This is a genomic window from Paenibacillus vortex V453 (assembly GCF_000193415.1).
Taxonomy (GTDB): Bacteria; Bacillota; Bacilli; order Paenibacillales; family Paenibacillaceae; genus Paenibacillus_AQ; species Paenibacillus_AQ glucanolyticus.
Genome location: NZ_ADHJ01000010.1, coordinates 1 through 57140, shown reverse-complemented (window position 1 = coordinate 57140; position 57140 = coordinate 1). Strand labels below are relative to the sequence as shown.

56 protein-coding genes, 1 tRNA gene, 1 pseudogene and 1 riboswitch are annotated in these 57140 nt (G+C 50.4%); of the genes and pseudogenes, 22 read left to right on the top strand and 36 right to left on the bottom strand.

Features of this window, described 5'->3' with window-relative positions; genetic code table 11:
* Positions 1-272 precede the first annotated feature (272 nt).
* Positions 273-605: a hypothetical protein gene (locus tag PVOR_RS05095; RefSeq protein ID WP_006208022.1), complete on the top strand. Its 333-nt coding sequence runs from the start codon at positions 273-275 to the stop codon at positions 603-605.
* A 228-nt stretch (positions 606-833) separates the two neighbouring features.
* On the opposite strand, the gene PVOR_RS05090 is transcribed toward PVOR_RS05095, so the two are convergent.
* The 4 genes from PVOR_RS05090 to PVOR_RS05075 all read right to left on the bottom strand — a co-directional run bounded on the left by PVOR_RS05090 (position 834) and on the right by PVOR_RS05075 (position 2297).
* A complete protein-coding gene (locus PVOR_RS05090) occupies positions 834-1565 on the bottom strand; it encodes an N-acetylmuramoyl-L-alanine amidase (RefSeq protein WP_006208021.1) in 732 nt (243 codons plus the stop codon).
* Positions 1546-1806: a hypothetical protein gene (locus PVOR_RS30545; RefSeq protein WP_040680226.1), complete on the bottom strand. Its 261-nt coding sequence runs from the start codon at positions 1804-1806 to the stop codon at positions 1546-1548. Before PVOR_RS30545 ends, PVOR_RS05090 begins: the two co-directional genes overlap by 20 nt.
* A 6-nt stretch (positions 1807-1812) precedes the next feature.
* Positions 1813-1884: transfer RNA gene (locus PVOR_RS05080), tRNA-Thr, on the bottom strand.
* A 107-nt stretch (positions 1885-1991) separates the two neighbouring features.
* Positions 1992-2297 carry an MTH1187 family thiamine-binding protein gene (locus PVOR_RS05075; RefSeq protein WP_006208019.1) on the bottom strand — a complete coding sequence of 102 codons (306 nt, stop codon included), beginning with the start codon at positions 2295-2297 and terminating at the stop codon, positions 1992-1994.
* 357 nt (positions 2298-2654) lie between these two features.
* A riboswitch (cobalamin riboswitch) is annotated at positions 2655-2887 on the top strand.
* 189 nt (positions 2888-3076) lie between these two features.
* Here PVOR_RS05075 and PVOR_RS05070 point away from each other — a divergent pair.
* Complete coding sequence (locus PVOR_RS05070; RefSeq protein WP_006208018.1) at positions 3077-5410, top strand: ribonucleoside-diphosphate reductase subunit alpha; 2334 nt, start codon at positions 3077-3079, stop codon at positions 5408-5410.
* Between the two features lie 811 nt (positions 5411-6221).
* Positions 6222-7253, top strand: a complete 1032-nt coding sequence (locus tag PVOR_RS05065; RefSeq protein ID WP_006208017.1) for a ribonucleotide-diphosphate reductase subunit beta — start codon at positions 6222-6224, stop codon at positions 7251-7253.
* Between the two features lie 328 nt (positions 7254-7581).
* On the opposite strand, the gene PVOR_RS05060 is transcribed toward PVOR_RS05065, so the two are convergent.
* The 10 genes and pseudogenes from PVOR_RS05060 to PVOR_RS05020 all read right to left on the bottom strand — a co-directional run bounded on the left by PVOR_RS05060 (position 7582) and on the right by PVOR_RS05020 (position 17169).
* On the bottom strand, positions 7582-8844 hold the full coding sequence (locus PVOR_RS05060; RefSeq protein ID WP_006208016.1) for an MFS transporter: 1263 nt from the start codon (positions 8842-8844) through the stop codon (positions 7582-7584).
* Positions 8845-9249: 405 nt separating this feature from the next.
* Entirely contained in the window at positions 9250-10191 is a 942-nt protein-coding gene (locus PVOR_RS05055) for a GNAT family N-acetyltransferase (protein WP_006208015.1), read from the bottom strand.
* A 122-nt stretch (positions 10192-10313) separates the two neighbouring features.
* Positions 10314-10457, bottom strand: a complete 144-nt coding sequence (locus PVOR_RS30940) for a hypothetical protein (RefSeq protein WP_006208014.1) — start codon at positions 10455-10457, stop codon at positions 10314-10316.
* A gap of 154 nt (positions 10458-10611) precedes the next feature.
* Positions 10612-11409: a DUF817 domain-containing protein gene (locus PVOR_RS05050; RefSeq protein WP_006208013.1), complete on the bottom strand. Its 798-nt coding sequence runs from the start codon at positions 11407-11409 to the stop codon at positions 10612-10614.
* Between the two features lie 303 nt (positions 11410-11712).
* On the bottom strand, positions 11713-13140 hold the full coding sequence (locus PVOR_RS05045) for an MDR family MFS transporter (RefSeq protein ID WP_006208012.1): 1428 nt from the start codon (positions 13138-13140) through the stop codon (positions 11713-11715).
* A gap of 82 nt (positions 13141-13222) precedes the next feature.
* Positions 13223-13636, bottom strand: coding sequence for a MarR family winged helix-turn-helix transcriptional regulator (locus PVOR_RS05040; protein WP_040680222.1), 414 nt, complete (start codon positions 13634-13636; stop codon positions 13223-13225).
* Positions 13637-13889: 253 nt separating this feature from the next.
* Positions 13890-14642 (bottom strand): annotated as a pseudogene (locus tag PVOR_RS05035) (AAA family ATPase).
* Between the two features lie 195 nt (positions 14643-14837).
* A complete protein-coding gene (locus PVOR_RS05030; protein WP_006208008.1) occupies positions 14838-15428 on the bottom strand; it encodes an AAA family ATPase in 591 nt (196 codons plus the stop codon).
* Positions 15429-15481: 53 nt separating this feature from the next.
* On the bottom strand, positions 15482-16027 hold the full coding sequence (gene ssuE / locus PVOR_RS05025; RefSeq protein ID WP_006208007.1) for an NADPH-dependent FMN reductase: 546 nt from the start codon (positions 16025-16027) through the stop codon (positions 15482-15484).
* Positions 16028-16353: 326 nt separating this feature from the next.
* Positions 16354-17169 carry a VanW family protein gene (locus tag PVOR_RS05020; protein ID WP_006208006.1) on the bottom strand — a complete coding sequence of 272 codons (816 nt, stop codon included), beginning with the start codon at positions 17167-17169 and terminating at the stop codon, positions 16354-16356.
* Between the two features lie 214 nt (positions 17170-17383).
* Between PVOR_RS05020 and PVOR_RS05015 the strand changes: the two genes are divergently transcribed.
* Entirely contained in the window at positions 17384-18292 is a 909-nt protein-coding gene (locus PVOR_RS05015; RefSeq protein WP_006208005.1) for an SDR family oxidoreductase, read from the top strand.
* Positions 18293-18346: 54 nt separating this feature from the next.
* Positions 18347-18802, top strand: coding sequence for a hypothetical protein (locus PVOR_RS05010; RefSeq protein WP_036643759.1), 456 nt, complete (start codon positions 18347-18349; stop codon positions 18800-18802).
* Positions 18803-18852: 50 nt separating this feature from the next.
* Here the strand turns inward: PVOR_RS05010 and PVOR_RS05005 are convergent, their stop codons facing one another.
* A complete protein-coding gene (locus tag PVOR_RS05005; protein ID WP_006208003.1) occupies positions 18853-20604 on the bottom strand; it encodes a bifunctional ADP-dependent NAD(P)H-hydrate dehydratase/NAD(P)H-hydrate epimerase in 1752 nt (583 codons plus the stop codon).
* Positions 20605-20676: 72 nt separating this feature from the next.
* Positions 20677-21309, bottom strand: a complete 633-nt coding sequence (locus PVOR_RS05000; RefSeq protein ID WP_006208002.1) for an NAD(P)-dependent oxidoreductase — start codon at positions 21307-21309, stop codon at positions 20677-20679.
* Positions 21310-21650: 341 nt separating this feature from the next.
* Between PVOR_RS05000 and PVOR_RS04995 the strand changes: the two genes are divergently transcribed.
* Positions 21651-22547, top strand: coding sequence for a hypothetical protein (locus PVOR_RS04995; RefSeq protein ID WP_006208001.1), 897 nt, complete (start codon positions 21651-21653; stop codon positions 22545-22547).
* Positions 22548-22942: 395 nt separating this feature from the next.
* On the opposite strand, the gene PVOR_RS04990 is transcribed toward PVOR_RS04995, so the two are convergent.
* Both PVOR_RS04990 and PVOR_RS04985 read right to left on the bottom strand, forming a co-directional pair.
* A complete protein-coding gene (locus PVOR_RS04990; protein ID WP_006208000.1) occupies positions 22943-23695 on the bottom strand; it encodes a MerR family transcriptional regulator in 753 nt (250 codons plus the stop codon).
* A 22-nt stretch (positions 23696-23717) separates the two neighbouring features.
* Complete coding sequence (locus PVOR_RS04985) at positions 23718-24701, bottom strand: alpha/beta fold hydrolase (protein ID WP_006207999.1); 984 nt, start codon at positions 24699-24701, stop codon at positions 23718-23720.
* A 148-nt stretch (positions 24702-24849) separates the two neighbouring features.
* On the opposite strand from PVOR_RS04985, the gene PVOR_RS04980 reads away from it, so the two are divergent.
* Complete coding sequence (locus PVOR_RS04980; RefSeq protein ID WP_006207998.1) at positions 24850-25761, top strand: hypothetical protein; 912 nt, start codon at positions 24850-24852, stop codon at positions 25759-25761.
* A gap of 260 nt (positions 25762-26021) precedes the next feature.
* Here PVOR_RS04980 and PVOR_RS04975 read toward each other — a convergent pair whose 3' ends face one another.
* The 4 genes from PVOR_RS04975 to PVOR_RS04960 all read right to left on the bottom strand — a co-directional run bounded on the left by PVOR_RS04975 (position 26022) and on the right by PVOR_RS04960 (position 29238).
* On the bottom strand, positions 26022-26243 hold the full coding sequence (locus PVOR_RS04975; RefSeq protein ID WP_006207997.1) for a YezD family protein: 222 nt from the start codon (positions 26241-26243) through the stop codon (positions 26022-26024).
* Between the two features lie 147 nt (positions 26244-26390).
* Complete coding sequence (gene cysW, locus PVOR_RS04970; RefSeq protein ID WP_006207996.1) at positions 26391-27257, bottom strand: sulfate ABC transporter permease subunit CysW; 867 nt, start codon at positions 27255-27257, stop codon at positions 26391-26393.
* A gap of 15 nt (positions 27258-27272) precedes the next feature.
* On the bottom strand, positions 27273-28121 hold the full coding sequence (gene cysT / locus PVOR_RS04965) for a sulfate ABC transporter permease subunit CysT (RefSeq protein ID WP_006207995.1): 849 nt from the start codon (positions 28119-28121) through the stop codon (positions 27273-27275).
* 37 nt (positions 28122-28158) lie between these two features.
* Positions 28159-29238 (bottom strand): sulfate ABC transporter substrate-binding protein, encoded by a 1080-nt coding sequence (locus PVOR_RS04960; protein WP_006207994.1) that lies wholly within the window; start codon positions 29236-29238, stop codon positions 28159-28161.
* A 358-nt stretch (positions 29239-29596) separates the two neighbouring features.
* Here PVOR_RS04960 and sleB point away from each other — a divergent pair, with 358 nt between their 5' ends.
* Positions 29597-30256, top strand: coding sequence for a spore cortex-lytic enzyme (gene sleB, locus PVOR_RS04955; RefSeq protein ID WP_036643777.1), 660 nt, complete (start codon positions 29597-29599; stop codon positions 30254-30256).
* Between the two features lie 170 nt (positions 30257-30426).
* On the opposite strand, the gene PVOR_RS04950 is transcribed toward sleB, so the two are convergent.
* Positions 30427-31491 (bottom strand): lactonase family protein, encoded by a 1065-nt coding sequence (locus PVOR_RS04950; protein ID WP_006207992.1) that lies wholly within the window; start codon positions 31489-31491, stop codon positions 30427-30429.
* Positions 31492-31731: 240 nt separating this feature from the next.
* Between PVOR_RS04950 and PVOR_RS04945 the strand changes: the two genes are divergently transcribed.
* From PVOR_RS04945 to PVOR_RS04930, 4 genes are all read left to right on the top strand, one after another.
* A complete protein-coding gene (locus tag PVOR_RS04945; RefSeq protein ID WP_006207991.1) occupies positions 31732-32892 on the top strand; it encodes a copper amine oxidase N-terminal domain-containing protein in 1161 nt (386 codons plus the stop codon).
* Between the two features lie 145 nt (positions 32893-33037).
* The gene (locus tag PVOR_RS04940; RefSeq protein ID WP_006207990.1) at positions 33038-33412 is read left to right on the top strand and encodes a hypothetical protein; all 375 of its coding nucleotides are present in this window, start codon (positions 33038-33040) and stop codon (positions 33410-33412) included.
* 158 nt (positions 33413-33570) lie between these two features.
* Entirely contained in the window at positions 33571-33987 is a 417-nt protein-coding gene (locus tag PVOR_RS04935) for a hypothetical protein (RefSeq protein WP_006207989.1), read from the top strand.
* 183 nt (positions 33988-34170) lie between these two features.
* Complete coding sequence (locus PVOR_RS04930) at positions 34171-34368, top strand: hypothetical protein (RefSeq protein ID WP_234972780.1); 198 nt, start codon at positions 34171-34173, stop codon at positions 34366-34368.
* A 2-nt stretch (positions 34369-34370) separates the two neighbouring features.
* Here the strand turns inward: PVOR_RS04930 and PVOR_RS04925 are convergent, their stop codons facing one another.
* From PVOR_RS04925 to PVOR_RS04915, 3 genes are all read right to left on the bottom strand, one after another.
* The gene (locus PVOR_RS04925; protein WP_006207987.1) at positions 34371-35768 is read right to left on the bottom strand and encodes a DUF4179 domain-containing protein; all 1398 of its coding nucleotides are present in this window, start codon (positions 35766-35768) and stop codon (positions 34371-34373) included.
* Positions 35741-36292 carry a sigma-70 family RNA polymerase sigma factor gene (locus PVOR_RS04920; protein WP_006207986.1) on the bottom strand — a complete coding sequence of 184 codons (552 nt, stop codon included), beginning with the start codon at positions 36290-36292 and terminating at the stop codon, positions 35741-35743. Before PVOR_RS04920 ends, PVOR_RS04925 begins: the two co-directional genes overlap by 28 nt.
* Positions 36293-36511: 219 nt before the next feature.
* A complete protein-coding gene (locus PVOR_RS04915) occupies positions 36512-36703 on the bottom strand; it encodes a hypothetical protein (RefSeq protein WP_006207985.1) in 192 nt (63 codons plus the stop codon).
* Positions 36704-36947: 244 nt separating this feature from the next.
* Here PVOR_RS04915 and PVOR_RS04910 point away from each other — a divergent pair, with 244 nt between their 5' ends.
* The 3 genes from PVOR_RS04910 (at position 36948) to PVOR_RS04900 (ending at position 38849) form a co-directional block, all read left to right on the top strand.
* Positions 36948-37667: an MBL fold metallo-hydrolase gene (locus PVOR_RS04910; RefSeq protein WP_006207984.1), complete on the top strand. Its 720-nt coding sequence runs from the start codon at positions 36948-36950 to the stop codon at positions 37665-37667.
* Complete coding sequence (locus PVOR_RS04905; RefSeq protein WP_006207983.1) at positions 37664-38155, top strand: TetR/AcrR family transcriptional regulator; 492 nt, start codon at positions 37664-37666, stop codon at positions 38153-38155. The genes PVOR_RS04910 and PVOR_RS04905 overlap by 4 nt, the downstream gene beginning before the upstream one ends.
* Before the next feature lie 202 nt (positions 38156-38357).
* Complete coding sequence (locus tag PVOR_RS04900; RefSeq protein WP_006207982.1) at positions 38358-38849, top strand: cytochrome c biogenesis protein CcdC; 492 nt, start codon at positions 38358-38360, stop codon at positions 38847-38849.
* A gap of 151 nt (positions 38850-39000) precedes the next feature.
* On the opposite strand, the gene PVOR_RS04895 is transcribed toward PVOR_RS04900, so the two are convergent.
* Together PVOR_RS04895 and PVOR_RS04890 are read right to left on the bottom strand one after the other, a co-directional pair.
* Positions 39001-40014: an NADP-dependent oxidoreductase gene (locus tag PVOR_RS04895; RefSeq protein WP_006207981.1), complete on the bottom strand. Its 1014-nt coding sequence runs from the start codon at positions 40012-40014 to the stop codon at positions 39001-39003.
* Positions 40015-40074: 60 nt separating this feature from the next.
* Positions 40075-40335: a metal-sensitive transcriptional regulator gene (locus tag PVOR_RS04890; protein ID WP_006207980.1), complete on the bottom strand. Its 261-nt coding sequence runs from the start codon at positions 40333-40335 to the stop codon at positions 40075-40077.
* Positions 40336-40663: 328 nt separating this feature from the next.
* On the opposite strand from PVOR_RS04890, the gene PVOR_RS04885 reads away from it, so the two are divergent.
* The gene (locus PVOR_RS04885; RefSeq protein ID WP_006207979.1) at positions 40664-42412 is read left to right on the top strand and encodes an alpha-glycosidase; all 1749 of its coding nucleotides are present in this window, start codon (positions 40664-40666) and stop codon (positions 42410-42412) included.
* Between the two features lie 67 nt (positions 42413-42479).
* On the opposite strand, the gene PVOR_RS04880 is transcribed toward PVOR_RS04885, so the two are convergent.
* From PVOR_RS04880 to PVOR_RS04870, 3 genes are read right to left on the bottom strand one after another with little or no spacing between them, the layout of a single operon-like run.
* Positions 42480-43352: a UbiA-like polyprenyltransferase gene (locus PVOR_RS04880; protein ID WP_006207978.1), complete on the bottom strand. Its 873-nt coding sequence runs from the start codon at positions 43350-43352 to the stop codon at positions 42480-42482.
* Positions 43353-43373: 21 nt separating this feature from the next.
* Complete coding sequence (locus PVOR_RS04875; RefSeq protein ID WP_006207977.1) at positions 43374-44672, bottom strand: aspartate aminotransferase family protein; 1299 nt, start codon at positions 44670-44672, stop codon at positions 43374-43376.
* Positions 44662-46671, bottom strand: coding sequence for a peptidase U32 family protein (locus PVOR_RS04870; RefSeq protein WP_006207976.1), 2010 nt, complete (start codon positions 46669-46671; stop codon positions 44662-44664). Before PVOR_RS04870 ends, PVOR_RS04875 begins: the two co-directional genes overlap by 11 nt.
* Positions 46672-46911: 240 nt before the next feature.
* Here PVOR_RS04870 and PVOR_RS04865 point away from each other — a divergent pair, with 240 nt between their 5' ends.
* The 5 genes from PVOR_RS04865 (at position 46912) to PVOR_RS04845 (ending at position 51561) form a co-directional block, all read left to right on the top strand.
* Positions 46912-47661, top strand: coding sequence for an alpha/beta fold hydrolase (locus PVOR_RS04865; RefSeq protein WP_006207975.1), 750 nt, complete (start codon positions 46912-46914; stop codon positions 47659-47661).
* 7 nt (positions 47662-47668) lie between these two features.
* Positions 47669-48253, top strand: a complete 585-nt coding sequence (locus PVOR_RS04860; RefSeq protein ID WP_006207974.1) for a TetR/AcrR family transcriptional regulator — start codon at positions 47669-47671, stop codon at positions 48251-48253.
* Positions 48254-48505: 252 nt separating this feature from the next.
* On the top strand, positions 48506-49453 hold the full coding sequence (locus PVOR_RS04855; RefSeq protein WP_006207973.1) for a helix-turn-helix domain-containing protein: 948 nt from the start codon (positions 48506-48508) through the stop codon (positions 49451-49453).
* Positions 49454-49604: 151 nt separating this feature from the next.
* Positions 49605-50687 (top strand): Gfo/Idh/MocA family protein, encoded by a 1083-nt coding sequence (locus PVOR_RS04850; RefSeq protein ID WP_006207972.1) that lies wholly within the window; start codon positions 49605-49607, stop codon positions 50685-50687.
* Positions 50688-50721: 34 nt separating this feature from the next.
* Positions 50722-51561, top strand: a complete 840-nt coding sequence (locus PVOR_RS04845; RefSeq protein WP_006207971.1) for a hypothetical protein — start codon at positions 50722-50724, stop codon at positions 51559-51561.
* Positions 51562-51696: 135 nt separating this feature from the next.
* On the opposite strand, the gene PVOR_RS04840 is transcribed toward PVOR_RS04845, so the two are convergent.
* The 3 genes from PVOR_RS04840 to PVOR_RS04830 are packed head-to-tail and all read right to left on the bottom strand — an operon-like array spanning position 51697 to position 54061.
* Positions 51697-52431 carry an ABC transporter permease gene (locus PVOR_RS04840; RefSeq protein ID WP_006207970.1) on the bottom strand — a complete coding sequence of 245 codons (735 nt, stop codon included), beginning with the start codon at positions 52429-52431 and terminating at the stop codon, positions 51697-51699.
* 2 nt (positions 52432-52433) lie between these two features.
* Positions 52434-53150 (bottom strand): ABC transporter permease, encoded by a 717-nt coding sequence (locus tag PVOR_RS04835; RefSeq protein ID WP_006207969.1) that lies wholly within the window; start codon positions 53148-53150, stop codon positions 52434-52436.
* Positions 53147-54061: an ABC transporter ATP-binding protein gene (locus PVOR_RS04830; RefSeq protein ID WP_040680229.1), complete on the bottom strand. Its 915-nt coding sequence runs from the start codon at positions 54059-54061 to the stop codon at positions 53147-53149. The genes PVOR_RS04835 and PVOR_RS04830 overlap by 4 nt, the downstream gene beginning before the upstream one ends.
* Before the next feature lie 85 nt (positions 54062-54146).
* Between PVOR_RS04830 and PVOR_RS32450 the strand changes: the two genes are divergently transcribed.
* Positions 54147-54269 (top strand): hypothetical protein, encoded by a 123-nt coding sequence (locus tag PVOR_RS32450; RefSeq protein ID WP_268741778.1) that lies wholly within the window; start codon positions 54147-54149, stop codon positions 54267-54269.
* A 529-nt stretch (positions 54270-54798) separates the two neighbouring features.
* Here the strand turns inward: PVOR_RS32450 and PVOR_RS04825 are convergent.
* Together PVOR_RS04825 and PVOR_RS04820 are read right to left on the bottom strand one after the other, a co-directional pair.
* On the bottom strand, positions 54799-56187 hold the full coding sequence (locus tag PVOR_RS04825; protein ID WP_040680218.1) for a sensor histidine kinase: 1389 nt from the start codon (positions 56185-56187) through the stop codon (positions 54799-54801).
* Positions 56184-56858 carry a response regulator transcription factor gene (locus PVOR_RS04820; protein ID WP_006207966.1) on the bottom strand — a complete coding sequence of 225 codons (675 nt, stop codon included), beginning with the start codon at positions 56856-56858 and terminating at the stop codon, positions 56184-56186. The genes PVOR_RS04825 and PVOR_RS04820 overlap by 4 nt, the downstream gene beginning before the upstream one ends.
* Between the last annotated feature and the right edge of the window lie 282 nt (positions 56859-57140).

The following is a 57140-nucleotide window of genomic DNA, read 5'->3' as shown; positions in this document are numbered from 1 at the left end:
ATCATTACCAGTCTACATGAAAACCACAGCCATTCCTAGGTAAAGAATAATTATAATGGGATGTGCGTTTATTCAGGAATGCATGATACATAAATGTCGCAGCCACGCGAAATTTCCCGGTTGGACATGACTATGAAGAAAGCTCATTTATTTTTTTATTCCTATATAAATCTTCCAAGTCAAGACCCGCTTCAAAAAAAATCGAATCCCATAATTCAGCATACTCGTATATGTATAATAGAGTGACGTGCAACTTTTTGGAGGTGGGCATAATGAATACTGGGATCAGTGGATTAGACGGACTGGATGAAGAGAAGCTATTGGAAATTCGAGAAAATGCCTCAAAGCTCTCAGATATGAAACAAGAGGTGCCCGTGGAAGAACTGTTCTCGGAATCATTTATTCAACGGCATACCAAGTTTTCTTCCATAGATCACTTGCTGAAAGCTGCTGGTTACGAGGGAAGCACGGATGAAGATTTTGACATATTCATACAAGGAAGTACGATTAACCCGTTTATCGTTGAACATACCCCATTTCGAAGCTGGAAGGATTTTCAGGAATTAGCCGTATCCGCCTATATCACGAAATGGCTGGGATTCTAAATAATGTTGGCAGAATATCAGGTCCACACTAAGGTCTAGTTGAGGATCGAAAGAGCAGAGGATCGAAAGAGCAGAAGACCAAAGAAGCCCCTCTAACCGAAGTTAGAGGGGCTTCTGATATATTTTTTAAGGGGTGCTTTTATTATATGCTGCGAATCTTAATGGGAGATTAAATTTTAATTAAGGGGAACTAAAATGTGGCTGGACGATTGGCTCATGGGTTATGGGTTATGTCTCCTTTGTTATCGTTGCTGTCTTTGTTTTATTGTCCCATCCCACGGTTGCACCCAGTGCCTCGGCAGTCGCCCGAAGCGGTACATAGGTCACCCCGTTAATCAGCTTGCCATCCTGAATTGGTTTGCCGTTTACAATAACATTCACCTTATCACTCACCTCACCAGCCGCCTCCTTCTTTTGCAACCCGAGATATTTTGCAATGCCGGCAACATGACCATCGATGAGGGCACCCACGACATCCTCTCTCTTAAGCTTGGCTGCATCCGCGGCAACATCAACAAACAAATTTTCTGTCAGTACCGCAGGCATGTTCGATTCACGGACCATGTGCAGGTTCTTTGCCTTCTGCCCCCTGTCGATTACGTTAAAAGGCTTTAAGGCCGTCATGATCTCGGTATGAAGCACATTTTGCAAAGAGGCTGTTGCAGCCGACGTATGCGTGTACTTATAGGATTCGAAGCCACCGGCTCCTCCTCCTGCATTACAGTGGACGGAAACCAGGATATCTACCCCAGCCTTGTTAGCCGCCTCGGTCCGCTCCATTAGCGTAGGAAAAACATCCGCAGATCTGGAGAGCAGCACCTGCACGCCATTGTACTCGGCCTCCAGCCGGTTTTTCACGCTCAGGGACACCGCTAGCACGATGTCCTTTTCCAACAGACCATGAGCAGCCGCTCCGGTATCTTTTCCACCGTGGCCTGGATCAATAAATACCTTCTTCATCTCCCTTCACCTCATCTTTCCGAGCCGCAGCCCGTTTCATCTTTTCGACAGCGAAGGCCACGAACAAACTCGAATAATATGAATCGCTTACTATGTAATATATGATATAAAATGCCGAATGATAGGGCGCTCTCTCCTTAACAAGAATAGCCCCCGGATCACCCAGGGGCACAAAAAGCACGCCTTGCGGCGCCATTTTTATATCATTCCAGCCAGAAATCAGGATATGATCTCCTTGCAATGAACATGCTGGTGAAGGGAATTGAACCCCCGACCTACGCATTACGAGTGCGTTGCTCTACCCCTGAGCTACACCAGCATATGTGGTTCGAAAACAAGCCTCCACGAACAGCAAAATTATTATAATACTTTAGCAGCAAAATACAAGTCCCAGCCTAGCCGGAACATCCCTTGCAATAAGCAAGATTATCCGCCTAATTTTTCCTGCACCGATTGAATCTTTTGCTTGCTGGAGGAGACTTGATCCCTGCGGTCATCAATCTTGACCGAAGTCGATACGCGCTGGGCTCCAGATAGAAATGGCGCCTCATGCAGAGCTTCAATCGCTCGCCAGATCATATTCAGCTCGCCCTCTATGATGGTGCTCATCGAAGTCAGCTCATATGTAATCCCGTCCTGTTGTTTCAATATACGCTGCATCTCGGCCACATAAGAGCTTAAGCTCGTTGTTGCTGTTCCAATCGGAATCACCGTCACTTCCGCTATAGCCAATACCAAAACCTCCCTCGCAACATCTCATATATAGAACTCTTCAATCTCCAGACACAGATATCATATCAATTCTGATCACTCATATCAAAGCCCCTAACTCGCTATTCACAATAAAAAATAGTCTGCTCCTTCCACCACAGATCCAGTACGCAACTATCGTATTTTGTCAAAACGATAATATACGTGGTATGTGTGCAGAAAAGGTCGCATTCGGTCACAATCCAGGAAATGTTATGGCCTTTTGACAGTTTCTTAGCTGGCACAATGACCGCTCGTTTGCTATAATTCTTTTTGCGTTCAATTTTAAGAATATGGTTTACAAACACAATATATTGGGTTAAATTAGATAAACAACAACCAAATATAGTGTGTATAGGTGCCGGAACAACCTATAAGGCGGTCCGGCTTAATAGGGAAGCATGGTGTAAATCCATCACGGTCCCGCCACTGTAAGGGCTCTCGGCTATTTATCCTATCCAGGCCGAACCAAATCATGGAATATTCTTCTGGCGGACCTCATCAAGGTCTTGGGGAAGGCTCCGATTTGTCAAAGTCCGAGTCAGGAGACCTGCCTGTACGCAGCCAACACCAACCTACGGGACATTAGGTAAGTGTTCGTTAAACTTGCGTCTGTACATAACATCATGCCCCTTCAAGGGCTTATGTCAAACGTCATTCACGAATCACAGCGCACGGACATTTTCAAGCCTGCGGGTTTTAGAAAATGTTTTTTTGATGTCCTTTTTCATATTTCCCCCTAAGAAAGCGAGGAATTATTCATGCCCCAGCTCGTAGTTAAACCGAACAACCGTCAGCTCGCCTTTGATGAAATACGCCTCTCTGTCTATGCCGACCGCAATCTGAAAGGATTGGACATGCTTGATAAAGAGCGCCTGCTTCGCGGCGTAAATGCTAAACTGCGCGGTGAGCAAGTCACCGGCGAAGAAATCAGCAGCGCCTTCACGATGTCCGCGCTTGAGCTTGTGACAAAAGAAGAGCCGAATTGGAAGTTTGCAGCTGCGCGTTCGTTTCTGACCTCTTTATATAAAAAAGCGGCCACCAACCGCCGATACAAAGCCTACCCGGAAGAGCCTTACGGTGCCTTCTACCCGCTCATCACAGAGCTTGTACAGAAGGGCATCTATCGCGAGGATCTTCTGACCAGCTACACCAAGGAGCAAATCGAAGAGCTCGGCGAATGCATCGATCCAAGCCGCGATTTGCTGTTTGATTACATTGGTCTTTTGACACTGGCTGAGCGTTATTTGGCAACCGACTTTGACGGTCGTGTCATGGAACTTCCGCAAGAACGCTACATGGTAATCGCAATGTTCCTCATGCACAACGAGCCAGCCGACAAACGTATTGACCTTGTAAAAGAAGCCTACTGGGCGATGAGCAACCTATACATGACAGCTGCCACACCGACCATGTCCAATGCAGGCAAAAAAGTAGCAGGCCAGCTCTCCAGCTGCTTCATTGATACCGTTGACGACTCTCTGGAAGGCATCTTCGATTCCAACACCGATATTGCCCGTCTCAGCAAAATGGGCGGCGGCATTGGCGTGTACCTCGGTAAAGTCCGTGCACGCGGCTCGGATATCCGCGGTCACAAGAACACCAGCTCCGGCGTTATCCCTTGGATTCGCCAATTGAACAACACCGCCGTGAGTGTTGACCAATTGGGAACTCGTAAAGGAGCCATCGCGGTTTATCTGGATGTGTTCCACAAAGATATTCTGTCCTTCCTGGATCTGAAGCTGAACAACGGTGACGAGCGTATGAGAGCCCATGACGTGTTCCATGGCATCTGTCTGCCTGACCTGTTTATGGAGGCTGTAGAGGCCCGTGAGGAGTGGAGCCTGTTCTGTCCGCATGAAGTGAAGAAGATCATGGGCTGGAAAGACGAGAACGGCCGTCCGCTTGGCCTGGAAGACTTCTATGATCAAGCTCAAGGCGATGGCGAGTTCCGTCAAAAATATGCAGAAGCCGTGGCGAACCCGCAGCTGCCGCGTATTACGGTACAAGCGATCGACATTATGAAACGCGTGATGAAATCCCAGCTTGAAACGGGTACACCGTACATGTTCTACCGCGACACGGTAAACCGTGCGAACCCGAACTCTGCACATGGCATGATTTACTCATCCAACCTGTGCACCGAGATCATGCAGAACCAATCTCCAACCGTTGTCGAGCAAGAAGAGCTGGTAACAAAGGATGGTCAAACCCGGATTGTTATTTCCAAAATCCCTGGCGATTTCGTTGTCTGCAACCTGAATTCCATCCACTTGGCTCGCGCTGTACCGGCCGGTGTGCTGGAGCGTCTCGTTCCTATCCAGGTTCGTATGCTGGATAACGTTATCGACATCAACAATATTGAAGTTCTGCAAGCCCAATATACCAACAGCCAATACCGTGCGGTCGGTCTTGGAACCTTCGGTCTGCATCACTTGCTGGCGCTGGAAGGTATCCGCTGGGAGTCCGACGAAGCCGTTGCCTATAATGACAACCTGTATGAACACATCAATTACCTGCTCGTGAAATCCAGCATGGAGCTGGCCAAGGAAAAAGGCCACTATCCGAAATTCAAAGGCTCCGACTGGGAGAGCGGCGAGTACTTCACGTTCCGCGGTTACACCGACGGCGAGCATGAAGGCAAATTCGTAACCACCGAACAGTGGCGTGAGCTGCAACAGGAAGTACAAGCCAATGGTGTCCGTAACGCTTGGCTGTTTGCCATCGCACCGAACGGCTCCACATCGATTATCGCCGGTTCCACAGCGAGCATCGATCCATTGTACGAACTTCTGTCTTATGAAGAAAAAACCACCTACAAAGTGGCTAACCCGGCTCCGGATCTGTCTGAAAAAACAATCTGGTACTACAAGACCGCTTTCCTGATCGACCAGCATTGGTCCATCAAAATGGCGGCTGCGCGTCAACGTCACGTTGACCAGGCGCAAAGCTTTAACCTGTATGTTCGCCCTGATATCCGGGCTTCGGAATTCCTGGAGCTGCACCTGCATGCATGGAAAGCCGGCATCAAGTCCACGTATTATGTGCGCAGCCGTGCGTTGACGATTGAAGAGTGTGAGTCGTGCGCAAGCTAAGAGTTTAATGTAAACTATTTCGAACCCGCCCAAACCCTCCCTTCCAAGGGAGGGCCCCAAGGGCTCTGCCCTCTGGACACCCGCAAGGTGTGCAGGGAATGAATGAGGCGCTTCTATGTTACTTTGGTGGCTAGGAGCGCTTTCTCCCTTCGGGAACGCTGGAATGTAGTGCGGGGACTATGGCGTTACTCGTGCGTTTATTGAGTTACTTCCTGCGTGGACCGCTCTCCCTTTGGGAGTCGCTTCTCATCTTGTGCAGGGACTAAGGCTGCTTCGTGCGTTTATTGAGTTACTTCCTGCGTGGACCGCTCTCCCTTTGGGAGTCGCTTCTCATGTTGTGCATGGAATAAGAGCTGCTTCGTGCGTTTATTGAGTTACTTCCTGCGTGGACCGCTCTCCCTTTGGGAGTCGCTTCTCATGTTGTGCAGAGAGTAAGAGCTGCTTCGTGCGTTTATTGAGTTACTTCCTGCTGGGATCGCTCTCCCTTTGGGAGTCGCTTCTCATGTTGTGCATGGCATAAGAGCTGCTTCGTGCGTTTATTGAGTTACTTCCTGCTGGGATCGCTCTCCCTTTGGGAGTCGCTTCGCATGAGGGTGCTACAAGCATCGAACGGCTGTAAGCGGGATTGAATATACTTTCTAATACAAGACTACAAGGGTAAGGGTATCCAAGCGGAAGATTTTACGTCCGCCTTTGAGAGCCCTTTGATACCATTAAATACATTCAAGCAAAGGGCGGACTACAGCGGCTGGAGAGTGGATACCCGTCCCTCAACCCGCCCTACTATGATATGCAAGGAGAGAGAATTGGCATGCAAATGCAAAAGATATTTAACACCGAAGCACCCAACCGCTCCACCCGTGTAATTGAAGGTGAGTGCTCCGGGATCTTGAACTGGAACGACATTCGGATGCCTCATATGTATAAACTATACAAGGTGCTGCTGCTGAACCACTGGATCGCGGACGAAATCCCGATGTCCAAGGATGCGCAGCAGTTCCCTACACTGGACTCAGAGGAACAGCGCACCTTCAAAATCAACATCTCCCTGCTGGCTGTGCTGGATTCCATGCAGACGATGTTTGTCAGCGATGTGAAGCGTTATTTTACCGACTCGTCACTCGAAGCCATCTCGGCCATCATCGGTCAGCAAGAGGTCGTTCACAATCAATCCTATTCCTACGTGCTCTCTTCCATCGTTTCGGATCAAGAGCAGAAGGAAATCTTCGAATACTGGAAGCATGATCCGGTTCTGCTGGAGCGCAATCAGTTCATTTCAGATATTTATCAGAACTTCCGCGATAATCCGTCGCCGCAAACCTTCTTTGAAGCTATGGTGGCCGACCTGATCCTGGAAGGTATCTTCTTCTATAGCACGTTTGCCTTCTTCTACAACCTGGCTCGCGACCAGAAGATGATGGCAACCAGCCAGATGATCTCTTACATTCAGCGTGACGAGAACCAGCACTGCTACTTCTTCGCCGAAGTATTCAAACAGCTGCTCAAGGATTTCCCAGAGCTGAACTCCCAAGAGAACATCGACTACCTGTACCGCACCATCGACCGTGCTGTTGAGCTCGAGACCAACTGGGCACACTACACGCTCAGCAATGTACGCGGCATCGATCTGAACGAGTTGGGCGACTACATCAAGTACATCGCAAACCGTCGTATTACGATGATGGGTCTGGAAAAAGCTTACCAAGGCGTAGACGTCAACTGCATGCCATGGATCAAGCCTTTCTCGGATGAAGCTCTGAACGCAACCAAAACCGATTTCTTCGAAGCCAAATCCCGTAACTACGGCAAGGTTGGCGACGACAACGGTTTTGACGATCTGTAACAGAGTCTTCAAAGTCCTTGGGACACCCGCAAGCTTTGCAATGAGTTTATAAAGCGCTTCTAGGCTAATATAGCACTAGGAGCGCTTTTTCTCTTTGGGAATGCTGGAAGATTGACGTAGGGACGATGAAGCCATTGTGTACTGATATTGAGTCTCTGCCTTTAGGCAGGTCCCCAAAAAACGAACAAACCTCGGAGTCATTGTCTCCGAAAGTATGATGTGATTTTCTAAGGGGGGAATCGCTTTCTCGCTTAATAAAGAAATTCGCTCACTCAAATAATATTCAATTTATGGATATTTTCTAAATTCCATTAGAAAACTTTATATTCTAATGGGTTGTATTAATCTGTTTTGCCGCTCCGACAACAATGTGTTTTTTCACATAGAATATAAAGAATATTCCTAGGCCAACTTCTAACACACTGGTCAGTATAGGTACAGATCGAATTCCAAAATAGTATATAAAGACTCCAGTTAGAAACGCCCCCACTTGTATAGAAGCTAAACTACAAGTGTTCCAAAGGCCAAACAATCTGCCTCGTAAATGAGCAGGCACGTCAGTTTGCATTATTTGTCGTTCAAAAGGTACGATAAATGCACCTACAAAAGCGAATAACATTAAACTAATCGCACCTTGATAGAGCTGCTCTGTAAAACCAAAGAGCGTCCAGGTCAGCCCCATCAATATATATACATAACCATATTTATAAGGGTTCTTAAACAAGAACTTGTTATTAGCTAACCAGTAGCCTACCAATACTGAGATAATACCTTCAGATATATAGAGTAAACTGATACCATAATGCTTTGTTTCATAGACATTGGATACAAATTGCTCTAACATCAAATTAAATGATCCAATGATTATTCCCCCTGATAGAGCTGCAAGTAGGACAAGTTTTACAAATTTTTGTTCTTTTATTACTTGTATTCCTACAACAAACTCCTTTTTGATGTTCTTGGAACTCACCATTTTCCTATTGTTTTTCAGGGTAATTCTACTACTTATAATTGCTGAAACAAAAAATGAAAGCGAGGTAACCATCCAAGCAATATCCAGATCTAAGAAGGAAATTAAGGTTCCACCAGCTGCAGCGCCTAGTAATCTAATAGAACTTGTTATTGTGAAATTAAAGGAGTTAGCTACAATTAAATCATCCTCTTCAATTAAATCAGGTATGATCGTTTGACGTGCAATAGTTGCTAAAGAGTTTAGAAGTCCACCTACGAACCTTAATAAACAGAATAAAATCCAAGCATACATACCACCTAGTAACGGAACAACGATATATCCTAGAAATAAAATTCCCCGAAATACTTCTGAAAAAACAATCACCTTCTTCGGATTAAATCGATCGACTAAGAAACCAACTAAAAAACTAAACATTAAAGGCGCAAGTCCACTTACAGCCCATAACATCCCTAGTTGAATTCCATTGTCTGTAATTTGATTAAGTAATACAAGCATCGCTATGAAGGAACCCCATGAGGTTAAACCTGTTAGAATGTTCGTATACGTTAAATATTTGTAACTGGGATATTTCCTCCAAATTAATGAAATCTGGTTCGTTTTTTTCAATTTAATCCCCATCCCCTCTCTTTAAGTAGGATTCGAATTCTTGCCAATCTATTTTATTAAGTATCTTAAGGCATTCTAAAGTCATTAACTCTCACAAATTATCATTTCGCCTCCTTCATTTTATGTGGAAATTTTAACAATATATTAAGAAAATGTATATTGAGAAATTATTCTCTGTTGATAGGTCTTATAAAATTCTTAACTTAAATATTGGAATAATATTAAAAAAAATATAAATACATTACGTCTGCCTGAATCCTTGATCCAATGATATTAAAATTGAAAAAATCAAAAAAAACTCCTTCAACAAACACAAACCTCCGCGATATTCCTGCCAGGAATATCACGGAGGTTTTTTTAACGCGCTTGGATCGGCTGCATTCCAATCATCATCTTATCATCTTGCTATCTAGCGGGTTACCACTTGGCTGCCCATACCTCGATTTCTACCTGAATGGACGGCATCGCAAGTGCCGGCACGTAGGCCATTGTCATGGCCGGCGCCTTTCCGCCATGGAACTTTTCCCACACCTGATGGAAGTGAACCCAGTCCACCTGCTGTGCTGCCCAAATATTGATTTTGACGATATGATCCGCCGAGAGTGCTTCTGCTGCCAACAGGCGCTGAATGTTCGCCAGGGTATTCTCGACTTGTTCCTTCATATCATCCGGCAATCCCCCCTCCATATCGGTTCCCACCTGCCCGGACAAGACCAGCAGCTCGGCTCCCTTCGGAACCTTGGTAACATGGGTATAAGGCCCGATTGGCGGAGCGATGACAGAGGGATTGTACCGCTGAACTTGGGACTGAGACCGGTGATCCTCTTCATTCAGAATAGCCAGCGTCTGATGGTCCTCCCACTGTCCGTTGATGTTTACATTTTTTCTGGCAATGCCTTCCTGATGGAATCCGGCTTTACACAGCACTTTAATCGATCCCAGGTTATGCGGCATTACCCCCGCCTCAATCCGGTGGAACTTCAATTCCTGAAAAGCATGCTTCACCACCAGCTGAACGGCCTCCGTCATATAACCCTTTCCATTATGGCGTTGGTCCAGGAAATAACCGATCCAGCAGCTCTGCAGATTCCACCGCACCACTTCGGTCAGCATGATCTCCCCGATAACCTCTTCGGTGTCTCGCAGCCCAATCACATAGAGATATCCCTGATCCCCTTTACTTGATTCCAGGGCTTCTTGAATCCGTTCCAGCTGTCCCTGGCGGGTATAGAAGGCTTCTTCTCTTAAACCCGTGAACCGTTGAAAAAAATCCCGATTCTCCACCTCAAGCTTCAGCAGCGCATCCGCATCCGATTCCTCTACTGGCTTTACATAAATCTGTTTTCCTTGCAATAACATAGCGTGCCTCTCCTCTACCGGAAAAATGAAAAACACAAAAACACCACAGAGCTCCTGTGGTGTGCATGCCGATCTATGCAGCCACAGGTAAGCGACCTGTGGTGTTTAATTCCACTGCATCCTCATTCGAACAACCGAATGGAAGGATCCTTGATCGCTGAATATCCGATTATGGACATACTTATCCCGTCCTCGGATAGATCAAAGAAAACAGCGGTGGAGCATCCCATGCCTTTGGACAAAGACGCCAACGATCTTTTTTTCATGTGAACCCCCTCCGTTCCATCTCATGTTGTTCCTATATTCCAATCCTCTATATTCAGAACATACTCGTTCTCATCCTGCATCTTCAACGTAAGTCTATAGTTAACCATAATTACCCGTGTTCTGCAAGCAGGATCCAATATCAACGGAGCCGCCTCACATAACCGTTCCCTTGGGATTGTCCTTGGACGGCCCTCTGCCCAGCTTAAGGTGCTTCAACTGAGCCACGATGATGACACTGATCACCACCAGCAGGAACCACGAGCTGATTTTGCCGATATGCACCAGACTCCATGTCCGCTCCTGACCCGGATAGGTCCAGGCCCCAAGGAAGGTTGAAATATTCTCCGCAATCCAGATGAAGAATCCAATCAGCAGAAACGACAGCACCAGTGGCATCCGCAGTGTTTTGCCGTCAACGTCAAAGTACACCACCGTTCTGCCGAACACCACGAATAATAGCGCCGTAAGGAGCCAACGGGCATCCCATACATAATGATGGGTGAAGAAATTGGCATAGATCGCGGCGCTCAGCAGTACGGTGAGCACAGGCAGCGGCCAGCCGGTAATACGCAGATTCATTCGCCGCCAAGCCTGACAGATATAACTCGCAACACTTGCATACATAAAGCCGCTGTACAGCGGCACCCCGCCGATTTTACTCCAGGCTTCCTCAGGGTAAGACCACGATCCCATATGGACCTTATACAGCTCCAGCATCAGGCCGATGACGTGAAAGACACAGATCACCTTCAGCTCATCCCACGTCTCCAGCTTACTGACAAGCATCCCGATTTGAGCCAGCACACATATAAGAAGAATAAGATCATAACGCGGGATTCCTGGAATTTCAATGATTTTGCTCAATGCGAGCGCTCCAAATATGATAACCGGAAAAATACAGGACAACGCCTGCTGATAACCGAATACCCATAACTTTCGTATAAAATCCATAAGTCCCTCCTGCATAGCAGCACATTACGTTCACCCTACCACAGACCCTGATTTGAATAAAAGAACAGCATTGTCATAATTGACCCAGGTTATCCTCGATAAAAAGTAAAAGAGAGAGCAGCTCCTTCTGCTGCTCTCTCTCCGTTCAATATCGTTCCAGACTATTTGTATTCGCGTGTCAGCACCCTCATGCAATACAACGCATAATCGTTTAATCGCTTGATTTATTAGAAATCATTTGCCATAGGTCATGCTTTAGCGATCAGATGAATGACCTTCCTCAAATACCCGATACCGGCGTGGTCAGACTGCGACATGCTGAACCGGTTTTTTCTTTTTGACTCGTAACAAAAATGTAAGAGGTATGGCCACGACAGCCACCATCGTCCCGATCAGAAATACGTCATCGATGCCCATCGTGGTGGCAACGCCCTTGGTCGTGGCACCCGCTCCCATATAGTATGAGGTTCTGGATACCACCAGCGCACTGAAAATGCCGATGGACAACGAGGCAAGCCCTTGACGAGCCCAATTCGTTATGGATGACGCATGGCCCGAATATTCACTGGACACCGCACTCATCGCTGCATTCGTTAACGGCATATTACACAGCGCGATACCAAGACAGCGGATCAATTGCAGCAGTGAAATGTACAGCACCGAAGTATGAGTGCCGATTCCGCTGAAGGCCAGGGTGGCGGCCACAATAATCAGGACACCTGTAATCACCAGCCGAAACGGACCGATCCGATCATAAAATTTGCCGATAATCGGCGAGGCAGCCGCCATGACAATCGCTCCCGGCAGCATGATCAGCCCCGTATCCATTGGAGACAGCTTCAGCACAGTCTGCAAATACAGCGGCACCAGAAGCGTTCCGGTATAAAGCGATATCGTCACAATACAGTTCAGCATTAAGCTGTACCGAAACCGCGGAAACTTGAATACCTTGAGCTGCAGCAGCGGGGATTTGATGCGCAGCTCCCACCTAACAAAGAACAACAGCAGCAATATGCCGGAGAGGAGCAAAGACAGCGTCTTCCAGGAGCCCCATCCCCAGTCATTGCCGTGACTGAACGAGAGCAGGAGCAGGGAACTGCCCAGCACCACGGTCAAGAACCCGAGGAAATCAAACGTCTTTTTCTCCGTCAGTCTGTAGAAGGGTATGAATTTACTTACGATGACGATAGATATCAGGCCAATGGGAATATTCAGAACAAAGATCGATTTCCAGCCAAAATATTGAACCAGCCAACCTCCCAGGGTTGGTCCGATAACGGGTGCCAGCATGGAGGCAAGGCTCCACAGCCCCATCGCATAGGCCTGCCGCTCACGCGGGAATACCTGATAAATAATCGTCATCGTAATCGGGATGATCATCCCCCCGAATACGCCTTGCGTAATCCTGAACGCAATCAGGGTCTGGATATTCCAGGCGACAACGCATAGCAGCGACGATAGGGTAAAACCTATCAAAGCAAAAATGAACAGCCTTTTATAACTGAGCTGGTCCCCCATATAGCCTACGATGGGAGCCACAATTCCGGTTGCAAGCAGGTAGCCGGCCATCAGCCACTGGGTGGTGCTCAGCGTAGCATCGAACTGCTCCATCACAACCGGGAAAGCCACATTAATCGTGGTAATGCTCAGCACGGCCAGAAAATTGCCGAAAAACACAGCGCTCATAATAAGCCAAAATGAAGATTTCTCTTGTGTCTCTTGTGTATTCACATGAAGCCTCCTAAAACAAAATAAACCCGCCCAGGTCTGGTTAACAGAGCGGAGGCGGGATGCGAGAGCATCGACTTGAACGTTATGGAAATAATTTTTTGCCCAGCAATCGGAGCAAAATATACAGATGATCCGCCTCATCCTGATCCATCTGCCTGAAGGATTCCATGACGGCATAATCCCCCTCGCTGCGAGCATCAAGCACAAGCTGCCGGCCAGTCTCCGTAAAATTGACATAGTGGCTTCGTCCGTCGCTCGGATTGGGCGTTCGAGCCACCAGCCCCCGTTGCTCCAACGCATCCACCAAATACGTAATCGTCGCAGCTTTAAGCTCCATATGCTCAGCCAGTCGATTGGGAAGCCATGGCCCCTGCTGCTCAATCAAACTTAAGATCTTATACTGATTCATCGTCAAATCGTTCTTTCTCAGATGACTTAGAAAAGATACGACCCGATGCCTCGTCATTTTATCCGACAACTCACGATACATGTCCATGAGTCTCTCAACGCTTGCTTCTCTTTCGTTCTCCAGAGCATTTCACCTCGGTTCTTATTTTAGTTCAACAATTCTAAGTTGTAAACACCATTTTCATGATTTTCATTCCTTAATATCCTTAAATATAGATGATATTCGCTTAATTACTTAGAAAATTCAAAGTTTATTTCTCATGTTTGAAGTGGATTTCTTCCGAGAAAAAAGGGCGCCTCCGATCCATAAGATCTTACGGCACCCCTTGCTGTTATGTTAGCTATTCCTCATCGTCTGCAAACAATTCGCGAAGCATCGCTCCCCGATTGTTAACAAATTCCTTCGTGATCATATAATGGTCCGTTTCTTCCAGGCTCGATTCCTCCACCCCGTCGGAGGTCAGCTTGTATATAATGGAATCCGGATAAGCCATGACGATAGGGGAATGGGTGGAAATAATAAACTGCGAATCCTTCTGCACCAGATCGTGAATTCACCTCAGCAGCGCTAACTGACGGAACGGGGACAGCGCCGCTTCCGGCTCGTCCATAATATAGAGCCCGTTTCCCCAAAAGCGATGCAAAAAGGTGGCAAAAAACGATTCACCATGTGACTGCTGATGGAGCGATTTGCCGCCGTAGGAATCTTTAATGGGAGGGCCGATGCTCACTTCGGCATCCAACCGGTCGATATTTGTCGCGACGTTATAATAACTCTCCGCCCGGAAGAAAAACCCGTCACGCGGTTTCCGCGCGCCCCGGACGGTTCGAATATATTCGTGCAGCTTGGAATGGGTCTCCTCGGTCGAGAATGAGAAATTTATCGTCCCCCCTTCCGGATTAAATCCGAGTGCCGTCGCAATCGCTTCCAGCAGCGTCGATTTCCCCATGCCGTTCTCCCCGACGATATAAGTAACCTTCGGATGAAAATCCAGCCCGTCCAAGCCCGCTACAGCCGGCAGATTAAAAGGATATTCATGAAATGAAGGAATCCGCTCCCTCATCAGCTCAACACTTCTCAGATAGGCAAGCATAATCGAACGATCCAACCCTTTCCCTCCTTGGTCTCCATAAGCAATTCCTGGATCTACTATATAACATTCCTGCCTCTGTTCCAATTCGGAGCGCGGTTGCTTGCCGCCACCCTTGCAGCCACAAAAAAAGCGCGCTATCACAGACAACGGATGGGAGCCTGTGACGGCGCGCTTCTTCTATATATGCCAAGCGAACTATTCGCGAACGATAAATTGATAGAGATCCTCGACTTTCTCTTCCGTTAAATCTCCACTGTTATCAAACACCTTGATTGATGCTTGCGGAATATCCCAGTTCACTTCCGGAACAAATTCGACGCGCTTCTTAAAGTCGTCCCAGTGATCAAGCTTCCACTGATCCCGCTCGGTCCGTCTGTCAATGATCCGCTCCTTCTGCAATTCCATATCCTGAAGCGCAACCACAATGACCTTCACATCCACATCCTTCTTCGTTAACCCCGCAGACGTAATAACCTCTTCGATCCATTCGCGGTTTTTGAGCTCGGCGGTAAACGGAGAAATCATGAACACGTTCTGTCCTGCATTCAAGTTCTCGATGCAAATATCCTTGGTTGTATCATACTCCAGATCACGCAGATTCTCTTTATAGAAAGAAGAGTCCCGATCGTTTGGATCATGGCCGTTACTTTCAAGGAACTTCTCAACAAAGCGTCCTCCAACCGTATCACGGTCGAGAAATGCAGCCGGCATGCGGACTGCCAGCTTTTTGGCTACTGTAGTTTTACCTGTACCTGCTACCCCAACAAAAAACACCAACTTTTGCAAAATGATACCCCTCCATATCCTATCTCCCCGGTTCTAATTCCTGTCCATTATAACTAAACGCGTTCTGTCCGATAACGGGTTTCTTCAATAAGCTCCTCCATCGCGGAGGCCAGGCGTTCCTGCAGCACTTCCGCTACATCGAATCCGCCTTCCTCGGTACGGGCTACCTGAGCATCCACCGCATACACCCCGCCCAGAATATGCCGGGCACCGATGGATGAAAGCACCGGCTTCAGTGAATAGTCAATCGCCAGCAGATGTGCAAGACTGCCGCCAATGAACATCGGAAGCACAATCTTACCAGCCAAACCTTTTTCCGGAATAAGGTCTAGAAAGGTCTTCAGCACACCCGTGAACGAAGCTTTATAAACCGGACTTGCCACAATCACGGCATCCGCTTCGGCCACAAGACCGTTCGCTTTGACAATATGCTCGCTCTCAAACTTCGTATGAATCAAATCCTCCGGCGGCAGTCCCGCCACGTCGATCCGGCTTACTTGGAAATGGGCAGCAGCGAGCGCTTGCTCCGCTATATCCATAACCGCATTCAAGCGGGATCCGACTGTAGGACTCCCGTTAATGATAACAGCTTTCGCCATAACAATTCACCTCGGCTAACCTTATAATGTCATCCTTATCCGTTCCATAAAACAGCTATTAATCTCAGAAAAAAAAGACTTCACATGGTACTGCAAAGTCTTCTGGTGATTGGCTTGCTTGATCCGACTTTAACAGATATAAATCAGGGCAAACTTGTCAGAATTAATATCATCGTATCAATGTGTCCGCGCTTTTGTCAATGCAGCAGGGAACGGTCGGAAAAACAAACCGCAGAGATGGCAGTAACCAGTGATAACGAATGAGGGAGATAGCCTGCTTGTGGATCCGATTGATGAACATACGTATCGATCGCTCAATGGGCAGATCAGGATGTAACGGTCCCCTTCTCAGGAAGCAGCGGCGAATACATCATAAGCGCATGATTCTCCGTGATCCACTCATCATGAATCAGCTCGCCTTCCCTGCTGAACACCTTGCGCCCGATGACATTATGCCTCGCATATCCGCCCCACGCTTCCTGGGTTATGCGATGATCTCGTTCATAAACTTCATAGCTATAGAGCGGGACGGCGGTGGAGCGCCATTCTCCAATCAGTGCCTCCTCTGACACATGTACCGCCAGCTGGTAGGTGTCGCTGGTTGGATTATAGATCTGAAGGTCCAAATAATTATAGGCACACGTAGCTCCGCTGCCAAACGGTTGGGTCCGATTCGAATCCGGAAAAACATCGTAGCTGTGCCGATGCCGCTCCCTCACTTCAAGCGGGGTGTGCAGGGTCATCCAGTAGATAAGGTTGGAGAGTTGGCACAGCCCTCCGCCCACACCGGCCTTAAAACCTCCATAAAACAAAACCATGCCGTCTACATACCCTTTCCTGCGGGTCGGACGTCCAATGGTCCTCCAATAGGACAGCGTCTCTCCCGGTCGGATCAGAAGTCCGTCCAAATGACGAACGGCAAGACGCAGGTTGATCGCCTTATTATGCTGATACCACATATCAACATTCTTCAACTGGCGTTTTAGCGGAGTTTGGTGCCCGAATACCGAATAGTCCAATGGCGCTGAAGCATGAGTACGCGCGAGTTTACTACTGCTCTTCATCCATTCCCAATAACGCCGGCAGGTAAAATACTGCTTGCCTGCCCATAAGCGGAATTTTGACCGTTTGACGGGTTTCATCAGGTGACCGTCCTCCCTTGGGTCATTCGATTTAAATTTTGGAAATATTTTACCACACTGCAACCAAAAGATCGTGTGAAAATTGGCAGGAGCTCCTCAGGCATACGATCTTTCTCCTATTTCGGCCGTAAACGGCACCCGGGACTGGGCGAATGCATAGAGATAAGTAATGCATCATCAATCCATGTCATTGATATACCAGAGGAGGAATGAAATGAAGCCCCAGCAGCCCATTCCATATGTAGGCTCCAAAACCGAATGCAAGGAGCAGCCGATCGCCTTCCCTCCCCAGCATCAAAACTGCCAGCCTGGTTTAGAGAGCCTGATGTCGCCGCGCCCGATCAGTGAGGACCCCGCCTACCGGGGCAGCGGTAAGCTGGATGGCAAAGTCGCCATTGTAACCGGGGGCGACAGCGGCATCGGCAAAGCGACGGCCATTGCTTTTGCCAAGGAAGGTGCCGATCTGGTCATTCCATACTTATATGAGACCTCGGATGCCGAAGTCACTAAACAACGAATCGAATCGCTTGGCAGACGCTGTCTTCTGATGAAAATCGATCTGCGGTACAAAAAGAACTGCGAGACCGTGGTTAGCGAGACATTAGCCTGCTTTGGCAAGGTGGATGTGCTTGTGAACAACCATGCCGTTCAATATGTACAGCACAGCATTTTGGATATTACGGAAGAACAGCTGTATCACACCTATCAGAGTAATATCTTTCCTTTTTTCTTCATGATTCAAGCCGCCCTGCCTCACATGAAATCCGGAGCCTCTATCATTAATACGGCCTCCATTACCGCTTATGAAGGATTTAAGGAGCTTATCGATTATTCCTCAACCAAAGGCGCCATCGTCTCCCTGACTCGATCCCTGGCCCTTTCGCTAGTGGATCAAGGCATCCGCGTCAATTCCGTCGCTCCGGGCTCAGTATGGACACCGCTCATACCTTCCAGCTTCTCTGCTGACGAGGTTGCCGTATTCGGAACGAATTCACCGATGAAGCGGGCCGCACAGCCCTATGAGTTGGCACCAGCCTATGTCTACCTGGCTTCGTCCATCACCTCCTCTTTTGTCACGGGTCAGGCCATTCACGTAAACGGCGGAGAGATGGTCACCAGCTAGTATGGATTCAGCAGGACGTTCGTGGAAATGAATATCAAGCAGAGGATGTGTATCATGAATACCGGTATTCCCAGACGGTCCGGCCGTATGGACATGGGGTTTTACGCGTTAAACAAGCTGGCAAGCGCCGGCATTGCCGTGTTATTGCTGAGCCTGCTCGACTGGGTGTGGCCTTCCAGCGCTGAAAGGGCCTCGGCATGGTTAGGACTTTACATGCCGCAGGAGCACTGGGTATACGGATATGCGTTGACGGCCTCTCTCGCGGCCGACGCTATCCTCTCGTTCCTGCCCACACTGCATAAAGGCAAACAAGCCGCCGTGTACGGAGCGGTCGGATTTCTGTTCTTCGCCCTGTTTACGGGCGGCAATCCGGAACATCTGTGGATCCGCGCAGCAGCTGGAACGCTTACACTTCTCCTATTCTTGTGGGGGAAGCATGCCTTCTCCAGCCAATCCCTGGCCACCCCTTTCTTTGCGTTGGCCGTCCCCGTGCTGTGCTGGGTGATCTGATCCGTCGTTTTTAACAAGAAGAAGGGCCTTCTGATGAAGGCCCTTTTAGTTCAAAGCATATCAATGACATCCCCGGCGATGACCGATGCGGGATGTCCCCGGTGCCGTGCGGCCCACTCACCGGCACGGCCATGCAGCCACACACCGAGCGCGGCTGCAGACGGACCGGCATAACCTTGCGCCAGCAGGCTGGCAATGATGCCGGTGAGCACGTCCCCGGTACCTCCGGTCGCCATGCCGGAGGTACCGGTTGTGTTGATGTAAGCCTGTCCGTCCGGCGAAGCCACGACGGTACGCGCCCCCTTGAGCACGAGGGTAACCCCGTGCTCGGCAGCAAACCCTGTAGCAGCACCGATCCGGTCCTGCTGCAGCTCCGCGGTCGGCGTGCCCAGCAGCCGGGACATTTCCCCCGGATGCGGAGTCAGCACCGTGGCCGCGGAACGCGGTTTCCAGGCGCTGAAATCGCCGGACGATGACAGCATATTAAGCGCGTCGGCATCCACCACCAGCGGTCCTTCCCACGCTTCCCACAGTCGCCGAAGCCATCTGGAGTCGCCGTCAAAGCGGCCGAGTCCAGGACCTACAGCCAGCACGTCCCGGGTCTTGGCGAGCTCCAGCACCCGCCCAGCGGAGGCTTCGTTCCAGTTGCCTCCACTCTCTTCATCTGTTGCCGGAGCGAGCATGATTTCCGGTGCAGCTCCGCTTAACGGCAGCACCAGGCTTGCGGGCAGCGCCCAGGTCACGAGGCCGCAGCCCGCGCGAAGGGCCGCACGGGAAGCGAGCAAACCTGCGCCGCTCATCGTGCGGCTGCCGCCTACGGTCAGCACATGACCGTAGGTGCCTTTATGTCCTTCCGCCGTGCGATAACGCGTGACATCCGCATCCAGCTCCGTCCGAAGGACCTGCGGAGTGAGCAGGTGCGTGTGGACGAACGGTCTCGAACAGCACAGCGATGCAGGGATGCCGATGGAGCGCACCACCACCCGGCCTGCCGACTCGGCGCCGGGGTACTGCACCAAGCCTCGCTTCAGGAAAGCGAGGCACACCGTCACCGCCGCCGAGATGCACGGCTCATGCCGCGCGCCGGTATCGGCGTCCAGTCCGCTCGGAATATCCGCGGACACGACCGGCAGGCCGCTGTCATTGGCGGCCTGGATCAACGCGGCGTAAGCGCCGCGGGGCGCGCCCGACGCGCCCGTGCCGAGCAGCGCGTCCACGATGCCGGTGAACGCGCCGTAGTCCACGGCGGCACGGCCGTGGACCAGAGCCGGGATGCCGAGCGCTGCCGCGGCATCCCGCTGCACCGCCGCCTCGCCAGTAAGCGAGGACGGCTCGGCGGCGTAGAGCAGCGTGACGCGTACGCCGGCGTCACGCAAGTGCCGGGCGGCGACCACGCCATCGCCGCCGTTATGGCCCTTGCCCACCAGAATGAGCCAGTGCTCCTGCGCAGAAAGCGCGGTGGGCAATCGCACGTCTCCGTCTAGGACAGGCGACGGACGGCTCATCTCCAGGGCAAGATCATTCGCGGCAAAAGGGGGGCCCATAGCAGCCGAATGATCCGTTAAGGCTTCGCCTCGCTCCTGTCCGCTTGCCTGCGCAGGCGCTGAGGCAGTTCCGGCTGCTCCGCTCGTTCCGGAAGATGGTAAGCCGTTCCTTCTTCCCCGCTCCATCAGGCATAACTTCAAAACTTCCTCTGCGATCGCCTTGCCCGCATTTTCCATAAGTGCTGCCGCCGGAATACCGATCCTATGGATCACATGGTTGTCCAATGCCCTCATCTGTTCAGACGTCACAACATACATCCAAGCTCTCCCCTTTGCTTCGATATACCTTACACCCTTGCGCCAATGACTGAGGCTGCATCTCCACTACAACTAATAAGCAACGGTAAAACGGGACTTTACAAACTGGGGGTCATCCAGCTCATCGATTATCGCAACGGCGTAATCCTCGGCCGAAATCCGGCTGCTACCGCTCTCATCCGTCACCAGGCGGTCCATGCCAATCCGAAACTGTCCGGTTCGTCTTCCCGGCTCGATGATGGCTGCCGGACTGACATAAGTCCACTCCAAATCACATTCCTTATAGATCTCGTAAGCATCCGCATGCGCGCGGGCGAGCGGTCGGATCTCCTCCGGAAATTCAGGTGTATCCATAAGAGGCACCCCGCTGTCCGCAATAAGACTTCCTGCACCCCCAGCAATCAGCAGACGGGATACGCCGCCGCGTCTCGTTCCCTCCACAATAGTGCGCGCAGCAGCAAGGAGTTCCTCTTCCTGCCCGAATTTGGGACCAAACGCGCTGATCACGGCGTCATGGCCTTGAATAGCCTTCTCCAGCGATGAAGGATCCATCACGTCGGCCTCCGCTTTCTTCAACCGTTCATGCTCCGTATCCATCCGATTCGGATTACGCAGCACCGCCGTCACTTCATGACCCCGGCGCAGGGCTTCCTCTGTAATTCGTCTGCCTATCGTTCCACTTGCACCAATGATGGCTATATTCATGTTCATCGCTCCTTAGACTTAAAATTATACTATATCATCCTTCTTCATAAGCGGCATCTATTCTACAGTCCATAGCTTGTCCACCCCCAGCCTTGCTTAGGCAAGACTCTTCTCCTAATTAATTATCCGGTTATGTTCCTCTTCAAACTCCTATTATGCATCTTTACACCCATAATAAAGCCTAAAGGCCTATAAAATACAGCAAAAGTAACTCCGATATATACGTAAGTGCTGCATAAATATGAATATAATTCTTTCACAATGACTTTAAGCGCAATCCTTACGTTGCATGCACCTGTCGATTCATGTCGTGTAAGATATCGAAAGGAGAACAACCCTTTATGAAAAAATTTAGTATTCGCTTGCTGACCCTTTGTCTATCCAGCAGTCTCTTGCTGCTTTGCAGTTTCTCCATGTATCCACCCGGCCCGGCCGAAGCCAAAGCCACCCAAAAATCTACCTGGTTCTGGGAAACTCCGCTGATTGAGAATGCTACACCGGAGATTCTGGATTTCGCCTCCGACCAAGGGGTCAATGTACTCTATCTGCAGATGAACCGTGATGTCCGTCCGGAACATTACCGCAAATTCATTCGCCTGGCCGGTCGGCAGGGGATTGAAGTGCATGTCCTTGGCGGTGCGCCGAACTGGGCGCTGGAATCCGAACGCCACCGTCTCGAAACCTTTATCCAGTGGACGGCCGAATATCAGGCTTCTGCTGCCCCGGATGAACGCTTTGCCGGTATTCACGTTGATATCGAGCCCCATGTGCTGGGCGAATGGAAAACCAACTATGATGCGGTCGTGAAGCAATGGCAAAACAACGTTCGCTATCTGGTAAAGGAAGCCCATTCCTTAAACCTGCCAATTGCGGCAGATATGACCTTCTGGCTGCATACCTACAAGCTTCCCGATCAATCCATGACCCTCAGCAGCTGGATGATCCAGCAGTTTGATCAGATCGTCATTATGGCATACCGGGATTCCGCCCAGAACATTTACAACCTGGCGGCTGCCGAATTAGCCGAAGCCGACAAATATGGTAAGGAAGCGCTGGTCGCCGTTGAGACCAAATCGAGCAATGAAGGCAACTACGTTACCTTCTTCGAAGAAGGAACGGCCTTTATGGAAAAAGAGCTGTCCAAGGTCACTGCATTGGCAGGCGGCCACGCTTCGTTCTCGGGAACCGCTGTTCACGAATACAGATCCTGGAAGGAATTGCATGGCTTAAACCGCTAACATTGCAACGCACTCATCGTTATCATACGAAAAAAGATGGCGTCTCAAGAGGCTCTTCCTCTGACGCCATCTTTTATGTTCAATAGAAGGAATGAGTCCCCTCCATCGGGTAGATCCCTGATCAATCTCAAACGGCCAACATGAGAAGCAGTACGTAACCCACTGTCATCTTCGCTCGCTGAAACGGCGCTTTCTTTACCTGCAGTTCCGTGTTCATCCTGACCCCTCCCGCTCTTTCGATGCTACCGTCTTATTCATATACTATATGCGGGACGGTCTCTTATGTTGACCTTGAGGAAAAATTGTTTGCCAAGAAAAAAACATTTAGCCATGCAAACAGTAGAGTACGATTTAGGCTTCCTGCATAAGCTGCATAACCTTGGCTGCAATGCAGCTCATTCACGATCAGGATAGCGCTTCAAGACGTCCTGCAAATATTGTTCTGCTTCCATTACAAGCTGACGTTCTCCCGTGTTCCATTGATCCCGATTTCGATCGACTGCTAAGAAGGCAGCATGAATCCGTTCGTCGCCATATGTCACACGTTGAACCATCCGTTGCCATTCTTGGGCTAAGGTCCTGGCTAAACGGGATTCGATGGGAACCTTTGAGGCCTTATAAGCTGCAGCTTGCAGCGATATTTTTCTGAACGCATTGTAAAAATCCAATGCAGCCTGCTCAGAGTTAAATGCTTTTTGAAATAGCCGCGAGTCTTCCTCCGAAAATTGGTATTCTTTCCAAGCCGACATATCGACCTCATTCAACGAACGCATGAGATGGGCTAACAGCTCCCAGGGAACGTTGTAACCTTCTTTCATCATTTCCTTTGCGACATGCAATCCGTCAAGCTTGGCTTGGATACTCTCTTTCTGTGAATAGAGCACCGATTCCTGGTAATCTAGAATGTTCTCGATATCCTGCTCCTCGGTGCCTACGATCAATTGTTCTTTGATCTTTCTTAAAGAGAAACCGATGGCTCTATAGAACATAATCTGTTCAAGTACATACAACTGTTTATCATAATATACCCTATGCCCCAGCTCATCCCGCTCCGCCTTAAGAATCCCTTCATTATCGTAATACTGAATGGTTCGCGGAGTTATTCCCGACAATTGACTGATTTCTTTTACGGAATATTTTTTTCCCATGAACCCATTCCCTTCCTGTCCCTTACTCGATTTTCGCTAAAAAAGCTTCTATCGTTTCCAGTAACTCTTTAGGGTATTCCCCGTTAATTGCATGCGAGGCATCTTCAAATACGACCATCTCGCTATTAGGGTCTTTCAGGGAATCCATCCCCGTTTGATACGACTTTTCAGCATGGTGCATCGTCGATTGTCCAGCTAAAATTCCGAGCACCGGTATCGTCAGCTCAGCTAGTCGTTCCGGCTTGATGGCTTCCGGCATGGGCAGCTTGCTCTTGAATGTCCGCATACCGGTTTCGATTAATTTGGCGGTCGGGTCGCTGTCATCAACTTCAGTCCCGCCGGATATATAGCTGAGCATTTTCTCCCGGATTGGTTTGGGCACCATGGGCACAGACGCCGGAATGGATACAAGTATCATTTTCAGTGGAATGGGGCCAAACACATAGACAGGGTCCAGCAATATGAGCGAGTGAATCTTCTCATGATGCTTGAGCGCCACATTCGCCGCACTCCACCCGCCGAACGACAGCCCTAATAGGTGGATCTCTGATTCCGGCAGCTGGTCCAGCACTTGCTCTAACCAATCTGCTTGGTCCGCAGCGGTTTCGATCCGTCTGGTTTCTGTGCTTAAACCCGGCTCTCCTATCAAATCAAGGGTATATACAGGCCGGTGTTCTAAAAAGCCGCTTAGATTGGCCTCCCACATGGGTGTAGCAGATCCTTTTCCGGGAAGCAGCAACAAGGGTGTTTTATGTGGTGTATCGCTCTCCCGGAACTTGTAGAGCTGCACCACGCCAAAATCGGTATTAACCTTAATCGATTCAACCGGTTCTGGTAATTGATTCATCGCCTCATCATAAGCCGCCGCGTATTTCTTCTGCCCATCCTCTGTAACAAAACCGCTTAACGACCCGTCATCTCTGAATAGAAAGCCTATTACCGTCAGTATAGCTAGTATAGCAATGAGAATGCTACCCAAGAACAACCATCCTTTTTTTCGTTTCAACTCAATCCCCTCCTAAGGTGACTATAGGATATGACGTAACGTTATACGCAACCCCCATGCTCTCCATAGCTGCCTGTTTCAGAATCGGCTTGAATTCCCTTCCTTCTTGTGCAATAGTGAAAGGTAGAATATTGAAGGAGGGATCGGCTTGTCCCTTACGGAATGGATGGTTGATATCTTTGGCTCTCTGAACGCGCTGGTGGCTGTGCTTCTGGCCACAGCGGTATTTTCGGGCCTGTACATATACAGTGCATCCCGTCTCTTAGGTGCACGCAAGGATTCGCTTGCCCGTATTCGTCAGTCCTTGTCCATCTACACCAGGCTTGCGGGACCTCTCGGCACGGTAATCAATCGACCGACTCGAACGGCTATCCCGGAGGATCTCCTCATCCGACTGCTTCAGGAATGCAAATCCGCAGACCTGCTGATTCGGGAACTCCACGAACAGATTGATACCTTTCTAAGCGACCGCGATGAATCCCGGCTGACAACACTGCACAAACTGCTGAATCGCGAAATCGACCGGCTGATGAAGGAACGCGATGAGCTGGTTGGACGTCTTGAGAAACCCGGATGGGGGATGGGACTATGGCTGCTTCTGAAACCTGCCGTACCTGCACTGTCACTGGGAGCTGCGATCCTGTGGACTGCGATTCTCGTCCAGGAGCTCCGTCAGTCCTCTGCCTGGACAAACCCCGAGGTATGGTGTTTATGGCTCTCCAGTATGATTGCAACGGTCTCTTTTTACCGTCTGTTGATGGATTCCAGAAGAAGGTCTCATGGCGTTATCTATACCGTACTGCATCTGCTGATTCTCATCTCTGCATTGACTAATCTAATCTGGATTGAGGCCTCTCCTTACGTTCTGGCTACCCAGTGTTTGCTGTATCTGGCAGGTTTCCGGGTTACAGCCACGCGACAGCGGCGCAAGCGTCCCTACGCAGGTCACCCGGAGCTGATGGAGCAATTCCTGCACCCTGCCGGAGAATATGATCCTCTAATTGACTCAGCTGGTCTAACTGAACCGGAGACCGTCAACAGCCCTTTGCGGTCAAGATAAAACAGAACGATGCAGCACATCCAGCCCGCGCCGATCAATACGGCCGGGCTGTTATTTATAATTCATGACCTTCAGATCGCAAGATTTTACGTAAGTACGGATTAATAATCCACTTTTCTCGTGCTTATACAAAAAAAAAGAACTTCCAAATTAGTCATGACATGCGCCTATCATCTGCATCGGTTAACACTCCGATGTCTGCTCAATAGGCCGCATTTCATTATATCTGCGGAAGTTCTGTTTCTGCTTATCCTTAGGGATCATCTTGTGTTCGTTCTTCGCTGCTGGCCGGGCGCCCGGGCTGGTCCCGACGTCTTGACCGTGCCGGAGGCCGTATTCTCGAAACGCTTGCGCTCCGTTCGTTCCATCTGGACGATTTGACCCTCATGCACTACGATTTGCAGCGAACCGAATTCCATGTCGTTCAGCAGGCCTGCTATGCGTTCGAGCCACATTTCATCCACCTTTAACGGTTTAGCCATGGATACGCCTCCTTACCGGGCAAAGCCCCAAAATATATACTCATCGACACGACCTGAAATGATGGGTTACACTTGCTTACACTCGTTAATCATTCTTTTCCAACCAACATAGTATGAATTTACATTAGCATGGGTTGGAAAGGACTGTCAATGAGCATTTTTTCGTGTAAACCAATTTTTAAGCAGCAGTGTAACCAGCGCTAATAACAGCAATAATGAGGCGACGGCGAACGATGCCGAAAATTGATACTCGTTATACAAAATTTCGACATGCAGCGGTAAGGTGTTGGTCTCACCGCGGATATGGCCGGATACAACGGAGACCGCCCCAAACTCGCCCATCGCCCTGGCGTTGCACAGAATAATGCCATACAGCAGCCCCCACTTAATGTTGGGAAGGGTAACCCGCCAGAATATCTGCCAGCCCTTGGCGCCAAGCGTTACGGCTGCCTCCTCCTCCTTCGTCCCCTGCTCCTCCATGAGCGGAATCAGTTCCTTTGCCACAAACGGAAACGTAACGAATAACGTAGCAAGCACAATGCCGGGTACAGCGAATATAATCTTGATATCATGGGCGCCCAGCCATGGGCCGAACCACCCCTGCCGGCCGAATATGAGCACGAAGATCAGCCCCCCGATGACGGGCGATACCGCGAACGGCAAATCCAGCAGCGTGACAAGCAGATTCTTTCCTTTAAAATGAAACTTCGTTATGGTCCAGGCTGCGATAACGCCAAAAATCGAGTTGAGCGGTACCGCAATTGCCGCTACCAACAATGTCAGCCGAAGTGCGGATAAAGCATCGGGATCGGATAAGGCAGCGATGTATACCTCCCATCCCTTCTTAAACGCCTCGGACATCACGGTAACAAGCGGCAATACGATTAGCCACAGAAGCACAAATCCAGCCAAGCTGATTAATGTCCATTTTACCCACGGTCTCTCCGCTGCTGCCGGAGAGGAGGGAGCGCTGCGTTTCGCTGCAGAAATAGCAGCAGGCACAGTTCCAGCCATTATGTAACCCTCCCCTTAGCGCGCGGTTTTCCGCGACCAATGCTGTAGAATGTTAATGCCCAAGAGCAGTACAAACGAGATGAGCAGCAGAATCAAGGCAACTGCCGTTGCACCGGCGTAATCAAACTGCTCCAGCTTGGTCATGATCAAGAGCGGTGCAATCTCCGTCTTCATAGGCATATTCCCCGATATGAACACCACGGATCCATATTCCCCAATTCCTCGGGCGAAAGCTAATGCAAAACCAGTGAGCAGCGGCGGGATCAGGGTAGGCAGGATTATGGTACGAAAAGTACGCCATCGACCTGCTCCGAGTGTCGCTGCCGCTTCTTCCGTATCCCGCTCCGCATCCTCCAGCACCGGCTGTACCGTCCGTACAACGAACGGTATGCCAATAAACATCAAGGCAAGCGTTATGCCCATGGGCGAGAAAGCCGCCTTGATGCCAAGAGGCTCAAGCAAAGATCCAATCCATCCGTTAGAGGAATAGATCGCAGTCAAGGCAACCCCCGCCACTGCGGTTGGCAGCGCGAAGGGTAAATCGATCAAGGCATCCCACAGTTTTTTACCAGGAAAGTCATACCGCACCAGCACCCATGCCAGCAGCAAACCCAGTAACGTATCGATCAGTGCCGCCATCGCCGCCGTCCCGAGACTCACTCGGTAAGAAGCAAGTACCCTCGGATCACTCGCAACAGACCAGAACTTCTCCCATGTAAGTCCGGTCTGGTTGAGAAGTAATGCAGACAAGGGCACCAGCACTACCAAACTCATATATAACACGGTGAGTCCCATTCCGATTCCAAAACCGGGGAGCACTCTGCGATTACCTCGGCCTTGTCTCTGTACTTGGATCAAAGCCATATCCTCTCATCCCCTTCTGCCTTCGGCTTGATGCCGATCAGCTGCCTGGCACGTAAATCTGATTAAAGATGCCGCCGTCATTGAAATGCTTGGTCTGTGTTTCTTCCCATGTTCCAAATACGTCCTTAAGCGTAAACAATTCGATAGTCGGGAATTTCTCTTTGTACTTGTCGGCTACGCTTGCAAGCGTCGGACGGTAATAGTTCTCAGCCGCAATCGTCTGCCCTTCTTCACTGTACAAATAATTCAAGTAAGCTTCCGCAACTTCACGGGTTCCCCGCTTGTCAACGTTCTTATCCACTACGGCGACCGGCGGTTCTGCCAAAATACTGACCGATGGATTCACGATTTCAAATTTATCCGGCCCGAGCTCGTTGATGGAGAGGTAGGCTTCATTCTCCCAAGCCAGCAGCACATCCCCAATCCCACGCTCAACAAACGTCGTTGTCGCACCACGGGCACCACTGTCGAGCACGGGCACATGGGTAAACAGCTCTTTAACGAATGCCTGCGCTTTCGCTTCATCGTTATTGTTCACTTTCAAGGCATATCCCCACGCCGCGAGATAGTTCCAGCGTGCACCGCCGGAGGTCTGCGGATTCGGCGTAATGACTTCCACGCCGTCCTTGATCAGATCCGGCCAATCCTTGATGCCTTTCGGGTTGCCCTTGCGAACGAGGAATACGATGGTCGAGGTGTAGGGAGCGCTGTTATGCTCAAACTTGCTCTCCCAGCCTTCATTGATCAAGCCTGCCTGACGGATCGCATCGATATCATAACCGAGGGCCAGCGTGACCACATCCGCCTCCAAACCGTCGATGACCGAGCGGCTTTGCTTCCCTGAACCCCCGTGCGATTGCTTGAACGTGACCTTCTGTCCCTGCTCCTTCTCCCAATGGGCTGCGAAGGCTTTGTTGTACTGGTCATATAACTCCCGAGTTGGATCGTAAGAAACATTGAGCAGTTCCACACTTGGCTTGCTGCTTGAACCCGAAGCCGGCGCTTCTCCATCGGCGGTTGCAACTGTCTCTGTTTTCTGTGCACCGCAAGCCGTAAGCGCCGCTGTCAACAGCACTGTCAAACCTACGAGTATCCCTTGCTTCAACACCTTTTTCATATGGATCACTCCCCCTACTAATCTCTACTAAACAGGCCTTATGGCAAAAAAAGACGGAGGAAAGCTCGACAGAACAGAGTCAAACCGGCTTCATGCCGTGCCTGCATTGTCTTCGAGCGTTCCTCCGTCGATACGGTGAGAACAATATAATATAATTCCTACCTGTTTAGTATGTTATGTAGCTATTGTAATAAGTCCTCCCCCAGCTGTCAAACCTTTTTTTCAAAAAATTTCAAGTTCGTCACAACTCGGTCCACAGAACCATTTTTGGTGCCACTAACGCAGTCACTGCGCGATTTTCCATTTACTGATGGTTGTATGAAGCTGTTTCCATCCTTATAATTCAACCCCAAAGGAGATGATCACCATACGAAAGCAATCATGGAAAATAATTTCTGCTCTTTTCCTGAGTATCCTTCTGTTCATGCCCGCATTTGCCCAAACAACAGAGGCAGCTCCGCTGTTAAAGCCGGGCAGCGAGAACGGGGATGTCTGGGACCTTCAATATCGTCTGAAAACACTGGACTTCTACACGCAACCGCTGGATGGCAAATATGGAGCTAACACAAAAGCAGCCGTTACGCGTTTCCAGAAGGAATACGGGGTGCCCGCTGATGGAATTACCGGTGCACAAACCTGGAGACAGCTGAAAAAATATACGTTAAATCAATCCGAGATGGATATCATGGCAAAAGTCATATACAGTGAAGCCCGCGGTGAGCCCTACAAAGGACAAGTTGCTGTGGGAGCCGTTGTTATGAACCGCATTCAATCCGGCGAGTTTCCGAATGATATTCGGGGCGTTGTTTTTCAAAAGGGCGCTTTTACAGCCGTCGATGACGGCCAATACTGGCTAACGCCGGACCGAACCGCTTATCTCGCTGCAATGGATGCCGTCCGCGGATGGGATCCGACGTACGAATCCCTTTATTACTTCAATCCAAAAACAGCGACCAGCCAATGGATCTGGTCCAGACCGCAAGTGGTGCAGATCGGCAATCACATCTTTGCTCATTAATCCACTGAATGATTAAACACCTGAATTGCTGCAAGCATCGCTCTGGCGAATGTGAACGCTGCGATTTGTAATCAGGTTATCAGGTATACAACAAGGGCTGCCACTCGGCAGCCCTTCTCGTCTTGTTCTATTGTTTGTCTGGTGCACAATTCATGCTAGCTTAGCAGCTCTTATGCCTTCGCTTTCTCAACGGGACAGATGCACACCGGACGTGTCACTTCTAATGTATAGCCTGTAGAGACCAGATTGCCAGTATCCGGATCGATCCGGTAACTTGCGATCAGGCCATTGTCCTGATTCGCCGCAAGCAGGAAGCCATCCGGCAGAATATTAAAATGGCGCGGCGTTTTACCGCCGGAAGACACCCAATTGACTGCACGAAGCGTACCGGCTTCCTGATCGATTACATACTGCACGATGCTGTCATGCCCCCGATTGGAAGCGTACAGATAACGACCGCAAGGAGACACCAGCAGATGCGAGGAGGTGTTGCTGTCCATCACAACGTCCTCCGGTAGGGTGGATATATGCTGCAATATTTTCAAATCCCCGAACGTTGCATCGTTGGCATAAGCCGTTACCGTACTGTTGAGCTCATTCGTGCCGTATACCCACTTGCCTGACGGATGAAAGGCAACATGCCGCGGCCCCGAGCCCGGCGGCAGACTGATCTCGCGGTGGGTCACGAGTTTGCCGTCCTCCAGACGGTACAGATTCACATCATCCATGCCCAGATCACTGACTACGATATATTGGTTCAGCGGGTCTTCAAATATCGAATGCGGATGCGCCTCCGATTGACGGTCATCCCGGAGCCCGCGTCCGCTGTGCTTGATTTTGGAAGTAATCTCCCCTACCCTGCCGTCTTTCTCCAAAGCAAGCACCGAAATATGTCCATCGCTGTACCCTGTCGTGAGCAGATACTTCCCGCTGGACGTACGAGAGACATGGCATGCCCCGGATGAACCGGTGGACTGAACATTCAGCAGGGTCAATTCACCGTTCACCAGATTGGCCGAATAAGCAGACACATCGCTTTCACCCTTCTCGCTGGCCGCATACAGCACGGAGATGGAGTCGTCAAAATCAAGATACGTCGGGTTCTCTATGCCAGCCGTTCCGCCCAATAGACGCAGCTCGCCCGTTCCCCGATCCATCGCCCCCCAATGAATTCGATTCTCTTCCTCTGAACCATAGGTTCCTATGTAAAATATCAGTTCCTGTCCTGCTGTCATGTGCTCCACTCCTTTGTTTAATGAATTGGGCCGGTTGACCCGGCCTGACTCTTACTATGTATTACCCAGCGGAGCCTCATGCTTACCCGACTTTTTACAAGTGGTTCCGGCAGGCAACCGTCTCCTGGTTACTACCAATAATTACTTGCAAAGAAATGTATTGCTACCGTTGGTTTTATCATGTACGATTACCACAATTACCTCTCTATTCTATCATTCGTTGAAGGAGATGACAGCAAATTGAAGAAAAAAATCAGCCTGCTGGCTATCGCATTCCTGTTCCTGTTCGCAAGTGCGGCACAAGCTGCTCCGGCGAAGAATCAGGGGAAAATCCGGGTCTACCTCGATAACCAGGAAATCAAGTTTCAGGCAGCGCCTATTATGAAGAACGGGGTCACCTTCGTTCAATTCCGTCCTTTGTTCCAGGCATTGGATTATAAGGTCAATTGGAACAGCGCCAACAAGCAGGTGACAGGTACATACCTCGATCAGAAGCTTCAAATGACCATCGGCCAGAAGACCGCGTATGTCAATGGAGTCAAAACCTCGCTCCAGATCGCACCCTTTACCGATGCCGGCAACACGCTGGTGCCCCTTCGTTTTGTAGCTGAAGCTACAGGGCTGCCAGTGAAGTGGGATGCCAAGGCGCGCACCATCAAGATTGACCGCGAAGGCGCAATCGACAAAGCCACCGATGAGGTGAAGAAGCTTTACCACGCACTTGAAGAGGCAGGAAATGCCAAGAAATTGGATGCCGCAATGGCCTTATTCCATTCGAAGTCTCCTGTTCTTGCGAAGACCAAAGAAGGCTATCAGAACCAATTCAAATACGACCTTCATGTATCGAGTGATGTATGGGAAGTAACGGTAGCGGGAACATCAATCCACGCATTCACCAGCGTTACCCTTGAGCGCAGCAGCGGCCCTTTTACATGGGATGTTACACTCCATTACGAGAATCTCCTGAAAAAGGATGCGTCGGGTGCCTGGAAAATCTATGATCTGAATCAATATGATACGGAATATCTGGCAGGGGATAATCTGCTCGATGCGAATCCGAAGGTGCCGGAAGCAGAACTGAAAGCCATCCGCGAATCCATTGACACGCAGTACAAGGGCTTCAATGAAGAGAATGGTCCCCTGCTCATGTCCGTTATTCATCCGGACTCGGCATTCTATGAGATGTTCCAGAACAGCATTGCTGAAGGCATCTTCGATGAAGTGAATTTCAACCTCACAGCTGAAGCTGTCCGTCCGGTCTTCTTCCAGGGAGAGGAAACCGTAGTCTACATCGAGGAAACCGACGATGCGGACGGGGATATCATCAACACAACTTCACTCTACTGGCTTAAAAAAGCAAACGGCCAATGGCTAATCTATGATGTGCTGGAGCTTGAATAGAATCTGAATGAACCAAACACTCACAATAACCGATGATCCTCGCAAGGGTCGTCGGTTTCTTTTTTTTGTTAAATCTTCCTCCATCCAGGTCTACTTCACCACAGGTGACATATATCATAGTAGTCATGCATTTAGGAGGGATTGTATGGGTGTCAAATTAATCAGGATTGCTGCGGTTTACTTTGTGCTCGGGGTGCTGCTTGGCATGTACATGTCTATATCCCACAGCTATGATTACGCCTCTGTTCACGCACACGTCAACCTGCTGGGCTGGGCGTCTCTGGCTCTTGCAGGCGTTATCTATCATCTGTTCCCTGCAGCCGGGGAATCGACCGTTGGCAAAGTGCATTTCTGGCTGCACAATATCGGTCTGCCTGTCATGATGATTGGTCTCGCACTACTGATGAGCGGTGTTGAATCCGTTGAACCGGTAATTGCGGTAGGTGGCGTTCTGGTAACGCTGGGCATTCTGGCTTTCCTCTATAATGTGCTGATCCACGTCAAGAGCAGCACGAAGTAGGATGAAGGTTAGGTATTGGACGATGTATTTGGAAGGATCACCCGAATAAGGGTGGTCCTTTTTCATGTTTTCTGGTGCTTCCCCGGCGGGAGATGGGTCATAGTTACCGAGTATTGGGTAAAAAGAGAATACCTTTCTCTTAGAAGGAGGCAACACACATGGAGACAAACACAAACACAGCAATTCAAGTCCAGTTCCACTGCCGTCAGTGTCAAACTGATATCCGGGTTGCGTTCGAATCAGAACAGTTTAACACGGTCCACTGCCCGCAGTGCGATTTCAGCTATTCACTCATGAAACCTACGATAGGTGAAGAAATATTGCTTGATTGGGAGAAAGAAGCCGTATTTCAAAAAATTCGGGCAGACCAAACCGAACATGACAAAATGGAGCTGATGCTCCTGGTCATTAAGGTAGTTGAGCTGCTGACCTGGCGGGATGAAGGGAATGGCCACATTCGGGCCATCGAGACGCTGCGTCAATGGCTGCTCCTTAACGGAGTACCCAAAGCTCTAATCGAGCTGCTCGATGCAAAGGGAACCGAAGGAAGCTCGCCTAACAAGCATAGGGAATAGCGCAATCAATCTACGATTTAGGATATAAAGAAACAAGAAAAGGAACTGCCCCCGTCATCAGGTCGGGCGGCAGTTCCTTTTGTGTCCAAGAGTCGTCCTTATAGCATGCTTGCAAATGTGGGACCATTCCAGATCATCATACGTAATTATGGTTAAAGGAGCTGATTATCCATGTTCAACTTCATGTTTACTGCGTTAATAGGCATTGCACTCATCGCGATTGGCATATATTCCATCCGACATCCGGATTCATGGTGGTTCAGAAGATCGAGAGATGACATTGAGCTCAGCGATTTGAGAATATGGTACTTAAAATTTGCTGGCAAAATGATCATCGCATTCGGTGCATTGGTTATTCTGATGAGCTTTCAGCATCTCTAATTTCATTGAATCGGCACCTCGAAGGCCTGCTCCATGACGCCAGGGTAGCTGCTTAGTGTGAACGTGAGCGGCTGAGGATATTCTTGCGGTTTAAGGTATATATACTGAGTAATCCTGCTTATTCCCGTATCGGAAGAAGAATGGGATGATGAGTTGACTCCCCCTGCATCCTCATTAATCATATGTTTGTTCCCCTCACCATCCACGAACTCGGGCTCAATCGATACACTGCCCATATGCCTGTCGGCCCGCTCTTCATATTCCAGTGTCAGCATATGCTTCGTATACTCTCCGAACTGAATGTCTCCATCCGGCGAACGGATTACTTTCCCCTTCTCCGTATCAACAACGAGCTGCATCGTGGAAGGGTCAACTGCCTGGAATCCGTCCGCCTTCAGCATGATTGATTCGGGTTTCTCCAATATATTGCTTTCGAAGAAATAAGTCATATCTCCTCCCCCGGCACCCGGCAAGAACGCGGAATCGCTGTTCAATCTGATCTTCTCACCGTTAACGACAGTCTCCAGATAAACACCCCACAGACCGGATACCTTCATGGTATTGCTTGACGGAATGTTGGCTTTCACAACAATTCCAGCCGGTGACAGAACGGCTTCCTTCAAGTAGAACCTCTGCTTCTCAATCTGCAGCATTTTGTTGATTGGAATCGTGGTGAGGTACTTCTGGGCAGTCTGTACATCAATGGAAACGTTAATATCGATCACCTGCTCGTTTTCCGCCGAGGATTCATAGACCGTATTCGTGGAATACGGGGCCAGGATAAAAGAGAAGGTCAGCTCCTGCGGCAGCGGGGTGTCCTCATTCGTCTGAACATCCAGTTGGGATCGGTGCAGCACACCGGGTGCCAGCTTGTTCCCTCCGGAAGAGCCCACACTGTAGGGCAGCGGATCGCTTGAGCCCGGATGCTTCAGTACGACCCTCTTCAAGTCGGCCGGATCCTCCGCCATATTCTGGACAGTATAAAATACGTCCATCCGCTGGGAGCCCACCAGCACCCCGTTCACGGTTACGGTGTAGTCTCCCTTTGTTACCGATTGATTAACCGGCTGAATCATTCCATATTTATTCGCCGTATTCAGCGTAATATCTTCGCCAAAATCAAACCCCGTCAGCGGCGGATACGGCCCTTGAGCCGCCATCTGCTCCTTCGGCTTCAATCCGCTCTCGTCCCCGCCCCAGACTGCCAGCAGCAGCGCGGCCGCTACGGTTACCATCACCGCGGAGAAGGAAACCAAACGGGCACGAAGCCGCCGGTGGCGCCGTCCTCTCCGCATCCCGCTTCGAACCGCCGCGTCCAGCGCTTCATCGGTGACAGCCTCTGTGCTGACCTCCGCGGATTTATTCATCTCTTTCAGCATGCGCTCTTCCTTCTCAAACATGGAATATGGTCACCTCCTGGCTCGATTTTCTGCCGAAGCAGCTTTAATCCCTGATGAAGCCGGGTTTTGACGGTCCCCTCAGGACAATCCAGAATTTTCGCGATATCGGCGATCGTCATGTCCTGGTAATACTTCAGAATCAACACATGGCGGTATTTGGGTTTCATGCGGCTGAGTGCCTGCTCCAGATCCAGCTTGCTGTCACTGACCATCTCGGCAGCCATCTCCTGGCTTCGTACCTCCTCTATCGGCACCATGCGCTTTTTTCGTTTCTGCTCATCAACGCAGCAGTTAATCAATATCCGGATAAGCCAAGGAACAAACGCCTCCGGATGCTTCAGCTTCCCGCACTTCATCCACGCCCGGTATACCGTCTCCTGCAATACCTCCAGTGCGTCGCTCTCATTATGCAAATAACTGTACGCGATTGCGTATAAACGCCTGCGGTGCTCCGTTACGAGTGAATAGAATGCTTCTTCATCCCCTCTGCATGCCGCAGCGGCAAGCTCTTTATGATCCATCATGCGATATACCTTCCCCTCATCCGACCTGCCTCGTTATTCAATCACTGTATATAAGACTGCGGTGTGTTTCAAACGGTTTTTTTATTTTTCTCCAACCTCACTAGACAAGCAAACAAAAGGCATCGTCTGACAACAAGTTTCAAGCCCCAGCGCATGCTGTCCCGAACAGGCACAAAAAAAGCCCACCCGGATAGGGCAGACCTGTATTTCATTCTTCGTTTAACTTCGTCTTCTGCGTATCTTGAAAAAGTAGTGGTATCCCAGATAGGCGATGCCGCATAACAGCAGCATAAGCGCAGAAATCCAAATGACAGGAAGCAAATATGGCGTGTGCTGGCTGGCTATATATAACAGTACAGCGGAGAAGGCATACATCACCATCAAAATAACGATGCGTTTGAAAATATCCATGTCGTCCGCCCCTCATTCTTCATAGTAAAACAATCTACAATTTTTTCCGATTATCTATCATTATGGTAACGCAAAACGATGAATATTGCACTCAAAATTTGGTAAATTTATAAAAATTTTAGCGATTTAATTGACAAATTCATGAAAATGTTACAATTCAGGCTTAATTTTAGGCTTGATAAAACTAATTGTATTAGTTATAATACTAATATGATTAGTTTACGACGAAAGGGGAACTCTTTTTATGTTAAAAACTACGATAGAGCACGTGACCCAAATTTCTTTTCTTCCTCGTTTATTCCCGGTTAATGTCTACCTTGTTGAAGAAAACGACGGATTGACACTTATTGATGCCGGGATGTCTTTTTCCAAAAAAGGAATCCTTCAAGCTGCATCCGCTATAGGCAAACCCATAACCCGCATCGTATTGACCCATGCCCATGGTGATCATGTCGGAGCTCTCGACGGGTTAAAGAAGGAGCTTCCGGATGCCTCTGTTTACATCTCGCAGCGTGACGCCTTGCTCCTTAAAGGCAACGCCGAGCTCCTGCCTGGAGAGCAGCAAACTCCGATTCGTGGAGGGATCCCCAAGAACATAACCACGGTTCCCGATGTGCTGCTGAGCGGGGGCGATTCCATAGGCTCACTCAAAGCCATTGCATCCCCGGGTCATACACCTGGACATATGGCATTTCTCGATGAGCGCAGCGGTATCCTGATTGCGGGCGATGCTTGGCTAACCCGGGGCGGATTAGCTGTATCCGGCATGCTTAATCCCTTGTTTCCTTTCCCTGCCCTGGCTACATGGAGCAAAGAGCATTCGCTGCAAAGCGCCACATCATTGACTGCCCTGAAGCCCGCCGTTCTGGCTGTCGGCCATGGAAAAATGCTAACCAACCCAACCGCCAGCATGCAGCAGGCTGTTACGCAAGCGGAATCCGCTTTCAGGAGGAATACGAAATGAGCCCGAGACCCGGCATAGATCGACTCCAGCTGCTTCAATCCGCGGCCGAGCTCGCGGATCAGGGTGGGCTTCACGCTGTGACCTTGGCTGCACTTGCGGGTAAGCTTGGGGTTCGATCCCCTTCCCTGTATAATCATGTAGACGGACTTTCAGGTCTGCATGCCGCTCTGACGCTGCATGGACTGCAGACCCTCCACGAACAAATGCTGAAAGCTGTCGCCGGCCGCTCAGGTGAAGACGCGCTGCGTTTCGTATGCCTTACCTATGTTGACTTTGCAAGATCCCACCCCGGATTGTATGAAGCTGCGCTGCAGCCTCTACGCCCGGACCAGCAAGAGACGCAGCGCGTAGGGAATCAGATTGTGGAGCTGCTGCTGCGGATATTGACTCCTTACCAGCTTAGTGAGCCGGAGGCTCTGCATACGGTACGAACACTTTCGCAGCCTTTTGTCACTGGCTTTTCCTACTCGTGGAACGTTCCGGTCTAATTTCGGCACTCGATCTGGATCTGGATGACAGTCCTAGAATTTACATGATCCGGATATTCATTGACGGGCTCCATCAACAGAACAGCCAGCGATGAAGCGCGGAACCTCTGCATTTGCCTGATTTTGCCTGGCATAAGAATGTGCTATAATCAGAAGAAGCACACTGTCGTGTCATCTTATTTATGGAAAGAGGTTCTGAATTGTGGTTGACTTCGATTCCCCAATTCTTCAAATAGGCTCTACGATCGCCATGCTGGTTATGGCCGTGACCGTGATTTTCATTCGGATGAAAGCGAGTCATCGTCCCGTAACCGTTAAGAAGATTATCATTCCGCCGGTTGCGATGAGCACCGGATTTCTGATGTTTGTAGAGCAGCAGGTCCGCATCCCCTTATGGTGGGCAGGAGCAGCCTTTTTGGTCGGCTGGTTCATCTTCTCCTATCCCCTGATCCGAAGCACGAAATTCGAGAAGGTCGAGGGGCAGATCTTCATGCAGAAGTCGAAAAGCTTCGTCTACATCCTGCTTGGTCTGCTGGCTGTCCGGCTCCTGCTACATGGATATATTGAGCAGCATATTTCCATCCCGCAGACAGCGGCGCTGTTCTTCATGCTGGCTTACGGGATGATTGTCCACTGGCGAATCTCCATGTATCGCCAGTATCAGCAATTCTCGACCCCGGAGGCTGCGATGTAACACGCTCTTCCAACACCATGACAGCAAAAAAAGAGTGCCGAATCACACTGAAGGAAGGCCAATGCCTTCTGGGCCCCAAACTCCGTCTTGAGGAGTTTCCTGCAGGCCCCATCTGAATCTGGCACTCTTTTATATTGTAAAACAGAGGTTCCTACTTCTGTTCTTCGCTTACTTTCACCAGCTGTTTTCCCAGGTTCTCGCCTGTGAATAGCCCCAGAAACGCCTCCAGGGTCTTATCAAAGCCATCGATCACATTTTCGGCGTGTTTGATTTTGCCGTCTCTCAGCCATTCGGCCAGCTCATGCAGTCCCTCATTGTACCGGCTGGCGTAATCGCCAACCAGGAACCCTTTCATCAGCGCGGTATTGGTAAGCAGCAAGCTCTGAATTCTCGGACCTGTGTCCGGTTTCTCCAGATTATAAAGTGCGATTTGCCCGCAGATCGGGATCCGCGCGTTTTTGTTAATCAAGCGCAGGACCTGATCGGAAACGTCACCACCTACATTGTCAAAATAAACGTCAACCCCTTCGGGACAAGCCTCGACTAGAGCTGCCTTCAGATCATCCGTCCGATAATTGATCGCCGCGTCGAATCCAAGCTCCTCGGTCAGATACGTTGTCTTCTCATCCGAACCGGCAATACCGACCACCCGGGCTCCCTTGATCTTGGCAATCTGCCCCACAATCATGCCAACGGCACCTGCACCGCCAGATACAACCACCGTTTCACCAGCCTGCGGCTGGCCGATATCGAGCAGTCCAAAGTAAGCTGTCAGCCCCGTCATCCCGAGTACACCGAGTGCTGTCGATACGGGTGCGAGATCCGGGTTGACCTTACGCAGCGTCCCGGTGCTCACAGCGGCAAAGCGCTGCCATCCCCAGCTGCCTGTGACAAAATCGCCCTCCCGATAGGTCGGATCCGTCGATTCCATCACCTGCCCTACTGCGCCGCCTGCAATCACCTGTCCGACCTCATAGGGTTTGGCATAACTTTTGGCATCACTCATTCTGCCCCGCATATATGGATCAACCGATAAGTATACGGTCCGTACGAGTACTTCTCCCGCCTGCGGGACAGGCAAAGGCTGTTCCTCAAACGCAAAATCAGACTCATCCGGCATACCTTGCGGCCGCTTGGCTAGAATAATTCGTTCATTTACCGACATTTGAGTACCCTCCTTAAAAAAGCCGTTATCATACCTTTACCCATTTTGCCCGTTCACAAATTACCTGCTCTTTACAAGCAAATTCACGGCCTCCAGCACAAGCTTCTCCGTATCCTCACCGTTCTCCTCGGCCTTGCGTACACAATCCACCAGATTTGAGCTCACAACAACGCCAATGGTCCGGTCAATCGCCGTGCGTGAAGCGGATAATTGTGTGATGACTTCCCGGCAATCCTTGTTCTCTTCCATCATCTTCAATATCCCGCGAAGCTGTCCTTCAATCCGCTTGATCTGGTTTTTCATCTGATCATCGTACTGCATTTAATTTCCTCCTAAAATACCTGTCTCCATGTTCAGGCCTGTCCTTGTCTCTCCATTATACAACAAACCTCCGCTCTTTCCCCACAAGCCTATCGCTCCAGCCGGACCTCCGGTATCATTCGTTGTCATTCTTCTTGAATGTCCTACGAGGGGCTTGTATACGCTCACAGCCCATGGTATATTTTTAAAGAGCAAATGAAATCATCGACACCTGAGATTCCAAATTCATAATCTAAAGGCAATGTTATCTTACAAAGGTACAACCTCGGCTATTCATAGTCCTGGCTGTGCCTTTTTTTATTTTACTTAATCTAAGGAGGAATTATCGATGTTCTTGGAAGCCATCTATCACCGTCCGCGCAAAAACTGGTCTTATGCTTACGACGGAACGACCATCCATCTCAGAATCCGCACCAAAAAAGATGATATTACCGAGGTGTACGCGCTTGCTGGCGACAAATATTTATGGGATCAGACGATGGAATACATTCCGATGACCAAGCTGTCCTCGGATGAGATGTTCGATTATTGGGAGTGCGAGGCAACCCCTCCCTATCGCCGCCTGAAATACGGCTTTCTGCTCCAGCAGGGCCAGGAAAAGCGCTGGATGACCGAATATGATTTTCTGACGGAGCCGCCGGCCAATCCGGACCGCCTGTTCGAGTATCCGTTCATCAATCCGGATGACGTTTTCCAGCCGCCGGCATGGGTGAAGGACGCCATTTTCTATCAAATTTTCCCGGAACGCTTCGCAAACGGCGACACGAGCAATGATCCGGAAGGCGCCTTGCCTTGGGGCAGCGCAGAGCCAACACCGAAGAACTTCTTCGGCGGTGACCTTCAGGGTGTAATCGACCACCTGGATTATATTAGTGAGCTTGGGGTTAACGCGATTTACTTCACGCCGCTGTTCACGGCAACCACAAACCATAAATACGATACCGAGGATTACCTCGAAATCGATCCGCAGTTCGGCGACAAGGACACACTGAAGAAACTCGTGGACCTGTGCCATGCGCGCGGAATCCGCGTCCTGCTGGATGCGGTATTCAATCATTCCGGCAAAACGTTTGCCCCATTCGTTGACGTGCAAAAGAACGGCATGAACTCCAAATATAAAGATTGGTTCTACGTTCGTTCCTTGCCGCTGGAAGTCGTGGACGGCATTCCGACTTATGATACCTTTGCATTCGAACCGCTGATGCCGAAGCTGAATACGGAGAATCCGGAAGTCCGAGCTTATCTGCTGAAGGCGGCAGAGTACTGGATTAAGGAAACCGGCATTGACGGCTGGCGCCTGGACGTGGCCAACGAGGTGGGACACAGCTTCTGGCGCGAATTCCGTCAGGTTGTCAAGAAGGCCAACCCGGATGCTTACATCCTAGGCGAGGTATGGCATGAATCCTCGATCTGGCTCGAAGGCGACCAGTTTGACGCTGTCATGAACTATCCGTTCACCAACGCTGTTCTGGACTTCTTCATCAACCGCACCGCAGATGCGGAGAAGTTCTCCTTCATGCTTGGCAAGCAGCTTGCGGGATATCCAAGACAAGCCAGCGAAGTGATGTTCAACCTGCTGGACAGTCATGACACCGCCAGACTGTTAACGCAAGCCAGCGGCGACAAACGTCTGATGAAACTCGCCGCCATGTTCCAGTTCACGTATTTCGGCACGCCATGCATCTATTACGGCGACGAAATCGGCATGGACGGCGGGCACGACCCGGGCTGCCGCAAATGCATGGAATGGGATGAGACGAAACACGACAAGGACCTGTTTACGTTCTACCAAACGCTCATCAAGCTGCGCAAAGAGCATTCTGCCCTTCGGACCGGCAGCTTTAAATTCTTGCATGCCGAGAAGAACGGCGGCAAAATCGCTTACCTGCGTGAGGACGACAACGAAACGATCCTCATTGCCATCAACAACGATAAGGCCGGCAACACGATTACCGTCCCTGTACTGGATCCATCCTGGACCAACCTGTGGAACGGCGAGAGCCTTAATGCGAAGCAAGGCCAGCTGACCGTCAAGCTGCCAGCTTTCGGCTTCGCTATTCTGAAAGCCGGGAAGTAATAACAAAACTCCCTTTGATGCCATAACCCGATGTACGGGCTGGCAGTCAAAGGGAGTTTTTTTACTATCACAGCAGAAACTGATCAGCCAATGTAAAGAACAGAATCGTCATACTGATCACCTGATTCAGGTTGTAGGAGGCCAGATTCATCACCTTGCGGCTGGAGGGCTTTATGATACGATGCTCCGTGGCAAGCAGCAGCATGGAGATGATAATTCCTGTCAGATAGAGCCAGCCCAAGCCTTGGATAACATAAAGAGAGACCAGCAGCATAACCATAATGCCATGCAGCGACCTGGAAATGAGGAGAGCCCCTTTTAATCCAAACACGCCAGGGATACTGAACAAACCTGTATTACGATCGAACTCGATATCCTGTGTCGCGTAAATAATGTCAAAGCCTGCAATCCACAGCATCACAACCGTACCGATGATGAACGGGATTATGGCGAATTGCCCCGTTACGGCAAACCATGCCCCGATCGGAGCCGAAGCAATCGTAAAGCCCAGGTACAGATGGCACAACCACGTAAAGCGTTTTGTGTACGAATACGAGCAGATCAGTACAACCGCTACCGGCGACAGCACCAGACACAGCAGATTCAGCATGCCTGCTGCAAGGATGAAGATTGCAAAGTTAACGATGACAAACACATGAACCTCACGAGACAACAGGAGTTTTCTTGGCATGTGGCGGTTAGCCGTTCTCGGATTCGCAGCATCAAACTTCAAGTCGGCGATGCGGTTGAAGGCATTGGCCCCATTACGGGCAGCAACGAGTGCAACGAGTGACCACAGCATGACGCGCCAAGACGGGATGCCACCCGCTGCCCAGATCATGGAAATGATCGCAAAAGGCAGCGAGAACAGCGTATGGGAGAACATCACCAGCTCTCCGAACATTTTAGTCTTATGAACGAACTTATTGATCATCTGCATTAGGATATCACCCTCATCTGTTCACTTCTGGGATAACCCTGCAAGCGCGCTATCCAAGGAGATCAGCATCGCTTCGATTTCCTTCTCCGGGGTAACCATCGCCGGCTGAAAAGCAAGTACGTTTCGGCCCACGCCATTTTTGCCGATGATAAATCCTTCCTCCTTCATACGCTCCAGAAGCATATCCGTCCATGCTGCACTTTCCTGGTCCGACGCGCCGCGGATTTCGGCTCCCGCCATAAGACCCTTGCCTCGAACATCAGCGATAACGCCATATTTGTTCTGTAAGTCCTTCAAACCTTCGATGAGCCGGCTGCCGACTCGGCCGGACCGTTCAACCAAACCCTCCTGCTCGATGTAATCCAAGACAGCAAGCGCTGTTGCGGATGACACCGGATTGCCTCCGAAGGTCGATGCAGAAGGCCGATTCAGACTGGCGGCGATCTCATCCGTTGTGGAGAAGGCGCCGATAGGCACGCCATTGCCCAATGCCTTCGCCATGGTGAGAATGTCAGGCACAATGCCATAATGCTCGATCCCGAACATCCGTCCCGTACGACCGCAGCCTGTCTGAATCTCATCGGCAATCAGCAGAATGCCGTGCTGCTCCAGCATCGCCTTCAACTCGCGGAAATACCAATCCGGCGGCACGATCATTCCCCCGTTGCCTTGGATCGGCTCCACGATCATTGCCGCGAACGTGCCCCCCTTCTCCGCCAATACACTCGCTAATGCATCCAGAGAACGGCGTGCGGCAGCTTCCTGATCCATGTCAGGATCATAGGGACGCGGAATAAACGTAGTCACATCTCCATCCAGGAAGTCGTCGGTACGCCACATGGGGATGCCTGTCACATTCATGGTCAGGAAGGTGCGGCCATGAAGGCCGTATTCCAGTGCCAGGAAGTGGCGACGCTTCGTATGCAAACGTGCGACAAGCAGGGCGCCTTCATTCGCCTCGGACCCGCTGTTCACGAAGAACGTTCGCTTCAGATTCCCAGGCAAAATGCCGTCTGCCAACCGCTCCGCCAGCTCCACCATGGGCTGGGTCAGGTAGATGGTTGACGTATGCTGCAGCTTCTGGAGCTGCTCGATCGTACGGGCGGTAATGGCTTCATTGCAGTGACCGCAAGCAACCACCGACACCCCCGTAAAGAAGTCGACATATGATTTGCCATCATGACCGTAGAGCATATGCATTTTGCCACCGACAATCTGAGGCGGCTCCTTGTAGAAATTAGCGGTGCACGGGTAGCCGTACTGCCGACGCTTCGCCACGATAGCTTCCGGGCCGATATATGCTTGGTCCTCATGCGCCATGGAAACTCACCTCTTCGGATGGTTTCCGTTCTCCCTCACGCTGCATAACCGTGCCGAATTGCAGCGAACCCAGGGTATATCCGGCATAGATCGGCGTCATGCCTTCGAACAGCTTGCCGCATGAATTCAGATTCCGCGCAGCCTGGCAATACAACCGCACCAGACCACGAAGCTGCTCTGTCGTATACGTCTTCCCTTCAATGCGGAAATGATTCACGCCTGCTTCATGCAGTTCCTGCAGGAAAGGCATGTAGCACAGCTCCTTCGCCATAGCCAAGTGGTTCCGTCCAGCGGCATCGCGGTATACAGGGTTCTCCCCTTTATCGGTAAGCAGCACGAGATGATTGTTATCGACATACTTGTTATCTTCTTCCGCAATATACTCCATCTCTTCCGCATTAGCGTATAGATCATGCTCAAGATACATCACGATGGGCGATCCGTGAACGATGATCTCGGTTGTAAATTCCGGATGCCGGAGCAGTTTCGTCAGATCGTTAAGCTGAAGCTCCAGCGACGGATGGATTCTGGTGATGCCAAAATGCTTCTGATAGAACGAAGCCGCCATATGGTTGTAAATGTTCAAGCTGAAATCGGCCATCATCGGCAGCTCCAGGGATTGGAACTTGTGCATGGCACCGATGTTGGAGACAAGCAAACCATCCAGCCCATAATGATTGTGCTCTTTGCCCTGCTTCAGAAAATGAGCATACTGCTCCATATGCAGCTCATCCATCATACGGGGCATGCCAAGGATAATCTTGGCGCTGCCTTTGTCCGCCGTTAAGGCTTCGATATCCTCACGGCCAAATGGAATATCCGACTGGAACACATCGCCTGCCAGGTAAATGGAACTTGCTCCTTCTTCCAATGCCGCGCGAGCCTGCTCCATATTGTTCACATGCACTGTAATTTCCGGAATCGCGGCGCTCTGCCGTTCCCGCTTCGCATATCGAAGCGATTCCTTCACTTGGATCAACCGCTCCTCCTTCATCTCACGTTCGGCGGTTGGCGTACTGAAAACCTTCCCCGTGCTGTAGAACTTGCCTGTCCCCTCATAACGGCGATTAATGAAATCGAGCCCCGGCTTGCCGAAGGCATATGCCGTCGTGAAATCGCGCTTTCGGTTCTTATGCAGCGTATCCGATCCCTCCTCGCGGTTGTAGCCCAGCGGATCCGCAATATAGCGATCGATTGCATCTCCGTAGGAATTAACGACCATTAGCAAGAAATCAATATCTCTCATCCGACCTTCAATCTTGAAGGACGTAATGCCGGACTTGATCAGCTCCGGAATATGCTCGTACATGTACATATCCTTCGCTGCAAGCGGATATTCAGTTGGATAGACGTAACCATCCTTCTTCACCCGGTAATCCCAGCGGCATGGCTTCATGCAGCGTCCGCGGCTGGAGCTGTTGCCGAACAGCATCGAGCTGTACAAGCAGTTCGCACCGTGGACCGTGCACATATCGCCGTGAATAAAATATTCGAATTCCATCCCGCTCTTGGCATGCAGCACTTCCGCTGTCTTCAGATCCATCTCCCGGGAAGCAACGATACGTGAAACCCCCAACGCTTTAACGGCTTCGATCATGTCCAGATTATGAACGTTCATCATCACTGAAGAATGAACCGGAATATTCGCATAGTTCATCTCTTGAATCAGAGGAAACACGGCCAGGTCCTGTGCAATGATTGCATCGGGGCCGATCTCGTTCAGGAAAGCAAAATAACGCTTCGCTTCCTCCAAATCCTCTTCATCCAACAGGTTATTCACGGTGATATAGGCACGCTTCCCGCGATCATGAGCCATTTGGACAGCTTCTCTGACCTCTTCGTAACTCAGGTTATATCCCTTGCGCATCATGCGCATGTTCAGGGAGGGTCCCCCGAAATAAACAGCGTCACAGTTTGCGTCAATGACGGTCTTGAATATCTCGAATGTTCCGGCAGGTGCCAACAGTTCCACTTCTTTACCGCTAAAATATCGAGCCACAGTCCGTTCCCCCTTAGGCTTTACATTTAATTTTCTCGATTGTAACATAATTCACATTCCATATAAGTGAATTAATTCACAGCGATATTCCATACTCAATGCTTCCTGAGCAGCACCTGAATCGGGTGCGTAACTCCTGATTATGTATTTCCATTTTTATATTGACCGACCGTTCATTCAATAATAAAATAAACCTATCAAGACAGTAGAATAAATGTAAATCAACTGGAGGATATTCTAATGGATCTGCATTACGAAGTGTATGGAAATGGAAAGCCTGTCGTCCTTATTCACAGCGGTGGAGCGGATATGAGGGATTGGAGCTCGGTTGTGCCTCTATTATCGGAGGACTTTCATGTTATTTCCTTTGACGGTCGCGGAGCCGGCCGATCTCCTTCCCCCATCGAACCTGCCAATTACGTGCAGGATTTGTTATCTCTCCTTGATCACCTGAATATTCCTCAAGCTGCGGTTATTGGTCATTCCATGGGCGGGCAGATTGCAACAGAGTTCGCGATCCAATATCCTGAAAGAGTGTCGGAACTGATTCTCATTGCACCTGCCCTGTCCGGTTTTCCCTACTCTGAGGAAATGCAAGCTTACATGCTGCGGGTAAGCGCAGCCGCCCCAGATATCGAGAAAATGATCGAACTGTGCATAGAGCCCCCTTCCTATGAGATAACGAGAAACCATGCCGAGCGGGGGCTTATGATCCAGATGCTGCGCCACCATTTTGAGCATACCTTTACCTGGGCTACCTTTGACTCGGTTTGGCCGGAACCGCCGGCGATGGAGCGTTTAGAAGATATCTCTGCCAAAACGCTCTTTATCATAGGCGATCATGAAATGCCCGATAACCGGCAGGTAGGAGAACAATTTCGGAGGGTTCCGGGCGCTCGCTTTGTCACTATCTCAGAGGCCGACCATATGCTCACACTAACGCATCCGAATGAATTATCCCGACATATCATCCAATTTGTGAAGGACTGAAGGTTTCATGCCACGTACACCAAGCGAGAACGGACGCATACGCCAGATCGCGAAGGATAAGATTCAGGAAGCCGCCATGGATTTATTCATACATCAAGGCTACCATGCGACTTCCATCAGCGATGTAGCCAAACATGCGGCAATATCCAAGGGACTGCTCTATAACTATTTTTCAGGAAAGAAAGCGCTGCTGGCCGCCATGGTTGAGGATCGCGTTGCAGGTGTGGCCAAGGTTATGGAGGATGCCGCTTCGCTTAAAACTCCTGCAGAACAGCTGAGGTTCATCATTGAGCATGCGATCGACAACGTCTATCAGCAGCCGGAAGTCTTCCGATTCTACCTGCATCTTCAAACCCAGCCCGAGGCCGACCAAGAGTTGATACCTTACGGCAAGCGTCTTGTGGAAGAAGCCGCCCGGCAATTTGAGATTCAATGCGGAATCTTCCAGATGCTAGGGGTCCCCGAGCCGCGTAAACGTTCCATGTATTTTTCTTCTACACTTCAAGGCATTATGCTCATGATATCCACCTATCCCCAGCAATTCCCTATAGAAGAAGTGAAGGAGCAGATGCTGAAGGAGTTTTGCTCTTAAAGGAAAAGAGCCGCGGATTTCCCGTATTTTTGGAATCCGGGCTCTTTATCATGAAGCTATAGCTCCTCATCTACTTTCGCCAGCCCACACTTTCTCAAAATCCTCATCGTATCCTCACCTCTAAACATTCAGACGCATCACTCTGACCACAGGAATCCGCTAACTTTTTCAACTTTTCCTCTTCCTTCATGTAATGAATCAGTTATGCTATGAATAACAGGATCTTACACGAGCGCGGGGAGGGAACGAATCATGGCTATTCACTGGCTGGAACCGGATATCGCCGAATGTACCCGGAAAGGTATCGCCTACTTTACATCGGAGCTGGAAATGACAAACGGCCTGCCTTGCAAAATGTACCGGATTACCGAGAAGTTCGGGAGTTTGTCCGATCATATGCACGATTATCTCCAAATCTGGTATGTCAGCAAAGGTGAATTCATCCACACTCTCTATGGTCAGAAATACCGAATGGTCCAGGGAAACATATTCGTTCTTCCTCCATATAGCGTCCATCGCGTGGAGATGATACCGGGGAAAGAGCTGGAGGTGCTCGGCTGCGAATTCATGCCTGCCTTCATTAATGAACGACTCGACGGGAAGCCAGCTGAGCCGAATCTGTTTGACCTCTCCTTCATCGAGCGTTTTATAACTACGGAAGACAGCGTTCCGCTCAAGATCACCTTGACCGGCAGCAGCGATCTGGCCGTGAAGGAACTGCTTACCGAAATGCTGGCCGAGTACGGAAGCCGGGGTCCATTCTTTGATATTTTGCTAAAAGCCAATCTGCTGAAGCTGCTGGCGATCTTGAACCGCGAGCATGCCGACCAGGGCAAACTTAAATCGTCAAGCTCGAGCAGCGACCCGTACCGGGAGCCCATCCTGGAATCGGTCCAGTATATTCATGACCATTATGACCAGCCCCTGTGGCTGGAGGAACTGTGTGCCCGGACGATGATGTCCCGAACGAATTTTTGTCGCCGGTTTAAGGAAGTTACCGGCCGGACCTTCAGTCAGTACCTGGCCAATTACCGGATACGAATGGCGATGCGGCTGCTGACGGAGCCCGAACTGACGATAACCGATGTATGTTTCAAGGTCGGTTTTAACGAGCTTTCCTACTTCTGCCGCATTTTCAAGAAGTATACGGGAACGACTCCTGCTTACTACAAAAAGAACGCATTTAAAACCGTTGACTAGCGCCCTCGGTACGATAATCCAATAAATAAACACGATAGTGAAATCGAATAGATCGTTCCCATGCTATACTCTGGGCAAGCAAGAACGAAGAATCGAGTGACAAGTCCCTGTAATCACTGCATCATCAATCCACGATTTTGGAGGAGAACCGATGAACAAAATTACAATTGCCGTGATTGGCTGCGGTACGATTGCAAACAGCGCCCATATTCCCGCCTACATAGCCAACAAAGACGCCGAAATCAAGTATTTCTGCGATATCGTGAAGGAACGGGCCGATGCTGCTGTAACCAAATACGAGTGCGGCCAGGCCATTGAGGATTACAACCAGATCCTGAATGATCCCGAAGTGGATGCCGTATCGATCTGTACGCCGAATGATGTGCATGCATCCATCGCCATGGATTGTCTGCGGGCAGGCAAACATGTGTTATGCGAAAAGCCCGCCGCCCGTACCTACAACGAAGCTCTGGAAATGCAAAAGGTTCAGCACGAAACCGGCAAAACCCTCAATATTGGGGTGGTCAACCGCTACAATGAAAGCGTAAACAGAATCAAGAAAATGATTCAGAACGGTGATCTCGGCGAGCTGTATCACGTATATGCCAGCTTCCGCTCCCACCGCTCGATTCCGGGTCTCGGCGGGGCCTTCACAACCAAGGCCATCGCCGGCGGCGGCGCGCTGATCGATTGGGGCGTTCACTTCCTCGATGTCGTGATGTACTGCACAGGCGACCCGAAGCCGAAGACCGTGTCCGGGCAGGCTTACTGCAAGCTGGGCAAGGATATGGAGAACTACACCTTCCTCAAAATGTGGGCAGGTCCTCCGAAATATGAAGGCACCTATGATGTCGACGATTTTGTCACCGCTCTGGTCCGCACCGAGGGCCCGACCATTTCCCTGAACGGCGCATGGGCGCAAAACATCGGCGCCGAAGAGATGTTCATCGACTTCCTCGGGGACAAAGGCGGCATACGGCTGAAGTATGGCGCAGACTTTACCTTCTACACTACGGAGGACGGTGCCTTAATTGAGACAACGCCAAAATTCAACCTCGGCAGCATGTTCCAGAATGAGATCGATAGCTTCATTCAGTGCATTCAAACCGGGGAAAAACAGCCGTCGCATATCGATACCGTCATCCTGTCCTCCCAGATTATCCAGGCGATCTACGATTCGTCCGACCAAGGGGCGGAAGTTTCGCTGCAACCCGTAGCCCAGAACAGCCATTAACCTATAGTTCGAAGCCAGGGAGGCCTATTTTACCATGAAAAAAATCGGATTCATCGACCTGCATCTGGACCAATTCCATGCGAATAAATATCCTGGATGGATCGATCAGGCTACAGGAAGTGCCATGAAGGTCGTTTACGCTTACGGCAAAAGAGATAAAGAGAACGGGCTCACAAACGCAGCCTGGTGCAAGGAGAATGAAATTGAGCTGCTGCCCGCTATCGAGGACGTGGTGGAGCGCAGTGATTACCTGATCGTGCTGTCCCCGGATAACCCGGAGTTCCATGAGGAGCTGTCCCGGCTTCCGCTGCAATCCGGCAAACCGACCTATATCGATAAAACATTCGCTCCTGACCGAGAGACAGCGATCCGAATGTTCGATCTGGCGACAGCCCACGGAACACCGATGTATTCAACGTCTGCCCTTCGTTTTGCCAGTGAGTACACGGAGCTGGACCGGAGCGGCATTCAGACCATTAGCAGCTGGGGGCCCGGCGGATTCGCCAACTATTCGATCCATCAAATCGAACCCGTAGTCCGTTTGATGGGAGCAGATCCGAAGAGGGTCATGTTCGTTGGTACACCGGACTCTCCTGCCCTGCTCATCGATTACGGTAACGGACGACAAGCTGCCGTGAATCATCTTGGGGAGAATTGCCCTTTTACTCTAGGCATTAAAAATGAAGATGGCAGCTTCAAGCAGGTTACCGCCCATTCAAATTTCTTTGCCTTGTTCATCGAGAATCTGGTGAATTTCTTCGAAACGGGCAAGCCTGCCGTTGACCCGGCTGAAACCATTGCCGTCATTACCATCATCGAATACGGATTAAAGGCAGCCGCCACCCCTTATGCGTGGGTAGAGCTGCCGAATTAGCAAGGGTTCGCTTCAACCATAGCAAGATAGCGTAAAGAGCTGCTCCAGCAGGCCATCAAGGACCTGGGGCAGCTCTTTTATCATTGGTGAACGCTTCTTCTCGGAATGCATCCGCTGCACTCCGGTTAGGAGTAATCACACTTCCTTGCGCTGAAAATAGATGAATCCTCCGAGGAAAAATAACAGAAACCCGCCAACAATCACGATCATAAGGCTCTCAAACGGAACATTGAAGGCGCCGAAATCGGCTTGACCCGCTGGCATCATCGCAAGAAACGGCTGCGTCCACGGATAATAAGGGGCATACGTCTGCGAGTTAGCCACCAAGATGTTCGGGATGGTGAATACAACGTTTAGTGCCAGCGGTGCGGCAAAGCTGCTCCAGGCCGTGGAAACACCAAGCTGAAGCGCGGCAAGCGGCAGACAAGCAACCCAGCCACCCACCAGGCTGCGCAGCAGCATCTCCCAAGGAATCGGAGCCTCGATCCTATGGAACCATCCAGCTCCCATGACAGCCACCAGGAACAGCACTTGCACAGCAGCAAGCAAGATAGCCACCACCGTGAATTTGGCAGAATAGACGACACCACGCGACACCGGCAGGACCAGCAGCTGCTTCCATCCCCCACCGGTATGCTCGTAGCGGCACACCATTGCACTGAAAATCCCGGTCATGATCGGGAGCAGCAGCATCGCATGCAGAAAACACATCATGGATAGCAAATACTCCCATGGGGCTCCCTGGATCGGATTGCCACCTAGAATCCCCAGCATCAAAACCAGTACCCCATTCAGCAGAATCTGCGGCCATAATTTGGACTTCGACAGCTTGAGCCACTCTGCTGATATTGCTCTTGTATAAGACGCCATCTCTAGTCCACGTCCTTCCGGTTGAAATGTATGAGTCCAGCTGCAGCAATGACGGCCCCAAGCAGTAAACCCGCTCCTATAAATGTCGCTTTTTCAGGACCGATGTAAGCGAGCAGCGGCCATTTCAGCGGCACCCAATCCGGGAACTCCATGGCAAACATGGATACTACCGAAGCGGTGATGCCTATCGCCGAGGATATCCCTTGATTCTTGAGCGTCAGGCTTAGCCATAACTGAAAAGCCAAGACCGGCAGCGAGGCGAACATAGGCAAGAACCCAATACGCATCAGATCCATATACGGCATGCGATCCGCACCCATTCCTAGCAGCATGCCAAGCACGGCGACACTCACCGTCAGCAGGGTACAGGATACGCAGAGTATCAAGAAGGCCTGCACGAATTTTGCACTGAATACAGCGGTTCTTGAAATGGGTAATGCCAGCAGCTGCTTCCACGAGCTGAGCTGATGCTCCACGTTGGCCATCAGCGAGCAGATCAGCGTAATGCCCAGGAACAGGGCGATGGGAACAAAAAACGTAACATTCTCCAGCAGCCCGCCCCAGGGATCTGCCGCATACGTTTTCATCAGATAATCATACCGAAGTCCAAAGTTCAGCCCTTGCATCGCCGCCAGTCCGATGGGACCGAGCGCCGCGAGAAACCAGATGCCTTTGCCCCTTATTTTCAGCCAATCGGCGGACAGCGCACGGAACATCATATCCGGCTTCCCTCCCTTACGATCTGCATGAAAATATCCTCGAGTGACCTCCGCTGCTCCTCGACACGGTACACGGCATGCTGATTCTCAACGAGCCGCTTCACGAGCAGGGCGACCTTGGCATCCTGCATACTTTCCAGCTCCAGCACATGGTCTCGCAGCACCCCTTGGCAGCCCAGGTCCAGCGCCAGTCCGAGCGCAGCCTCCGGCTCCGATACCGACAATCGGAACCCGCTGGATGCGGTGGATACCAGATGGTCGATGGTATCCTGGAACACCATCCGGCCGTCACGGATGATGCCGACTTTATCGGCCATCTGCTCCACCTCGCCCAGCAGGTGACTGGATACCAGCACGGTAATGCCGTATTGACGCGGCATGTTTTTGATCAGCTCCCGGATTTCATGAATGCCGGATGGATCAAGACCGTTGGTCGGCTCATCCAGGATAAGCAGCTCCGGATTGTTGAACAAAGCGGCTGCAATGCCAAGACGCTGCTTCATCCCAAGGGAGTATCCCTTGACCGGTCGCTTGGCTTCCTTCGTCAGGGAGACAATCTCCAGTACTTCCGCGATGCGGGACTTCGGCCCGCCGGTGATCCGGCGAATCGCCTCCAGATTCTCAATGGCCGTCAGATGACCGTAATAGGATGGGTATTCCACGAGAGATCCTGTCCGCTGCAAAATGTTCATTTTCTCGCGCTTCAAATCCTTGCCGAACAAATGAATCGCCCCGCGCGTGGGCTGGATCAGTCCAAGCAGCATGCGAATGGTCGTTGTTTTCCCTGCGCCATTCGGTCCCAGGAAGCCGTAGATATCGCCACGGGCAATCTCCAGGTTCAAATCCACGACTGCCGCGCGTTTTTTATATATTTTATATAAGCCTTTCGTTTGAATGACGAGTTCCGTCACGTTCATCACCTCAGGATACATCCTACATGTCCAAGGTTAAATGCCGGTCGACCTGAAGTTTAAATTTAATTTAAAAAAGTTAAGCATGAGTGATTGCGTGCTGTTCAAACCGCTGCGGGACCGGACCGCTGTTAAATCCGGGAAGCTGAATCTGTCCAGAGGTAGTTTACCGGATTTAAAGGCGAACGCTTCGCTTCTCCAGCAATAATTCCGTTCCCTACGCCGATGCTTTTGCGCTTTTGCACAAATACAAGAGGCACTTCACTAAGCAGCGCTCATTAGTAATCCTGCATCCATGCCCATCGACTCGGAAATACTATCAGCGAGTGACCGAATATGATATAATCACTTTGCCGAAACGCTGATTGCGTCCGTACAGGGGGGCTACCTGACGCTGATGATGGCATGCCAATCACTCTGCTCTCTCATAGGTAGATTAATCATTACGATGGGGGCGTGGTTAACTATGGATATGAATGTACTGGTACATGTGGATCTCAAAATGGGTTTCTCTCTCAGTCTAGCAACTGTAGCCTGCCTTGCTTATGAACCAAGTTCACTGACGAGCTCGTGAAACTCGAGCGAAAAGCAATTGTGCGAAGACACCCTGGAAGGGTGTCTTTCTTGTTAGTAACGCAAAAAAAAGAACCAGCCAACACGGCGGTTCCCCATTTTCAAATATGCCTACACCCTTTCACCATCCGAGCACGATTCTTATATCCTCGATACCTGAAACCTCACCGCCTCCAGATGCTGATCCTCGTACCTTCATCCGAGCTTTCCACATGGCAGCCCAGGCCCATTTCCCTTGTCAGGTGATCCACGATAGCCAGGCCAATGCCCGTGCCTTTGTTCTGTGAGTCGCTTCTGACTCCCGGTCCGCGATCCGAAATGACAAGCATGCCCTCAAGCCCTTCTCTCTCTTCCGTATGAATACCGATATACTGTCCTGACTTGGCGTGACGGACGACATTTTGGAACAGATTATCCAGAAGCCTGCGGAACCACAGCACATCCACATTCCAGTTGAGCGGCTCGTCGCGCACTTGGATATCGGGCTCGATTCCCGCCTTCTCCCACACCGGATACCAGGCAGCTGCACTTTCCTTGACCGTCCGCAGAACGTCCGTCGGTTCCATGTTCAATTTCACTTTGCCGCTGGCCAGCAGATTGTAGGACAACATATTGTCGATCAGTCCGCCCAAGTCCGCGATTTTCGACTCGATGAGGGACAATGATTCCTTCCCTTTCTCACTCAGCGGCTCCCGCTCCATGGAGAAAATATGGCTTCGAATCACCGTCAGCGGCGTTCTCAGATCATGTGACAGATTAGCAATCAGCGACTTGCGCAGCTCCTCCTCCTCACGCTGGCGGCGCTGCCCCTCCTCTAACTGGATGACCATATGGTTATAGCCCTCTTCCAGCTGCCCGATCTCGTCAAGCTTGGTTAAGGCGACCGGCTGCGGTAAACCTGTCACAGTGTGAGGGGAGGTCATAGCAGAACGAAGTCGCAGCAGCCGCTTGCGGATGCGCACGAAGAACAGCCAGGAGACCACAATAAACAGAACCGACATCAAGGTTATAAACAGGCCATACATCGCCGTTTCGCTGGCGATTGGCTGCTGGACACTGATATATTTTCTCGGTATTTGCATCACTATGAAGCCTTCCCCCGATGCCTCTCCACCGATAAAGGCCACCGAAGTGAACGGGTCTCCGTCCACGGCATTCTTCATGAATTGAACGGTGTAGGGTGCGCTCCATACCTCGGGGAGGCTTGGCTGCACCGGCATCTGCAGCCTCGTCTCATTGCTGCCGTCCACCCAGAACATCGAGATCTCCGGATACTCCAGCTGAATTGCATGCAGCCTTCGCTCTATGGCTTCTGGCGAAGCCCCGCTTAATGTTGCTGCCTCCTCGTGCCACATCTTCTCTAACACAGCACCGCTTGTATACTTCTCGACAGGTACAGCCGGTTTCTCCGAGAACGTATCGTTCACGAACCAGTAGAGAATCGAGGCTAACGGAAACATAATCGGCATGAAAATCATGGCCAGCGAGATTAACAGCAAATACCGGTTGGTCAACGATTTGCGGAACCTTCCTCTGTTCCTTCTCCATCTCATGCTCTCACCCGATAGCCCAGCCCGCGCACAGTCTCAATAATCTCCGGTGTGGCGGGGTCCCGCTCCAGCTTCTCGCGAAGATAGCGGATGTGAACCATCAGCGTTTTATCCCCTTCGATATAGGACTCGCCCCAGACCGATTCATAAATCTGCTCCTTGGTCATCACACGCCCCTGATGCTGGAGCAGGTACATAAATATCTGATACTGTTTACCGGTCAGGAGTGTCTCCTCGCCGGTATCCTCGTTCACAATCCGATTCTCGGCCTCATACACGGATAAGTGCTTCACTCTCAAAGGCTCTGCAGACTTGACGACGGACCGCCGAAGCAGCACCTCAAGACGGGCAGCCAGCTCGTCCGGATGGAAAGGCTTCGTCAGATAGTCATCGGCAAATTCCAGCCCCTGCAGCTTATCGTCAATGGCAGTTCTGGCCGAGAGCATCAGGATAGGCAGACCGGGATATGCCTTCTTGATTCGCTGTCCGATCGTAAAGCCGTCAAGTCCCGGAAGCATGACGTCCAGAATGACGACGGCACATGCCACCGCTTCCTCTACAGCCTTCTCCCCGCTGAGCTGCCACCGCACCTCATAACCCTTGTCTTTAAGAAATTCACTGACCCAACCGCCGATTTCATGGTCGTCCTCGATATATAGAATGCTTGCGCTCATCGTAAATCTTCCTTTCGATGCAAATGTTCAATGTCTGCCAGGTGCTGCAACAGCCGCAAAAAGTGATTGCAGTCCATTGTATGCATGCACTGTGCTCCATCATTTGTCATTCATTGTAACACGGGATATCCGAAGTTCGGATATCGGATTGGGTATCCTCGTTCCAGTCAGCATCCTGCCTCATCACCATAAGGCACCTGTCCCCTCCCGACCTCATGAAAGTCACTTCCCCAAAAAAGGACCCCGAGCACGCTGGTCAAGACCCCATTTTGTGGACATTGG

Excerpts from the sequence above, each read along its gene's own strand:
- PVOR_RS05095 (WP_006208022.1), top strand. The coding sequence starts at position 273 with ATGAATACTGGGATCAGTGGATTAGACGGACTGGATGAAGAGAAGCTA.
- PVOR_RS05090 (WP_006208021.1), bottom strand. The coding sequence starts at position 1,565 with ATGAAGAAGGTATTTATTGATCCAGGCCACGGTGGAAAAGATACCGGA.
- PVOR_RS05070 (WP_006208018.1), top strand. The coding sequence starts at position 3,077 with ATGCCCCAGCTCGTAGTTAAACCGAACAACCGTCAGCTCGCCTTTGAT.
- PVOR_RS05065 (WP_006208017.1), top strand. The coding sequence starts at position 6,222 with ATGCAAATGCAAAAGATATTTAACACCGAAGCACCCAACCGCTCCACC.
- PVOR_RS05060 (WP_006208016.1), bottom strand. The coding sequence starts at position 8,844 with ATGGGGATTAAATTGAAAAAAACGAACCAGATTTCATTAATTTGGAGG.
- PVOR_RS05055 (WP_006208015.1), bottom strand. The coding sequence starts at position 10,191 with ATGTTATTGCAAGGAAAACAGATTTATGTAAAGCCAGTAGAGGAATCG.
- PVOR_RS30940 (WP_006208014.1), bottom strand. The coding sequence starts at position 10,457 with ATGAAAAAAAGATCGTTGGCGTCTTTGTCCAAAGGCATGGGATGCTCC.
- PVOR_RS05050 (WP_006208013.1), bottom strand. The coding sequence starts at position 11,409 with ATGGATTTTATACGAAAGTTATGGGTATTCGGTTATCAGCAGGCGTTG.
- PVOR_RS05040 (WP_040680222.1), bottom strand. The coding sequence starts at position 13,636 with ATGGACATGTATCGTGAGTTGTCGGATAAAATGACGAGGCATCGGGTC.
- ssuE (WP_006208007.1), bottom strand. The coding sequence starts at position 16,027 with ATGGCGAAAGCTGTTATCATTAACGGGAGTCCTACAGTCGGATCCCGC.
- PVOR_RS05020 (WP_006208006.1), bottom strand. The coding sequence starts at position 17,169 with ATGAAACCCGTCAAACGGTCAAAATTCCGCTTATGGGCAGGCAAGCAG.
- PVOR_RS05015 (WP_006208005.1), top strand. The coding sequence starts at position 17,384 with ATGAAGCCCCAGCAGCCCATTCCATATGTAGGCTCCAAAACCGAATGC.
- PVOR_RS05010 (WP_036643759.1), top strand. The coding sequence starts at position 18,347 with ATGAATACCGGTATTCCCAGACGGTCCGGCCGTATGGACATGGGGTTT.
- PVOR_RS05005 (WP_006208003.1), bottom strand. The coding sequence starts at position 20,604 with ATGTATGTTGTGACGTCTGAACAGATGAGGGCATTGGACAACCATGTG.
- PVOR_RS05000 (WP_006208002.1), bottom strand. The coding sequence starts at position 21,309 with ATGAATATAGCCATCATTGGTGCAAGTGGAACGATAGGCAGACGAATT.
- PVOR_RS04995 (WP_006208001.1), top strand. The coding sequence starts at position 21,651 with ATGAAAAAATTTAGTATTCGCTTGCTGACCCTTTGTCTATCCAGCAGT.
- PVOR_RS04990 (WP_006208000.1), bottom strand. The coding sequence starts at position 23,695 with ATGGGAAAAAAATATTCCGTAAAAGAAATCAGTCAATTGTCGGGAATA.
- PVOR_RS04975 (WP_006207997.1), bottom strand. The coding sequence starts at position 26,243 with ATGGCTAAACCGTTAAAGGTGGATGAAATGTGGCTCGAACGCATAGCA.
- cysW (WP_006207996.1), bottom strand. The coding sequence starts at position 27,257 with ATGGCTGGAACTGTGCCTGCTGCTATTTCTGCAGCGAAACGCAGCGCT.
- cysT (WP_006207995.1), bottom strand. The coding sequence starts at position 28,121 with ATGGCTTTGATCCAAGTACAGAGACAAGGCCGAGGTAATCGCAGAGTG.
- PVOR_RS04960 (WP_006207994.1), bottom strand. The coding sequence starts at position 29,238 with ATGAAAAAGGTGTTGAAGCAAGGGATACTCGTAGGTTTGACAGTGCTG.
- sleB (WP_036643777.1), top strand. The coding sequence starts at position 29,597 with ATGATCACCATACGAAAGCAATCATGGAAAATAATTTCTGCTCTTTTC.
- PVOR_RS04950 (WP_006207992.1), bottom strand. The coding sequence starts at position 31,491 with ATGACAGCAGGACAGGAACTGATATTTTACATAGGAACCTATGGTTCA.
- PVOR_RS04940 (WP_006207990.1), top strand. The coding sequence starts at position 33,038 with ATGGGTGTCAAATTAATCAGGATTGCTGCGGTTTACTTTGTGCTCGGG.
- PVOR_RS04935 (WP_006207989.1), top strand. The coding sequence starts at position 33,571 with ATGGAGACAAACACAAACACAGCAATTCAAGTCCAGTTCCACTGCCGT.
- PVOR_RS04930 (WP_234972780.1), top strand. The coding sequence starts at position 34,171 with ATGTTTACTGCGTTAATAGGCATTGCACTCATCGCGATTGGCATATAT.
- PVOR_RS04925 (WP_006207987.1), bottom strand. The coding sequence starts at position 35,768 with ATGTTTGAGAAGGAAGAGCGCATGCTGAAAGAGATGAATAAATCCGCG.
- PVOR_RS04920 (WP_006207986.1), bottom strand. The coding sequence starts at position 36,292 with ATGATGGATCATAAAGAGCTTGCCGCTGCGGCATGCAGAGGGGATGAA.
- PVOR_RS04915 (WP_006207985.1), bottom strand. The coding sequence starts at position 36,703 with ATGGATATTTTCAAACGCATCGTTATTTTGATGGTGATGTATGCCTTC.
- PVOR_RS04910 (WP_006207984.1), top strand. The coding sequence starts at position 36,948 with ATGTTAAAAACTACGATAGAGCACGTGACCCAAATTTCTTTTCTTCCT.
- PVOR_RS04905 (WP_006207983.1), top strand. The coding sequence starts at position 37,664 with ATGAGCCCGAGACCCGGCATAGATCGACTCCAGCTGCTTCAATCCGCG.
- PVOR_RS04895 (WP_006207981.1), bottom strand. The coding sequence starts at position 40,014 with ATGTCGGTAAATGAACGAATTATTCTAGCCAAGCGGCCGCAAGGTATG.
- PVOR_RS04890 (WP_006207980.1), bottom strand. The coding sequence starts at position 40,335 with ATGCAGTACGATGATCAGATGAAAAACCAGATCAAGCGGATTGAAGGA.
- PVOR_RS04885 (WP_006207979.1), top strand. The coding sequence starts at position 40,664 with ATGTTCTTGGAAGCCATCTATCACCGTCCGCGCAAAAACTGGTCTTAT.
- PVOR_RS04880 (WP_006207978.1), bottom strand. The coding sequence starts at position 43,352 with ATGCAGATGATCAATAAGTTCGTTCATAAGACTAAAATGTTCGGAGAG.
- PVOR_RS04875 (WP_006207977.1), bottom strand. The coding sequence starts at position 44,672 with ATGGCGCATGAGGACCAAGCATATATCGGCCCGGAAGCTATCGTGGCG.
- PVOR_RS04865 (WP_006207975.1), top strand. The coding sequence starts at position 46,912 with ATGGATCTGCATTACGAAGTGTATGGAAATGGAAAGCCTGTCGTCCTT.
- PVOR_RS04860 (WP_006207974.1), top strand. The coding sequence starts at position 47,669 with ATGCCACGTACACCAAGCGAGAACGGACGCATACGCCAGATCGCGAAG.
- PVOR_RS04855 (WP_006207973.1), top strand. The coding sequence starts at position 48,506 with ATGGCTATTCACTGGCTGGAACCGGATATCGCCGAATGTACCCGGAAA.
- PVOR_RS04850 (WP_006207972.1), top strand. The coding sequence starts at position 49,605 with ATGAACAAAATTACAATTGCCGTGATTGGCTGCGGTACGATTGCAAAC.
- PVOR_RS04845 (WP_006207971.1), top strand. The coding sequence starts at position 50,722 with ATGAAAAAAATCGGATTCATCGACCTGCATCTGGACCAATTCCATGCG.
- PVOR_RS04840 (WP_006207970.1), bottom strand. The coding sequence starts at position 52,431 with ATGGCGTCTTATACAAGAGCAATATCAGCAGAGTGGCTCAAGCTGTCG.
- PVOR_RS04835 (WP_006207969.1), bottom strand. The coding sequence starts at position 53,150 with ATGATGTTCCGTGCGCTGTCCGCCGATTGGCTGAAAATAAGGGGCAAA.
- PVOR_RS32450 (WP_268741778.1), top strand. The coding sequence starts at position 54,147 with ATGAGTGATTGCGTGCTGTTCAAACCGCTGCGGGACCGGACCGCTGTT.
- PVOR_RS04825 (WP_040680218.1), bottom strand. The coding sequence starts at position 56,187 with ATGAGATGGAGAAGGAACAGAGGAAGGTTCCGCAAATCGTTGACCAAC.
- PVOR_RS04820 (WP_006207966.1), bottom strand. The coding sequence starts at position 56,858 with ATGAGCGCAAGCATTCTATATATCGAGGACGACCATGAAATCGGCGGT.